This window comes from Armatimonadota bacterium, assembly GCA_039679645.1.
Lineage (GTDB): Bacteria > Armatimonadota > UBA5829 > UBA5829 > UBA5829 > UBA5829.
Map to the genome: position 1 here is coordinate 1 of JBDKUO010000059.1, position 56,661 is coordinate 56,661.

Sequence of the window (56,661 nt, forward strand, 5' to 3'; positions counted from 1 at the left end):
CAGAGGCAAAGCCTCTGGTGGGAGTCTGAGGGTGAAACCCTCAGTAAGACAGGGCTTTAGAACTATGGCAGAACGAACATTCAAACTTGAAGTGATAACACCGGACCGCAAGGTCCTTTCCGACGACAAGATCGTATCGGTGACGCTGCCGGGTATCGAAGGATATCTGGGAGTGCTGGCAAACCATGCGCCCCTGATGACTGCTCTGGGCTGCGGTGAACTCGATTTTCGCAGAGCGGACGACACTAACGATGCGATGGCAATCTGCGGCGGGTTTGTGGAAGTGCTGGACAACAAAGTCACCGTCCTATCGGACAGCGCGGAACTTGTGAGCGAGATCGACCTCGACAGGGCCAAGCAAGCCGCTCAAAGGGCTGAGCAGAGGATCGCCGCGCACGAAGCCGACATCGATATGGACCGCGCCCAGGCTGCGCTTATGAGGGCTCTCAATAGAGTCAAAATAGCGGAACGGCATGTATAGTCTTTGTGGTATGATAGTGTAAGTTTAGCTATCATATCAGGAGGCGCTATGCGACGCAGAGCCGTTGTTGTCCTTACGATTATGCTCATCACTATTGCCGCACGAGCCGGCGCATTCGATATCCCATATGAGACCTGGATGGGCTCGTATGTGGGTGATAAAAAGATCGGCTATATGTCTTACAAGATTGACGACGCCGTCTTTGAAGGGACCAAGGGCTATCGGATAGCAAGTGTCCTCAATAACCGTCTCACTATCCTCGGAGCGGACCTCACACAACTTGTAACCACCGTAGTCTACACAGACACCAAATACGCTCCGCTTCGTGAAGACTTCTCAGTGTCAAGCGGCGGCAAGACCACTACTATTCGAGCAATATACAACAAAGATTCTATCGATTGTGTGGTATCGGCAGGAAGCGGTGTATCAAATCAAAGTGTGCCGATCCCCAAGGGTATCAGCCTTGTAGGCGACGCAATGTTCGTGATGCCGGATGCCAAGCTGGAAGTGGGAAACGAATATACGCTGCATTACTTCAATCCCCTCACACTCGCGATCGAGGACCTTAATATCAAAGTCGAGCGAAGAGAAAAGATCACAGTCGGAGGCAAAGAATACGACACGGTCGTCCTGACAAATACAACGGGTATGGGCGATATGACAATCTGGCAGGACAAGGACGGCGATTGTATCCAGCTTCAGGCTGTGATGGGAATCCGGATGATAAAGCAGACCGAAGATGAGGCAACATCGGGTCTTGAATCGGCTGCATCCGAAGACTTCGCGGTCCTCACCAGTGTAAAGCCGGATAAAGAGATTGCCGACCCCCGTAATCTTAAGAATCTGGATATCGTATTTACCGGCCTGGACAAGCAGATGGCCATGAGCGACAATCGGCAGAAAGCTGCTTCAATTGACGAGGAATCAAAGAAGGTGCGAGTCTGTATTAAAGCATCGGATTTCGATTCGGGCAAGTCTATAACGCTGCCGGTTGATAACAAGGAATTTGCAGACGAGTTGGCAAGCACTGCATATCTGGATTGGGACACGTCCGCACTACGAGAGCAGGCGCACAGTATTGTCGGCACGGAGACTAACGCTTACAAGGCATGCACGAAAATCCGCGATTGGATATACGCCAATATGAGCGTGGACAAAACTATAGGGATTACGCGTTCGGCCTCCGATGTGTTAAAATCTAAGAGAGGTGTGTGCAGGGACTATGGAATTCTGTTTGCGGCTCTTGCTCGCGCGGCCGGAATTCCGTCTCGGATTGTCGCAGGGCTGCTCTACACCGATAACGCTTTCTACTATCACGTGTGGACCGAGTGTTATGTGGGCGAGTGGGTTCCATTTGACTCTACGCTGCCTACGGATTTTGTGGACGCCACACACGTCAAGCTGGCTGAAGGCGACGCGCCGACTATGTTCGGTTTGGCGAAGGTGATCGGCAGCTTGAAAGCGGAAATTAAATAGAGTCATAGAGTCTAAAAGTCGAAAAGCTCGGGAGGGGCTATTCCAACTTTTGACCTTTTGACATTATAACTTTTCAACTCGTCCGGAGGACATTTTGCTTGCTAAAGATTTTCTTGCGGTAGCAATTTTTCTAATAGTCGGTATTGCGTTTGTTGCGATCACGCTGATCGCGGCATGGTTTTTCAGGCCATACAGGCCGTCAGATGAAAAACTCAAAACCTACGAGTGCGGCGAGGAGCCGATAGGCCCCGCGTGGGTGCAGTTTCGGGTAGGGTATTACATCTATGCGCTCGTTTTCCTGATATTTGACGTGGAAGCCGTATTTCTCTTTCCGTGGGCGGCAAAAATGCTGGACTTCAGCAAAAACCATGCGCTGGCCGTCCTTGGCCTGGTAGATATGGTGATATTTGTCGCGGTGCTCGCGGTGGGCCTTATTTGGGCGTATAAGAAAGGTGTTTTGGAATGGAAGTAGACCGCCCGTTTGATTATCTAGAAAGAGTGCCCGGCGGGGCGATCATAACCACGACTGTGGATAAAGTCTTTGAGTGGGGGCGGGAGTCCTCACTGTGGTATTTTGCGTTCGGCTTGGCGTGCTGCGCTATCGAGATGCTGATGGCCGCAGGCGCGGCCAGATATGACCTCGACCGGTTCGGAATGATGTTCCGCTCGACACCGCGCCAGAGCGATCTTATGATAGTGGCGGGAACAGTCACCAAGAAGATGGCCCCACGAGTAAAAAGGCTCTACGAGCAGATGGCTGAACCGAGATACGTGATCGCCACCGGAAGCTGTGCCAATGCGGGTGGGCCGTTCGCTGACTCTTACGCGGTCGTCAAAGGTGTGGACAAGATCATCCCGGTGGACGTCTATGTTCCCGGTTGCCCGCCGAGACCTGAAGCCATTATGTATGCAGTCGCTCAGCTCAAAGAGAAGATGAGAGCTGAAGTGGGGCGGAAGTAATATATGAGTGCACGAATCTCAATTGATCATGAAAAGCTTGTCGAATTCTGCAAGCGATGGAGTATCACGGAACTGGCGCTATTTGGATCAGTTCTCAGAGATGATTTTCGTCCTGAAAGCGATGTGGACGTGCTTGTCAAATTCGCACCGGAGGCGCGTTACAACCTGTTTGATATGGTGCGCATGCAGGACGATCTGAGCACGATTCTTGGACGTGAGGTAGACCTGGTTGAGCGCGAGGATGTAGAGCGCAGCGAGAACTACATCCGCCGCAAGCATATACTTAACAATATGGAAGATGTTTATGTGGCGTGATGATGCATATCTGCTGGATATTGTTGTGGCAGCGCGCAAGATTGTCAAGTTCACTGACGGTGTGGCACGTGAGCATTTCGACGCAGATGAGGTTCTCCAGAATGCTGTAATGCGGTTGCTGGAAATCATAGGAGAGGCTGCAAGAAGCATATCGCAAAACACAAAAGATGTGCATACAGAAATACCATGGCGGGAAATTGTCGGTATGCGCAATCGGCTGATCCATCATTATTTCAGAGTAGACGTTGAAAAAGTGTGGGACACGATTACAAACGATATCCCAACTCTTATCATGCTGATAGAGCCATTGGTACCTAAAGACTAGCTCGAATTTGTTGGTAGCCCATGAGCACACAAAATCCAGTTGATCATGACAACTATTTCTTTCTGGTAGGCCGTTACCGTTCAGTGCGTATATTATTCGCCCTGATCGCTTTGGCACTCGGCATATGGATATCTGTATCTGGATATGATGACTTGGGTTCGCTGAGTATTACAGCGGGCATTGCATTTATAACGAGTGGAATATTGCTATTCACCAAGCTCTGGAAACTCGGGGTGCCTTTTTTCTGGGCTGGTGCTGGCTTTGATTGGCTTGGCAGAGGAATACATTCAGAAGAAAAGCAATTTATACCCATTATTATGGGTGGCACGCTAGTTGTATCTTGGGGCGTGCTAATTATAATTGCGTTAGTCAAAATGTGCATTACGCATCGACAGAGATCACAAACTAACTGAGAAAAATATTATGTCTGAAATTATAGAAAAAACAATAAGAGATAGCTTCCCCGATGCCGTCTTAGAGAGTAAAGACGTCTTCGGGACGCTCAATATCAAGATCAAGCCGGAGGCTCTTTTTGGGGTGTGCGAGATGCTCCATTCGCTCGACCAGACGCCGCTGGATTACCTGGCTGATATCACGGCTATCGACTGGCAGGACCGAATCGAAGTGGTCTATCAGTTGACGGCTCTGGCAAGCAACACAAAACTTGCGCTGAGGGTCGATCTGGACAGGAACGAACCGGCCGTCGGGTCCGTAACAGGCATCTGGAAGGGAGCGAACTTTCAGGAGCGCGAAGTCTACGATCTGATGGGGGTAGTATTCACATCTCACCCGGACCTTCGCCGAATTCTGCTGCCGGAAGACTGGCAGGGTTATCCATTAAGGAAAGATTATGTCATCGAGGATTAAAACCGAACTACTCGAACTAAATATGGGTCCGCAGCACCCGAGCACGCATGGAGTCCTAAGGCTGGCAACCAAGCTGGACGGCGAAGTAGTGGTGGAGTGTCACCCGGACGTAGGGTATCTGCACAGAGGAATAGAAAAACTTGCCGAGATGCGGCAGTATATACAGTTTATTCCGATCACCGACAGGCTCGATTATCTGGCATCTATGCTCGGCAATATGGCGTATGTCGGTGCGGTTGAAAGGCTCGCAGCCATCGAGGTCCCCGAGCGCGCTCAATATATCCGCGTGATCATGATGGAGCTTAACAGGATCGCAAGCCACCTGATCTTCTACGGATCGATGGGGCTTGACTTGGGAGCGACAACACCATTCATATACGGCATGCGAGAGCGTGAGGATATACTCGACCTCTTTGAAATGACATGCGGAGCAAGGCTGACATATAACTATTTCAGACCCGGCGGAGTCTCCAAAGACCTGCCGGCCGGATTTTATGAGAAGTGCAAGGCCTACGTCAAGAAGCAGCGCGAGAAGCTTGTTGAGTATGATGATCTGCTGACTAACAACCAGATCTTTAAGGCGCGCATGCATAATGTTGGAATTATCTCAGCCGAAGAAGCGATCAACTACTCCATGAGCGGCCCGAGCCTGCGGGCGTCGGGGGTAGCATACGATGTGCGAAGAGCCGATCCTTACTGTATATATGATAAACTGGACTGGCAGGTCGTCACTCGCACTGAAGGCGACAGCCTGGCGCGTTATCTGTGTCGTCTCGACGAGATCAGGCAGAGTTTGAATATTATAGAACAGGCTTTGGATATGATCCCTGAGGGCGAACTCAATTACAAAACTCCGCTCAAACAAAAAGTCCCGGCAGGAGAGGTATACTTCCACATCGAATCTGCAAGAGGAGACGTTGGGGTATATCTGGTGAGTGACGGCTCCGATAAGCCATACAGGCTCAAATGGCGCGCCCCGTCTTTTATCAACCTGGGAGCCGTAAATGAGATGGTAAAAGGCTGGAAAATAGCCGATATCGTAGCTGTCGTCGGCAGCATTGATATTGTGATGGGTGAAGTCGACAGATAAAATAATTTAGTATTTTAGATTTTGTATTTTATATTTATTTGTAGAAAGGAGGTGATATGAATGGCAATCAGCAGCAGGCGGATCAGACCATTATTCACTCTAGCATTTGTCATCATAGGTGGAGTCATAGGCCATGCTCTTGCTTATCAGACGCTTCAGAGGTTCGATGCTTATCTTAAGGGACCAAGCAGTGAAGCCCTCAAGTTCCTGGGTTTTATTCCCATAAATCCTGTAGCATTGAGCTCGGGGGAAAAATGGCGCCTGTATGGAGTATTCATTGTTGCCGGAGCGCTGCTTGGCTTCGCGCTCGAACGATTTGCATTTTTGCAGATCAAGGGCACAAAGTCCAAGTGGGATATCATGGCTCCTCAGGAAAAGATCGGGGCGGTCTCCGGTCTTGTATTAGGTCTTTTACTAACATTACTTCTGCGCAGCATTCTTCCCATACCGTCATGGGTCAACATTATAATCGCCGTCTCGTTATGTTATATGTCTATGGTGGCGCTTGTCAGCCTGATGGAACAGGTCAGGTTCTACTTTCCCGGCTCCATGCCGTCCTCCAAGGGGAGTCTGCACATAAACAGCCACCCAAAAATACTCGATACCAACGTAATAATAGATGGGCGGATCGCGGATATAGCACGTGCTGGTTTTGTAGAAGGACCGGTATATATCCCAAAATTCGTGCTTGAGGAGCTTCAACAAATAGCCGACTCAAGTGACTCGCTCAAGCGTGCAAGGGGTAGAAGAGGCCTGGATATCCTGAACCAGATGCAAAAAGAGATGGAACTGCAAATACCGGAGTTCTCATCTGTCGATCCGAATGATGAAGTGGACGCGAGGCTGGTCGTGGCGGCTCGTGAAGTGCACGGAGCAATAGTCACAAATGACTACAATCTCAATCGTGTGGCTGAGCTGCAGGGCGTGGATGTATTGAACATAAATGAACTCGCCAATGCGCTTAAACCGGTCGTGCTGCCCGGTGAAGAGATGCGCGTTACCATTATCCGCGAGGGTAAAGAGAAGGACCAGGGAATCGGGTATCTCGACGACGGCACTATGATCGTGGTCGAGGGCGGCAGAAAGCTGATCGGCGAAACCCTGGATGTGGCCGTAACGAGTGTTTTGCAGACCGTGCAGGGAAAGATGATCTTTGGAAAGAGCAAGGAAAACTCGGATCAGGAAAACGATGCGATTGATGAAGGCATGCGCTCTTATACCGGCGGCAGGACGAGGAGAAAGATTCGGTAGGGGCATAAATAAAGTGTTTGCCGAAATAGCAGGCAGACCCGTTCTCGCGCATACCCTATCGGTCTTTGATTCGTGCGAAGCCATCGGTGAAATTATAATAGTAACAGGTAAAGATGAGATCGAGGCGGTCGGCGAGTTAGTCGACCGCTTCGGTTTTAGCAAGGTCGCGCATATTGTCGCAGGTGGAAAAGAGCGGCAGGACTCTGTTTATCTGGGGCTTGAAAAGGTCGGCTCGGAGATTGTCGTCATACACGATGCAGCCAGACCTATGGTTACATGCGATATTATCGTGCGATCTATTGATGAGGCGAAAAGGTCGGGGGCATGCATTGCCGCCGTGCCTGTGATTGATACGATAAAGTCGGCAACATCTGAGCATATCGTTTCGGATACAATTGATCGCTCCAACCTCTACTCCATACAGACACCTCAGACATTCAGGACCGATCTTATTCGCAGAGCCTATGAGAAGGCGTACGCCGACGGCTTTTATGCTACGGATGACTCGACGCTGGTTGAGAGACTGGGAGAAAAAGTGACCATAGTGCAGGGATCGTATGACAACATCAAGATCACGACTCCATCCGATATAGAATTGGCGTCAATGAAACTTGGCGGAGGCGTTCACAGGACTGGGATCGGCTTTGATGTGCATGCGCTTGCCCAAGGCCGAAAGCTGATCTTGGGCGGAGTCGATATACCATACGAGAAAGGCTTGATGGGCCACTCGGATGCGGATGTGCTGGTTCACGCAATAATGGACGCTCTGCTGGGTGCGGCTGCTCTCGGCGACATCGGCAGGCACTTTCCGGACTCGGATGCGGCGTACAAAGGCATTTCCAGCATCAAACTGCTTGCGCATGTCGGCAAGCTCATTGCAAAAGATGGCTGGCATATTAGTAACATCGATGCGGTAGTCATCTGTGAACACCCAAAAATTGCTCCGTATGTAAGAGAAATGGTCGGGAACATAGCAGGCTGCCTGGAAATAAAGCCATGCTGCGTAAGCATAAAAGGCACTACAACTGAGAAACTGGGATATACCGGCAGAGGCGAAGGTATTGCCTGCCAGGCAATAGCGGCACTGCACAGACTCTGATCCAATAATAGACAAAATAATGACCGGGCTCATATCGCGAACACCCGGTCCAACTCTCACTTCAATTCAGCCTGACTCTCTACCGACTCTGGGAGGACAACACATAGTCACCAGCGCCAGTCTCGCCGATTCTCCAATAGAGACCCAAGCCAGTAAATTAACCGTATCGCTGCGATCTGCCTCATATGCACTGAGGAAATCCTCCAGCTTTTCCCATATACGTGAGAAAAAGCTGCGTATACAGAATCTGCCTCCCACGACCGGAGGCTGCTCACCTCCGTCAAAGAGGAACCTGAGGTCGCGATATAATCTGATCCGCGCTTCCTCAGGAAGGTCTTTTGCCTTCTCTACACGATGCATCCTCATGTGCTTTTCAATTATCCTGGCGGCACGATTCGCCTGAGTCTGAGGCACATCCGGCGTTTCGGGAAATAGCTTCTTCACTGATTTTACCTCAGAGCGCAGTGAGATCACTCACCATACTTACCTTCTGCTCGGGGCACAGCGTGTTGGGCCTTAGCTCCCGGCCTTGCAACTTTGATTCAAAATCGAGATGTCTATCGATCACATCCGTCATCTTGTCGGCTCTCTGGACCAGGCTCTCCCAGTCCTCAGCCACAGGCAGAGGAAACTCCTCAAACTCTTTGCTCGGAGATTCCTGCCCGGTTTTGGTCAATAACAAGCGGCTGGGTTCCCGCATTTTTATCACCTCTCTCAAGTTGAAGACGCCCAAAGAAGGGTTACCCACGCGCCAGGTAATGTAAACGAGACGACAAGAGAACTTAAAGTATAGTTTGCAACATCGAAACAAGCACATACTAAGGAATAATTCTATGGAAGAAATAATGAAACGCGGGAACATTTCGAGCGTCTATACACTCATAGAAACAGGTGCAGAAAAAAGATGGCAGGCTACCCAATGCAAATTGGGAGAGATTGTGTTGACTTTGAGAATCAAGTGTGGTATGGTTAATGACAGAAGAATAATTGGCTGAACCACTTCTACTTGATTTTCCACACGTGATATGGGTCCGCCATGGACTTGCAGCACCAAAATATCACAAAGGCGACAAAAGGATGAGCTTCTGGCAGGGCTTTCCAAATGTCTTGAGTGCGAAAGCACTCTCACAGTCGCCCAGGGTGGAAAAGGGGGAGTTCCATGAGAACTCTGCGGTTGGGCGTTGCAACATTTCTTGTACGTACACTACTACAATTGTCAGCGGCTGTATGCGTCTTGTTATTTGCGTGCGGCAGCTCGATAGGACAAAACGCCTCCGCATCCACCATTTTTTCCACAGGCAAATACTCAACAGTGCTGGCCAACATCAAAAGATTGCCTGATGGCGCATACGTTTACTTGAATCAGAAGATTGTTTCCTGCATTACGAGCGATATCTTCTACATAGAAGAACCTGACAGGTCAGCCGGCATTAAGGTAGTAATGAGTTCAGGTCATTACGTCCCGGCAACGCTCAAAAGAGGCAACCTCGTAACTTTTTCAGGTCACATGTCCACCAGAAACAACGAACGAGTCATTATAGCGGAGGGCGACCCTGAAGTCGACTACAGCTCATCTGTAATGATACACCCCATAGGTATGAATACGGCCGCCATTATGGGGTGGCCTGTGAAATACAAGGAGCCCTTCGGTCCGAGAATGACCGGCCTCGTTCCTAATGGCCTGTATATTAGACTGTGGGGAAAAACAACACAGGGAAGCACTTACGATGAAAATGCTAATGTCTTCTGTTATATTGACGACGGTTGGGGCAAGTTCGACGGCAGTGACATCAATGCCGCGGGTATAAGAATATACACGAACAATACACTGGACGTGGGACAAACAATGTGCGCTAATGGAGTTCTCAGCACTAAATTGTGCGATCCTGACTCAAATGTTACGAATGATGAGTTTTATATTCCCTGTGTGTTAACCACAGAAGATGCCGATCTGGCTCCCCCTGATTCTTCATCCACAACTCCCAGCTATGCACCGGTCACCGGACGGGTTCGACTTGTTGGAGAGCAAACCGGCAGGTCTGTCCGCGTATATTCAGAGAATAACAGCATCATCTTAAACAATGTGACTGATCAATGGACCCCGTTTACACTCAGGAATATTCCGTCGGGCGGAACAAACGTGTGTGCTGGCGCTAATGGCTATAAATCCGCAACCCGGGTAGTAAACATTGGTGATACTGGTGTAGATTTTGAATTGCAGCCGTCCGACGCTTACACCGAAATCTTGAGTGATAAGGATTCGATAGCGATTTGCAGTGAAGATACCGCCCTTGTATGCGCTTTGCGGCGCGATTGCGAAGGGAAGGGATTGGAAGGAAAGCAGGTGCGACTTACCACCACGAGGGGCATCTTTACGGAATCGAACTCAACCGAGTTTATCGGCACAACCGATTCCACAGGATGTTTTTACGCACATCTTTCGGCAGGCTCAGACGGCAGGGGCACGGCAACGCTTAGAGCGGAAACGTATCCGTCAGCAGATCAGTCGTCTGAAACAAGTATTGAACTGGTTGGGCCAATAGTCAGTGTATCGGCTTCGCCTAATGTTATCGATACCGCCGGTTCATCAACAATCACTGCACATGTAGAATTAAACGATGCGGTTTTGCCGAATGTCCCGCTTACCTTTATGACTGATAAAGGACACTTCGAGGAAAACAGCTCTCAAAGCTATACCGTGCTTGCCGACGGCAGTGGTATTGCGACTGCCAATCTGATGATTACAGAACCCGGAACCGCGAAGATATTGGTGAAATATGAAAATAATTGCTCATATACGGCTATAGACTGGTCAGTAGTTGCACTCGCGGACCAACCATGGTATGACGAGCCGATTAAGCAATCGCATCCTCTGGTGGTGGATTTGGATGGCGATGTGGATGGAAAAAAAGAAGTTGTGACGCTGACGGGCGAAGGATATCTGGCGGCGCTGAAGGCAGATGGAAACCTGATCTGGTCAAAAGGTCCGTTCCGCACAGACAGCAGCAACTATGGCAACACCAGTCCTTCATGCTCCCCGATGGACAGCGAGCGTTCAGGCAGACCGTGTATATTCCTGCCGACGGAAACCCCAAAGGCAATCTACGCATATTCATACAATGGAAATCCTATAGCCGGCTGGCCGACATACGCACGCTATTCGTTTTTCGATATGGCATGCTCAATCGGCGATATAAACCTTGATGGAAGCCCGGAATTTGTCTGCGGCGATCAGTCGTGTTATGTTTGGTCATGGAATCCAACCGGAAACTGGACGGCAACTACCGACACAGATGCGCCGTGTCTCTGGCTTAACCTGACGAGTAACGGCAACACCGTCATCCACAGCTCTACCTGTGCTTTGGGAGATATGGATAATGATGAAAAAGGCATTCTCGACGTAGTTGTAGGGACTGTAACCTCGCCGGGAAATCTATTCGGTTTTCCAGGAGATGCCTGGGGTAACTTTTCAAGCAGCGGCTATTATCTCGACAACTGGCCAAAAACCGGCGGCGGACAGATCGAGACGGCTCCGGCCATTGGGGACATAGACGGGGACGGCAAAAATGACGTGGCCTGGGGAGCCGGAGACGGCAACTTGCATATTTTGCTATCAAGCACGAACTCTCAGCTACTGATCAATATAAGTAAAGCAGCTAAATCTTCGCCGGCATTGGCCGACCTGGATGGTGACGGCAAGCTGGACGTTATAATCGGTTCGGATACCGGCAATGTATATGCATTCAATTATCTTGGACAGGCGCTTCAGGGTTGGGAAGGCGGCGTCTGTCTCGACCCGGAAGGAAATCATCCCATCAACGCACCGGTAAGCGTCGGTGATGTAACAGGAGACGGACAGCCGGATGTGGTCGCTGTCTGTGAAGATGGTTTTGCCTACGCCATCTATGCTGACGGTAGAAACCATGCAAATAACACCGGCCCCATTGCTTGGGCGGGATGCTGCATCAAGTCAAGCACTGCTTCATTGAAAGCATACAGCGCACCTGTAATTGACGATATAGATAATGATGGGCTGGTTGAAATCTTGGTGGCAGGAAGTCAGGGAATCTACCTCTTCCAAACAAATGCGTCATACTCATCAAATGCCTCGCTTTATCCATGGCCGACATTCCATCGGGACAACCGGCGGTCGGGATGTGCGACCAGTGTTCCGGCGCCGGTCAACGCTTCCATTCAGGGCATAATAAGTCACAACGGAATACCGATCCCCGAAGCGAAAATTTATATCTACAAAAACAATGGTTCATCGGTTTATGTGCCCTACTCTAGTCCTTCAGTCGCGCGCAGCTATGTTCTCTCCGTAGGCAGCACTGATACGAACGCCGTGGGTGTAGGCGCATATTGCATTAGCCAGCTCGAACCCAACCAGACATACAAAATCAAGGTCGTGACCACGAACTATGCAATTAAATGGGTCACCGATATTGCTGCAACGACTGGTTTGGTCAGGGTCGATGTTGAGCTGTAAAACCTCTAAAATACTAAAAAAAGCCTAAATTCCAAATATTTCATTCGTGTGTGCAGGTATATAGAAGGATATCTTGCGGTCATCGTTGAAAAATAGCCCAGGGGGGCAGACATAAACCCTCCGCACCAAGAGAAGGAAGGTGATTGGCAAATGGAAGCTTATTGCGTTAAGTGTAAGGCAAAGAGGGAAATGAAGGACGCGAAAGCCGTCACGATGAAGAACGGTAAACCCGCGACTCAGGGCATTTGTCCGACCTGTGGAACCAAGATGTTCAAGATCGGTAAGGCCTAATAGCTGTTTCCCATAAGTTTTTTATCCTTGGCGGGACCGAATGGGTTCCGCCTCTTTTTGCGTGTTGGGGTAAGATAAAGTGCGATGCAGCCGATAATAGTGGATGGTAACAATCCAACACTATGGGAGCTGCGGCATGATGGGAGTTCGAGAACTGAGTAAACCATATCAAAAAGGACTGGAATTTTATGACCAGGGTTTGCTGCTTGACGCAATCACGGCATTCGAGGAAGCGTTAGACGCTGCTGTCGAGGGCAGCCCGGAAGCCAAACTGGCCGCTTTCTATATTGGCCAGGCGCACGCAGCCCTCGCTGAAGATAATCTCAATCGAGGGGCGCGATCACGCGCAGAAGAGCATCTGAGAGAAGCAATTGCCCACAACCCAAAATTTCCCGATCTACATTACCAGTTGGCTGAAATAATCGCCGAATCGGGGGCAATCCATGAGGCGATGGTCGAGCTTGAGGCCGCCCTGGAACTTAACCCGAACTATGCCAAGGCTCTGCTTATGCTTGGTGTGCTCGCATATGGGATCGGTGAGTATGCTGCCGGAGCCGAGCACATAGCACATGCAGTCGAACAAGAACCTCGATATGATACACAGACATATAACGATGGTCTTGCGGCTCATAAGAAAGACGACCATCGCAGAGCGCTGGAGCTTTTCAAGGAGATGCTGGTCACTAATGTGGATGATATTTCATTCCACTTCGGTGTTGGAAAGAAGCTGTATCGCATGGGTGAATACAAAGAGGCTGCCGAAGCTTTTGAACAGGCGCTCAGTTTCGAACAAAACTACCCGGACATACGTAACTGGTATGGTCTTGCTTTGATGGCTTGCGCAGAGCCCCAGCGAGCTTTTGATCAGTTCCAAAAGGCGCTGGACACCAACCCAAACTATACGGCAGCGATCATCAACGCGGGCATCGCTTGCGAAATGATGAAAATTCCTGATGAAGCTTCTCTTTTCTATAAGAGAGTGCTGGAGATAGACCCGGATAATTTAGAGGCGCGCGAACGGCTTGACCGGCTGTAGGCCGAGCTAAAACTAATGACTGACTTAACCGACCCGTGGTATAATACCACGGGTTTTATTTTTGAGAGGTATTTCGTTTTGAGCAAACCAAGAGTGAGATTTGCGCCGAGCCCGACAGGTTCTCCGCACATCGGTAATATAAGGACCGCCGTATTCGACTATCTCTTTGCCGAGCATGCTGGTGGGACATTTATACTTCGTGTCGAAGACACGGACCGCACGCGCTACGTCGAAAACTCCCTTGAGGAGATGATGGCAGGGCTGAGGTGGCTGGGGCTGCAGTGGGACGAGGGGCCTGAGGTCGGCGGAGACTTTGGGCCGTATTTCCAGTCAGAGAGGCTTGACCTGTATCACAAATACGCTCAACAGCTTGTAGATGAAGGCAAGGCGTATTACTGCTACTGCTCGCGTGAGAGGCTCGATCAGATGCGCAAGGTCCAGGAAGCGGCCAAAAGGCCGACCGGCTATGACAGGCGGTGCCGCGATCTTACCGAGGCCGAGCGCGAGGAGTATGCAAAAGAGTGCCCCACCCCTGTCATCAGGTTCAAGATGAAGCTTGAAGGGCGCACTGAGTTTGATGACACTGTCCGCGGCAGAATCGAGTTTGATAACACCCTTCAGGACGACTTTATCATAATCAAAGCAGACGGGTTTCCGACCTATCACTTCGCCTCGGTAGTAGACGATCACCTAATGCAGATCACACACGTTATCCGGGGTGAAGAGTGGCTCTCCAGCGCACCCAAGCACGTTCAGCTATATGAAGCTCTCGGATGGGAGCAGCCGACATGGGTCCACTCAACCTCTATACTCGATACATCCGGTAAAAGGCTTGCCAAACGCAGCGGCGTCTCCACAGCATTTATTGACTACATAGAGCAGGGATATCTACCCGATGCGATGCTCAACTTCCTGGCGACTATGGGTTGGAGCGCAGGTGAAGACAAGAAGCTCTACAGCCGCAGTGAGCTGATTGAAAAATTCAGTCTGGAGGGTATTGTAAATCATCCGGCGATATTTGACCTTGCCAAGCTCAACGACCTCAACGGCGAATATATTCGAATGATGAGCATTGATGAGCTTGCGAGCATGATATTGCCCAGGCTACAGGCGGCTGGATATGTGAGCGGGCCACCTACGGAAGACGAAATGGCTTATCTAAAGAGCGTGACTGCTCTGATTCAGGACAGGCTCGTTACGCTGGCGGATGCTGTTGATATGGTCTCATTCTTCTATGTCGACGATTTCGGGTATGACGAAAAGGGCGCAAAGAAACATCTGATGAAGGAGGGCGTGCCCTCTGCATTGAAGTCGGTTAGTGAAAAGCTGGTTGGCGTTCAAACATGGGATGTTGAGTATATCGGGACAGCGATCCGCGAGGGCGGAGCAGAGCACAGCCTTGAAGGCGGGCGTATCATCCACCCTGTCCGTATGGCTGTGACTGGCCGAACATGGGGGCCGGGTCTCTTTGAGCTGATGCACGTAATAGGCAAAGATAGATGCATCGCGCGTCTGAACAGAGCGGCAAAAGAATTTGAGTCAAAAGTCTAAATTACCCGGTCCTGCTAGACTTTGCTTTTCGACTTCGTAAGAACGAATTGCAGAAGGCATACTCGTCATTTCGAGCGTCATGAGGGACTTGCTTATTCTAGCGTCATGTTCAAAGCAGATTCCTTGACTTCGCTCGGAATGACTTATCTTGAGACGTTTTTAGTCTATTGATTGGCTCCTTGCTTTCAAACTTTTTGACTTTCTAACTTTCAAACTTTTTGACTACGATAGGAGGTAGTGGATATGTCAGCAGCAGCGGCTATTACAGCCGACAAATTTGAGCAGGAAGTTCTTAAGTCCGAAATGCCCGTATTGGTGGATTTCTGGGCGGAGTGGTGCGGTCCTTGCAAGGCTCTGGGACCTACGATTGACGAGATAGCAGCGGACTATGCGGGAAAAATGAAGATATTTAAACTGGACGTGCAGACCGAAGCGGCGATCGCCAGCAAATACGGCGTGTCGAGCATACCAACGCTGCTGATTTTCAAGGGCGGTGAGATTGCCGACAGGATGGTCGGGCTGCAGCCAAAGGGCAACATTACCTCACGTCTGGATGCGCTTTTATAAATGCTCACGCGCAATATTATCCCTCCAGGTAGAATACCTGGAGGGATAATATTATGGCAATGGAGCAAAAGCAAGGCGCAAGTCGTCTAATAAGAGAAACAATGACATAATACTTGAGCTTAATTGAAAACTTGGGTATCATGGAATAGAAATGCTCCGGGCAGTCTGCTCTGCTCGGGATTTGGAAGGTATAAGTCACAATGCCGGATGATGACAGACTGGATCTGAGTGTAGACCTCGATAAAATAGGCGAAGACCTGCTTGCTGACGTCAAGAAGGCTGCCGAAGAGGTTAAAAGCAGGCGCGCTTCCGATAAAGCTAAAGAAGCCAAGTCGGTAGAAAAAGAAAAATCACGCAAAATATCCGCTGTGATGGTGGCAGTCGGAGTGGTTGTCGTGCTGGTGATTGCGTACTTTGTGGTTTTCGCCAAGCCGGAGGCGCCTGCGCCGACAACATATCAGACCAGAACACCTGCGCCGGCGATCAAGCCACCCGCAGTTACTCCACCGGTGTCAAACACTAAGCCATCGACAACAATGCCGATGCAGCAGCCGTCACGCCCAGGCTCAAATACAAATCAGCCGTCTGATGACTACGAGCAGCCAAATGGAATGTAGATTCATCTGGTAACGTCAGGCAATAAATCACCGGCTACTGCGTCGAATGCGCTCAATGGTAATATATGACTTGTCGGGGTTGTAGCTGTCGTTAAAGTGACGCCAGGTGTATTCGCGCCTGCCGGTCAGAGGCTCGCCGATCACGATGCAATTCTTGTCCTTATGAAGCAGCACTACCACATGACCCAGATTTCCCATATGCACGCCTAGAATACTGGGAACAGGAGCGGCCTTGATCGAGCGTAGCCTGTTATATGTCGATTCGTAGCCGCGCTTTCTTAGTGCTCGCATCATATACAAGTACTCAGTGCCGCTCCTGATAGTACCCGCCGCGCGCGCAAGCTCGGCCTCGGTGATCCTGCCTCCATGAAGACGCACCAGGGTTGCAGCGCATGCCGGCACGCATGTGTAGCCGCTTGTCTGCAGACAGATATCATCTTTCCACTTATCCTTTAGAGAAGAATAGTCTACAGAATCATAGAGCTGCTTCATGAATGGAGTCAATAGAAGCGTGAATGAGACCACACTCCAGATGATCAGTATACATCCATTGATCTTGTTCGGCCTCAGCTTATCGGAGGCAAACATTATACCCGAAAGCGCTCCAACTAACCCTGACGAGACTTCAGCGCCTGGAAATGCATGGAATTCGTAGAACCAGTCGGCATAGGGAATGTAGAGAAGATAGTTGCTCGCAAAAAGCACTGATGGAACCATCATTGCAAGCGAGAGCATAATCAGCACGGCTCGCGAAAATGGCGAATTGGCGCGAAAATACCACCATCTGAACAAAACAAATACGCATGCGCCCAATAGCAACGCGGGAATGAAGTTTGCTCTCATGTTATCCTATATCCTTTGTCGCCCTGGCAAGCTCAATCTTGCGGATATAACGCAGTCCGGGAATCTGGGCTAACAGGACCGTTACCAGAATTCCGAAAACGGCAATCACGTATGTCTTAGTGAAGATCACCGGTTGAAGGCTGAATGACTCGCTGTCATACATGTGCACGAAAACGCCTGCAAGCCATGTACCGAACGGCAGCCCGATAATAAGCCCGCATACAAAAGCCAGCAAGTTCTCGACGAGGATCATCACGGCTACGGACCCGACGCTTATTCCCACCGTGCGAAGAGTAGCTATCTCCCGCGTGCGCTCAATAACGTTCATCAGGGTAGAATTGAACATAATAATCCCGGCAAGTGCTATAGAAAACGAGAGCATAATGTAGAAAAACACGCGCGACGACTTCATCATCTCAGTGATCTCGTCATATATCTCCTTAGTAACTACAACGGCAGCCACATCGTGCATGTTATAGAGCTTGTGTTTAATTACGCCCATATACTTCGGGTCAGCGTCTATTGCCACTGTATTTATCGCCTTGGGAGGCAGTTCCATCGCGCCGCCGTACCATCTTCTAGTCTGATCAATTGACGCATATGCGGAGTTGCCGACAGGCTCGTAGGCAATCGATTCTATCGGGACCAGGCGGTCCATATTGACCTCCAACAGCGACCGGCTGGGCTTGAGCACGGTGTCGCTGTAAGTTTCCAGGTTAAGCCAGCTCAAAGGATAGCCCAGCATCAGCGACTGCGAAAGAGAAGTATGTTGGTCGTCGGCTAGTTCGGCAAGCTCAGGCATGGTCTTTTCAGGCAGGGTCAGATGGACTCTTCCGCCTTTCCAGAGGCCGAGCCGGTTCGCAGTCGAACTAGCGAGCATAAGTCCGGTTCGCGGGATTGGGACGGACTTCATATTCGAGTCGGTCAAAGACAGCAGTCTATCGCCGGGGCGCAGTCCGTAGATGAGGATTGTCTTTGAGATGTCCCCCTTCACCAGTTTCCCTGAAACGACCAGTGCAGGCTCTACCCGTCTTACGCCCTTCCAGGTCGCGATCCGGCTGATCTTCGACTCGCTCTGAGCGTTGAGGTAGGACGCCATTGCGCTGTAGTGCATGCTGTGTTTGAAATAGAAGTCTACTGCGGACACGCTGGAGTCGAGCATGGAGGCGGCGACCAGCACCAAAGTTAGCGCCGAGGCTACACCCGCTACAGTGGAAAACGTTCTACGCGGGTTTCTTATAAAATTGCGCATCGGCAGACGTGTCATAAGTGACAGAGATTGCAGGAACGGCAGGATATTCTCAACTATCGGCGTTCGGCCTCCTGCCGGAACCTCTATGCCTATCGCATCGGCGGGCGCGAGGTTTGCCGCATGAATCGCGGGCTGTATTCCAGCGATCAGCATGACCGCGCCGGTCATGATAAAGCCCGCTGCAACGATACTCCAACGCGGGCTGGCATCGATATATGGCACCTGAATGAAGCTGGTGTAGTATCTGGTGGTCAGTATGCCGAGATAGTGACCGGCAAGGCTGCCTATCAGACCACTGGAAATGCCTATAATCAGCGAGAACTGTGCGTAGTGGATAGCTATGGCTGCCTTTGAAAAACCGACTGCGCGCAAAAAGCCGATCTGGCCGCGCTGGGCATGTACCATTCGTCCGAGCATGTTATATATGCTGAGGCTGGATATGGTGAGAAAGAGTATAGGAAAAAAGACAGCAAGCGCCTGTGTGCTCTGCAGATCCATCCGTAGAAACTCGACACTGGGCTGCTTTTCGCGAGGGACTACTTCATCTGCGCCGTAAGGCTTCATTATGTGCTCGGCAAGGCGCATGGCAGTGCGCCGATTGCCGCCGGAAGCCATGGTAATCTGGACATCGTTGATAGAGCCGTCCGTGCCGAAAAGCTCATCGACTGTGGCTGTGCGCGCCCACATCACACCGAATGTGCGGGAATTTGAAAAAGAGTCCTCACTGCTTCGGACGACGTAAATATACTCCGGGCTCTGGACGATCCCCGTGATCTTGAAATGAATCTTCTCGTCCATCACCACAATATTGATCGTATCGCCCGGCTTGTAGTGATGATACTGCGCGAACCCCGCCTCCATGAGCACTTCGTGGGAGTTTCCGGCTCGCGGGTAAGCGCCGGAGATCAGCTTAAGCTGGTTCATTGCAGGCTTGTCATAGTCAGGCAGGCCGATTATTCGCCCGATCACCTTCTTGCTTGGCGAAAGCGGCTGGTCTATCTCGATCTCCTGGACAGTGCGGCCCTGCACATCTCGCACACCGGGAATCCGCCTGAGGGTCTTTACTATGTCATCGGGAGCGCTCTGCATTTGAATACTGAAATCGGCCAGTTTAAGCTTTTCGTAGGAAAGCTCATACGATCTGCCAAGGTTTATAGAAAGCTCATAGCCCGTTCCGAAAAGTGTGATTCCGACCGCTGCAAGCAGCACGATACCAAGAAACATCCACGGCGAGGAGCGCAAATCACGCAGGAGCTTTAGGTTGAGCTTTGAGCCTACCACTGCAGTTCACCGGGGTCCTGCGGAGTTTGATTAACTTGGACACTCGCGATCTCGCCGCTGCGCATTCGCACCACTCGGTTGGCTATAGGCGCGAGGGCGGAGTTGTGAGTGACCATAACGACAGTGATATTGCCGGATTTGGTTAGGTCGGATAAAACCTTGAGGACTTTGATGCCTGTCTCAAAATCCAAATTCCCAGTTGGCTCGTCCGCCAGCAGGATCACAGGACGCTTGACCAGCGCACGGGCTATTGCGACCCTCTGCTGTTCGCCGCCGGAGAGTTCGCTTGGAAAGTGATCGCCCCTGTCGCCCAGCCCCACCGACTCAAGGACTTCGGTCGAGCCTAGAGGATTATCAACTAACTCGGCCACCAGATCGACATTCTCGCGCGCGGTGAGGGTAGGAACCAGGTTAAAGAACTGAAACACGAACCCGACACTGTAGCGGCGATAATCGGTAAGCTCGTCGTCAGTCATCGAGGCCAAGTCCTGGCCCTCGAATATGACCCTGCCCTCGGTGGGTATGTCGATACCGCCTATGATGTTGAGCATGGTCGTCTTGCCAGACCCGCTTGGACCCAGCACTATCAAAAACTCGCCCTGCATCACAGAAAAGGTGGTCGGTTTGAGCGCGGGGACACTCACCTCGCCCATCTCGTATGTCTTGGCCGCGCAATCAAGTTGAAGTAGAGTTTCATTGATACTCACTGATTCCACCAGGTTTCTTAATCACTAAAAGACAGAATAAGGAGAAACATGGAAGTAAATTCTGGTTGCTGCCCATAAAAAGCATGTTGCTCTGTCATTCCGAGCCCCTAGTAGGGGTTGCCTACTTGTTTCGATTAGGAAAACATCTGTATGCGAACCGTTTGTTTGTCATCCGCACATAGACGTTTTCTTAGGAGGAGAACCGGCAAGGAATCTGCTTTTTACAACGTTGGGTTCAAAGCAGATTCCTCACTACGCTCGGAATGACGGTGAGCGGGCACTCTGATCTCATTTTGTTTTTACCTCAATACCATCGGAGAGTTTGTCTATATCCGTGACTGCCCGGTCGCCTTTTTTAAGTCCTGAAAGAATCTGGGTGGAATCGAAGTTGGACTGGCCGACTTTCACTTCAACGCGGTGTGCCTTTTTGCCCTTGATCACATAGGCAATGTCCTTGTCGCCGTCGTGCATTACGGCATCATTCGGGACGAGAAGCGTGCGCCCGCCAGTCGGTATGGAGCCGTTGACATCTACCTCCATACCGGGTCGAAGTGAAACGCTCTTATCCTCGATACGTATCTTTGCGCGGACTATCTTTGCACGCACTCGACCGACATCCTTCGACTCAGCAATTCGAGACACCATAATCACGCGACCGGGTATCTTTCGCCCGGGGTAGGCGTCCAGAGTGATATCGACTCTCTGGCCTAAAGCCACCGCGGCGGCGTCCTCTTCGTCGACCTCAGCCGTCACCCATATCTTATCCAGAGCAGAGACTGTGTAAATCGGGTCGAGAGGCATGGATGTCTCGCCGACCTCTTTATGCTTTCGCGCGACTATGCCTGTGACCGGGCTGGTGATGGTGGTAAATGATAGCTGAGACTGCGCATTTGCCAAAGCCGCGCGCGCCTCGGCTGCCCTGGCTCTGGCTGCCTGAACCTGGCGCTTACTTGCTGAAGCCCTATGCATTGAAGCCTGAGACTCTCGCAGAGCCGCTTCGGCTTCCCTGACCTGGGCGCGGGATGCGTCTATTGTCTCTTTTCTAGGGCCTGCTATTAGTCTATTGAGCTGCTGCTGGGCTGAATCGACTGCAGCTTGAGCGGCATCGTCACTTGCCTTGGCGCTGTCGCGCTCCTGCGCTGAGATTGCTCCGCCTTTAAGGAGTGTTTCGGCTCGCTGATATTTCTGCCTGGCGTCAGCCGCATTTGCTTTTGCTTGAGCAAGAGATGCTCGCTGTGCGGCAATATCTTCCGAACGCGAACCGGCTTCCAGATCGCGGAGGTTATGTCTGGCAGCATTAAGAGCGGCGCGGGCGCGGTCGACTGCGGCGTATAGCTGCCCTGAATCGGCCTGTGCCGAATCCACGGCTACTTCCACATCCTGACCGGCTGCGGCTGCGGCTGCCCGCGCGCTATCCACTGCCGCCAGCAGATCGCTGTCCTCAAGCTGGGCAAGAGGCTGGCCTTTGCGGACCTGATCGCCCTCCTGCACATAGAGCTTCACTATTCTCGCCGTTACCCTGGGACTGATATCTGAAAGCTCACCCTCGACTACGCCGGTGCTCGAAAGGTTTAATGTCAAGACACCTTCGGTCACAGGAACGGTTCTGACTTCCAGCGGCCTTGGTATAGCCGAATTGACGATCAGTGCCGCTACCGCGACCACGATAAGCACCCACCATGGGAATCTGCGTTTACGCCTGGATTTCAATGAAATGCGTCCCTCTCGGATTTATACTTCGTAATTAAACAAGAGGTTGCATAAGTCCTTTTTCGACATTTGTTATTCGGTTTTTAGTGGACTGTATTTTGGAGTGGTTATACTTTCAATATTAATATTCTGCTCAACAAAGCTATATACAAACTGCTTATTGACATCATTCTTTGTGCCTTTTATCGCGACGGAACTTTTTCCATCCCACCAGTTCAGATATTTTGCTGCATTTTGCTTCTGATCGCGGGGCAGGCTCGCAAGGTCAAGACCCTCTTTGGTATAGAGCGCAGCGCGTTGAGTGGAACTGACGGTCGCGTAAAAACGCAGAAACGACTTGTGCTGCTGCAACAACCACCTGAGAGTGTCCCCGCCCAGGATTTCATCTTTTGTGATATTCATCTTATACTGAGCAGACTCGCCGACAAGCACGGCCATTTCCGCCAGATCATCTATATCCAGTGTGCCGGTCGTCTTGAAATTATCGCGCCACTTCACAAGCCATGCCTCGGGGATCTCCAGTGAACGTTTGCGGAACCAGTATCTGTCGCGAAGTTCGATAGTAGAGCCGCGCTTCCACCAGTTATAGGTGTTCACAATCTCCAGTCCTTGCAGTACCGCTTTTGCCGGTTGCTTGCCTGAGGACAAATCGTTAATTTCATCAGTAAAACAATCGGATACGACATTAAGCCCGGTGGCCTCGGCAAGCTTTTCGAGTTTCTCTTCAAAAAGCAGCGGATCTGCCCGATCTTTACCATTTTGAGAGAAATCCACCTCGCCGGGTATATCCAAGTCTTTTTCATGCTCCACGACAGGTTCGCCGAAGTTGACTTTTTTCATTTCATCAGGGTCCAGTTTCAAGTTAATGGAATATCCATTCTTGATATTGGTTGAGCCGACATCCATGGCGTCGGCCATTGCTCTTCCGAACGCGCTGCCGATGCTTGTGCTCGGATCAAAGATCGGAAAACCAAACTCGCTTTCACCTAAGTCATTTCCATCAGAATCGATCCTCATATATTTAAAGTCGATCTCACCAAGCATAAACCGAGAAAGAATATTACTAGCAACATTTTCACTATCGCTGTCGTAGGCAGGCTGCACACTTATCTCCTGCAGAATATCAGGATTGGACGAAAGATTATCCTCCGATACATCCGATATGCCTGGGGTCAGTCGTACAATACCTTTGGCTACGCCGAGCATGGCGCTGCGCGTCTCATCCGATGTGGTAGCAGCGCTTATATGCGTCACACTGCCGTCTATAAATGAATCAAGCATATCAGGCATATTGCTGAATACCTCTCCCAGCGACGAAGCCATGCCCGATTTCGCCAAAGCATACATCATGGGGTCTTCTGCTTTCAGCTTTGCCATATCCGCATCCGAAAGATCGGCCACACTCTTAAGTTCATCGGCTATTGCTTCGCGCTTTTGAGACTGTTCACGACGGAAGCGCTCCTCTTCACGATATGCCTGTGCCTCAGCGTTTATCAGAGTGTTGCGGTCCATATAAAGCCGGTAGCTGTAGACGCCGCTGCTTTTTGTGCGCATCCAATCGAACTTCATTACCCGTGCGATCGACTGCATAAGGTTGGCAAGCGGCATTTCTTTAGCAAATATTATCATTTTACGGTCGCGTACTTGCCAGTCCTGCTCGCTTATGCCCGTATCGATCTTGACGCCGGTGTTTTCACTGATCTGCGAGATGATGGAACAGACAGTTTGGCGTTTTGCCTGAACACCGACTTTCTGTGCCAGGCGCTCGTCCGCCGTCCAGAATCCCTCTTTGACGGAAGCTTTCGCCAATGCTTCGGGAGTGTTGGGGTCCATTGTGATCTTACCAACAGCGTCAGCCGATGTTGCGAGCGATATCAGTAGTGAGGAGATTATAAGCAGAACAAACCCAGACCGACTCTTCATCAAAAGCCTCCTTGCCTGTTTGACTGGTATTATACAACATGTTTTCTAAAAAGTTGACGCGCCAAAGACAAGGAGAGATGACTTTGGCGCGTCAGCATCGAGGGGATCACTTGACCAAAACTACCGTATCCTTGCCCGCTTTTACGGTCAATTTGGTCTTGACCTGCCAGAGATTGGCTTTATTTTTTACACTATAGTTAAAAGTATCCCTTAAGACCGCCTCAAGCAGATACGTGCCGGGCTTTATCGGAATAGCGAGGTCATCACCTGGCTTTGGAGCAATCTTACCGCCCCACTCCGGCCCATAATGACCGGCAAGCACGCTCTTGCCTGTAGCGGCATCGCTGATCGAGTACCCTATCCAGGCTCCACTCTTCTGCTCCTCACCCGGACGACGCCAATCCCGCTGTTTTTGCGTCCAGTCAAGCTTGGCAAATTTGCTGTTCTTCGGCACCTTAAAAACGATCCGCTGCCTGGCCTTCGGCACTTTGATCTGCACCTTGGCAGTCTTACCGGGTTTGATCTCCAGATCGGAGCAGACCTGAATATGGCGGCCATCGGACGGCTCTATCCAGAGTTTGTATTTACCGGCAGGAAGTTGCGCCGGAACACCTGATTTGGCTGGATAGGCCACTGCAAAACTTTCGGATGTCATTACTGTTGAAACCCATCTGTCCAAAAACTTACCGGAAAGTTGGTCGAGAATTTTGAGGTCGATAAACCCGGGCTTGCCTACAGACAGAGCCAGGTTGTCTATACTGCCGTCTTTAGTTATCTTAAGTGGAGCGCTGACATACTCCATCGAGCCGTAAGGCCCGCCGACGGTGACAAACACCTCGCCCTCCGATATTCCATCCAATGTGAATGTACCGCCATCTCTTGTTTCACCATAGCTCTGGCAATTGACATATGTATTGGATGATGTCCAGGGATAATCATATGATTTGCCTGAAATTCGATTTGCCCAGCGCCTCGCCTGGACTTTTTTTCCTATAAGCGGCTGGCCTGTACCCGCATCTATTACACTTCCAGAAACTATCCCGCCGGGAAGCGCAATGTCAAACCTGTTCTCACCCGGCTTGAGATCAATCTTGGAATAGTCACTTCTGCTGCAACCATCAATCTGGCTTTCATACCAATTGACGGCGACAGCCCCGGTTTTTTGAAGGGCAAGATCATACTCACCCAGATCATTAGTCCCGCATGAGACTCTATCATCACCCTGGCTGGTCTCAACAGCGACGTTGGGCACCGGAATGCCGCGTCTTGTAGCTGTTCCATGCAGCTTCACCGGACGGGGTATATTATCAATATCCAAAACCATGTTCTGACCGTCCGCCAGGCTCACCGGCATGAAAGTAGAGTGTCTGCCGATCGTCACTTGCAGCCGGTATCTGACGGGCATGAGGTTTTTGTATATGGCCTTTCCATTCTCAGATTGATCCGCCGTCTGGAAAGTATCGTCCATAGCCGACAGATATATATAGTTTGACTCTCCTCCAAGGCCATCTGCTCTTACTTCCAGAGTCGCAGCCTTAGTAAGTGTGACATTGACCGGTTTTGTAACATCCACATTCTTCAACACTGATTTAGCAAAGCCGTCCTTTTCAACTATCACAACAGCCACGTGGGACAGAGCGCTGTCCATACGAAACTTCCCATCGGCGTCGGTGACAGCCGTAAGCCTGGGAGAGCCTTGGGTTATGGATGTGGAATATGTCTCAAGAGAATCGTTTTGAGCAATTGTGACATTTGCACCTGCAATGTCTTTGCCCGCTGAGTCGACAACTTTACCTATAATCGGCGATGCTTTTTGCAGCTTGAAAACGTTTGAGTAATCGACATTGGGCCACTCGGTCGTTTTTATGGTTTTCTCTTCAGCCAGGTAACCCTTTGCGGAAACAACCACATTGTAACCGGTCTCGTAGAACCTGTTTTCATCGATCTGCACTTTGAACGTGCCGTCTGGAGTATCAAAGACAGAGTTATCGAGATAGCTCGTTTCCCATTTCGCTGTGAAGCCGTGTATTGGCACTCCGGTTGCGGCATCCACAACTTTGCCAGCGATCATCGGCTTGCCGTGCATTACTATGACATTGTCATCTGAGTCGACGCAGATGGGAGTGCTATCCGGCGCAGTGTGGTTCTCTTCCCACATACCCAATACCACACCATCGGCAGGCAGGTCTTTGAGGCTGAACTCGCCATATGCATCAGTCCTGATGTTCGATTCCAGCCAACGATAAATATCCGCGCCTATTACGTGATTTGTGTCATACAACCTTCCGAGAACGGGGGTCTTTGCATTAACGCTGATGCCGACATTGGGGATCGGCTTGCCGGAAGCATCAACTATTTTGCCCTTTGCAAAGTGAGGCTTGCCCAGTACGGCGTCCAGTTTCTGATCTTTATCAGCTTCCACAGACAGGAAGGCAGGAGCATAACCCTTGCACTGCACCAGGATCATATCCGCTCTTGGGCTGGCATTATCTATTCTGTAATTGCCGTCAGCATCAGTTGCAGTTGTTTTTTTGTTGCCTGCACAGGTGCTTGTTCCAAAAGAAATGGCAGCGCCGGGTATGGGCGATCCGTTTGAATCCGTCACTCTGCCGGTGATATTCCTAAATATTGTTCGCTTGATGGAGAAATCGAGTGTTATCTCTTTGCTCCCTGTCGCAAACTGGGCTGTCTTTGGAATTGAACTGGAATAGCTGTCTGCTGAAACATACACTGTAGAATCTGCAGATGTATCCACATCGCGCAGTTCATAGAGGCCGTCGGCAGCAGTCTTGGCACATACTCCATACACCTGATCCTGCACAGCCCGAACCTCTACGCCCTGAATAGGCTCGCCTTTTTCGTCAGTCACCCTGCCGCGGATAACTCCCCCAGGCTTCAAGGCGACTCTGAAAGCCATGCTGTCTTTACCTTCGGCGCTAAAGTTGGTGCGGGTCGTCACATAGCCGCTTTTGCTCACTTCCAACTGCAGGCCCGCAACAGGCAGCACACGCAGCTTAAAGGTGCCGCTGCTTTCGGACTTGGTCTCGGCGCCGTATGCCATATAGACACCCACATGCGCGCCTTCAATAGGCTGATATGTATTTGCGTCCGTGACTTCACCTAAAATAAGGCAGGCGTATTGTAGTTTGATCTCCGGTTTGGTGATGACCTTGCCGTCGTCGGAAACGCTCGTCCGGCACGTGCCGACATAATCACCTATAGTGGCATCCAGGTAGTATGTGCCCGGCTTTGCTTGAAACGTGAAGACACCGGAATTATCTGTAGTGACATACTTATCGCTGCAAGTGTTGGACATAACATATTCCACTTTTGCGCCTGCGGCCGGCCTGCCGTCGGGATATACAACTGTACCGCTCAGCTCGACATCTGCATAAGCCCGAAGGCACATCAACAGCAATATAACAGCAAACACATTGCATAATCTGTTTGGTCTCATTGTAATGGCTCCTTATCTGCCGTATCGCCGAGGTTTTCCCGGTTTATCTCCGGCTGCAAGAGTCTGTAATATTGGCTATGAGTGTGGACGCCGTCATGAGAGATGATCTCCATCTTGGCGACAATTGTGCCCAGCATGCGATTATCCGGTATGGGAGGCAATAGACCTGCCTGGCTCGCTGTCCCATAGCTTGCGGGCGTCTGCACGGTATCGGCATCGACATACTCGACGCTGATCTGTGCGGTCTCAACAGATATGGGCGCATGTTCCGGTTTGGAAGCTGGGGTTTTCTTAGCCTGCAGCCGATTGTGCTCGGGCAGCTTCGCATAGACGGACTTGCGGACAGGTCTCAATTTTGGTTTTTGTTCAGCCAAATGGACCGGCGCAGTCTTCCGTTTTGCTTGGAGATTCGGCTGGACCGGTTGATTTATAGGTTCGGCAGACCGCTTAGGTGCAACTCTTGCAGTGACCGGCAGGGATGTATGCTCGTGCTCCTGCATTCGCATATACGCATATGATCCGAGCACAAGAACAATCAGCGCAGCAGCAACTGCCCAAACTCGGCCAAACGAAAGCCTCTGCCTGGGTCTGATAACCCGGCTGACATCGGGAAGATGGTCCGGCAGGTCGTCACAGTCCGCCAGGGCAAGTGATATGCCCTTTTGCAGTGACAGATATTCGTTATACACACCGGCACAGCTTTTGCAGGCTCTTATGTGTGCCCGGACATCTGCCGCACGGCGCTCATCAAGCTCGCCGTCGGCAAGCATAGATATCAGTATTTCATATTCGCTGCATGTCATCGGCGTCCACCTTCATTCGTGCGCGCAGCATCTCTTTTGCTCTGTGCAGGCGCACCCCAATATTCGATACACTCTCACCAAGAACCTCGGCTATCTCGGTGTAGCTCATATCCTCGAGATATTTGAGGACGATAACGTAGCGGTAGACAGAAGGCAGCTCGCGGATCAATGCTTTCAGCTCAGCGGACTCAATGGCGCTTATGACAGACTCACTGACGCTGTCTGTTTCATGGCCCGGCATCTCGTCTATTTCATCAAGAGATATAACAACCGGGCGGGTCTTTTTCAGACACACGTTTATTGTAATCCGCCTCAGCCAGCCCCAAAACCGCCCAGACTCACTATAGCCGGAGATGTTTTTAAATGCGCGAATGAAGACTTCCTGGACAGCGTCCTCGGCTTCATCCCTGCCGAGAATGCTGCACGCCAGGCGGTATACCGGCCTGCGATAGCGTGAGAGCAGCTCGTCAAAAAGCTCCACCCGCCCCTGCACGATCATATCGACTATTCGTTCATCGCTAAGCAAACATCTTCTCCGTAGGTGCCTCTCTTGCCGTTACAATAACATAAACTCCGGAAGTATGCGAGTTATTACAGAAACTGCTTAGCTGTTTCCATATTTCTGAAAATAGAGGTTGACAAACCCCTAATTAGTGATATAATACATCTGAGTGCGATGCATATATAAAGGAGGTATCATATGCCGGCTCCAACAGAATTAGTGAAGGGGAATGCGCTGGTCTTGATATTATCGTGCCTGGCGATTGAGCCTATGCATGGATATCGAATAGTGAAACAGCTTGAGCAGGCAAGCGAAGGATATTTTCAAATGCGGGAAGGAACGCTCTACCCGCATTTGCATCAGCTTGAAAAAGACGGCTTGATCGAAGGTTATTGGGAGAGTTCGTCCGGCGGACGTGAACGCAAGATGTACGCTATTACTGAACATGGGAAGAAGGAGCTTGCCCGCAAACTAAACGAGTGGAAAGAATTTCAGAATAACGTAAACCATGTGCTCGGGCTTGCGCAGGGATCATAAGGAGGAGCTGATGCATTTTCTTACGAGAGTCGAAAAGCTATTGGATATACCTCCCGTCGAAAAGAAATTTGTGATGCGGGAGCTTAAATCTCACTATTTTGATCTTCAGGATGAGCTGATTGCCTCAGGCATGAGCGCCACAGAAGCGGCGGATGAAGCAGAAAAGAGGCTGGGCTCGCCGGAGGACGTGGCGGCAAGGCTGGCTCCGGTGCACAATTCGGCAAGTTGGCGGTCGGCGCTGCTGGCAGCTGTGCCATTCCTGGCATGGGGCATGATCTCACTTATCGGCGCGCCGAGTACAGGCTATAGGCTAGCTGAAGTATTAACCTTGCTGGTCGGTACAGTGATGATTGTCGGGAGCATGAGGGAATTGCAAGCCAGCCGTCGGCCAATATGGCTGGCGACCTGGCTTGCCGGGGCTCTTATTACTGTGAGGCCGCTTTCCTCCATCTTGTTAAGAATCAGCGGTATGGATAATAATACCCTGGGGATCTTAGACTATGCGTTTCAAGAGATCCTAATTGCCATTATTATGCTTGCAGCTCTCTGGAGGACGCCAAAATGGCGAGTAGCTGGTATTGCATTGTGTGCAATCGTCGTATTTGGTGCTGCGTTTATGGTAGCGCATGCGCTAAGCGGCCGCCCGATCACATTCTATGTAATATCTACCCAGGCAATGTGGCTTGCCGGTACTGCGCTACTTGTTCTGTTCGCGATGCGAGTATTTATGCTGAATGATTACGGAAGTGCGGCGCAGGCGACACTTTTTATGCTGGCTTGGTGTACCGTTTTTCACTCTATTCCAGGGCAATTCGGCACTGCTTTGACTGTGTGCAGCACATTGATGAGTGCAGCGATAATGGTGTTTTTTGCTCGTGTGTCAAATTGGCAGCTCAAGATTATGGCAGCTTTGGCAGGTCTGACGACATACTACAGCATGGTGGCCATACATAATGTGATTGGCCTGAGGCATGGAGTAGTTATAAATGTATATGATCTAGTGACCCTGCGACCTGGCGGGCAGATTGCTTACGGGTTGATTGCCACGTTTATGATTATGAGCGTGTTCGCGGCCTTGCCCGTTTGCTTCCCAATCATTCTGGAGCGTCTGAAACGGCGCAGGGACCGTATCGAGATAGCACAGTAATGCACTCCACAATCTGAAATTGCGAATTTCTTATCGGGCTGGATCAGATATCCAGCCCGAACATAGCTATTCATAATTAACCAGACGTGCTCTGCCCGGCGTGCTCAAAGACGATCTCGCCTTTATCGTTCGCATCGACAGTGATGCGGTCGCCCTCCTTGAACTTGCCTTCCAACAGCTCCATCGCGAGCTTATCTTGAATTTCACGCTGAATTGCACGCTTGAGAGGCCGCGCGCCGTAGACCGGATCGTAGCCGTCCTTTGCAAGAGCATCCTTTGCTGTGTCAGTCAGCTCGATATCCAGGTGCCTGTCGGCCAGCCGCTTCTTAAGCAGAGCTATCTGGATATCCACTATCTTCTTGATGTGCTCCTCGCTCAGAGAGTTGAACACTATGATCTCATCTACACGGTTCAAAAACTCCGGCCTGAAGCTCGCCTTCAAGGCATCCATCACAGTCTGTTTGATCTTGTCATCAGTCGTCTTTTGATCGATCCCGCCCCTGAAACCCAGCACATTGTGCTCTCGTATAGCGTCCGAGCCTATATTGCTGGTCATGATAATCACTGTATTCTTGAAGTCCACCGTGCGGCCCTGACCATCTGTAAGACGGCCGTCTTCCAGTATCTGCAACAATATGTTGAACACATCCTGATGAGCCTTTTCGATCTCATCGAAGAGGATCACGCTGTATGGGCGACGTCTGACATGCTCGGTCAGATATCCGCCCTCTTCATAGCCGACATAGCCCGGAGGTGCCCCGATAAGACGAGCCACGGAGTGCTTCTCCATAAACTCGGACATATCTATACGGATCATGGCGCGCTCGTCATCGAACAGGAACTCGGCCAGCGCCCGTGCAAGCTCGGTCTTACCGACACCTGTCGGGCCCATGAAGATAAAGCTGCCTATAGGGCGATTCGGGTCCTGCAGACCGGCTCTCGCCCGGCGTACTGCATTCGAGATGGCGACAATAGCCATTTCCTGACCGATCACTCGTTCTCCAAGTCGCTGCTCCATATGAACGAGCTTTTCGATCTCACCCTCCATCATCCGGGTGACCGGGACACCCGTCCATTTGCTCACAACTTCGGCTACATCCTCTTCGTCGACCTCTTCCTTGAGCATCTTATGGTCTTTTTGAAGATCAGTCAATCTGGCATCAAGCTCGGAAAGCTCGTGCTCAAGACCAGGAATAGTGCCGTGGCGAAGCTCAGCCGCTTTGGCGAGGTCGCCCCCGCGCTCCGCATTCAACTCATTCTGTTTTGCCTCTTCTATCTTGGCCTTGACCTCGCGGATTTTGGTGATGGCGTCCTTTTCATTCTGCCAGTGCGCCTTCATCTCACCCGAACTCTCGCGCAGGTCGGCAAGCTCCTTTTCGAGCTTTGCAAGCTGCTTCTTTGAAGAAGCGTCCGTCTCTTTCTTGAGCGCTTCACGCTCGATCTCAAGCTGCCTGATCCGACGTTCTACTGTGTCGATCTCACTGGGCATGCTGTCGATCTCGATACGCAATCTGGAAGCGGCCTCATCGATCAGGTCTATAGCTTTATCCGGCAAAAATCGGTCGGATATGTATCGGTCAGAAAGAACGGCTGCCGCTACCAGAGCGGAGTCTTTGATCCGAACTCCATGGTGAGCCTCGTATTTTTCCTTAAGACCACGCAGGATAGCGATAGCATCTTCCACACTGGGTGGATTTACCATAACCGGCTGGAAACGGCGCTCCAGAGCAGCATCCTTCTCAATATGCTTACGATATTCGTCCAAAGTAGTCGCGCCGACGCACTTCAGCTCACCTCTGGCAAGCATCGGTTTGAGAAGATTGGCTGCATCTACCGATCCCTCAGCGGCACCAGCGCCTACTATCGTGTGAAGCTCGTCTATGAACAGGATGATCTCGCCTTCGGCTTCTTTGATCTCTTTTAGTACTGCTTTGAGCCTGTCCTCGAACTCACCCCTGTATTTTGTGCCCGCGACCAGACCGCCAAGGTCAAGAGCGACCACTTTCTTATTCTTCAGTGATTCAGGGACGTCACCGTTCACGATCCGCTGTGCAAGACCCTCGACGATAGCTGTTTTGCCTGTGCCAGGCTCGCCGATGAGGACAGGGTTATTTTTTGTCCTTCGGCTCAGGACCTGAATCACCCGGCGGATCTCCTCGTCACGGCCTATTACAGGGTCGAGCTTACCTTTATGAGCCTCTTCTGTGAGATCACGGCCATAACGCTCCAGGGCCTGGTACTTATCCTCAGGGTTCTGATCCGTGACACGCTGAGTGCCGCGGACCTCTGCCATCGCCTGGTAGATGGCGTCACGCGTTGCACCTACGGAGTTTAATATCTGCGACGCCTTGCCGGTTGTCTCAGAGGCAATACCTATGAGCAGGTGCTCCGTGCTTATATATTCGTCTTTCAGACGTTCGGCTTCTTCAAACGAAGTCTCAAGGACACGCTGCAGGCGCGGGCCTATCTGCGAACCCGCCACCGCCCCCGTGACCTTGGGCATTTTGTCTATCTCCTGCTGCACCCGTGCAGCAAGGGTCTGTGGGCCTGCGCCCAGCTTCTCCAGAATCGGGTCTACAATCCCACCCTCCTGCTGAAGCAGCGCCAGAAGCAGGTGCTCGGGTTCTATCTGCTGCTGGCCGCTTTCTGTCGCGATATGCTGCGCGTCCTGCAGCGCGTCTTGAGCTTTAATCGTAAGCTTATCCAGCCTCATGTTCGTTCTCCTTAAATAGTTGAGAGCGGAGAGTGGAGAGTGAAAAGCCCAGACACATAACCGCTCAGTCAGCTGTTTCGGGAACGGAAAAACCGCACCCGACCTTAGACTGTATACAATATACTACTTGAGTGTATTGATGTCAAGTCATATATTCCCAGTTTAAGCAGAATCTAAACAACAGTCCCAAGTATTAAAAAGCAAATCCCTCAGCTGCGCTCCTAAGAAACCTGGTGAAAGTGTTGATGACAAAACGTTGTTTCGCAACCAAACTCGGTTTCCAATTGACGCAAGTGGGCAACCCCCACTGGGGGCTCGGGATGACTTGTAGCGGCAGGCTCACCTTCTCTCGACAATTCTGATTTATCGTTCCTACTCCATTCAGTTTCAATATCACTCGGCAAAGGGTAATTTTATTGTAGAGGAAGTGATTGTCATGAAAGAAGACAGAATGCGGGATGAAACAGACAGGATACAAAATCCTGAAGATATAATCAGCAAACACGATGAGCGCAGAGCGCATTATGCGGGGGATGTAGACGCCTTTGAACCAGATGTTGAGATTGACGAAGAGCTGGATGTTGATGATGTACTCACATTTCCGCACCCAAAGCACAAAAAAACCGGCGAGATCGGTCCTGCCTATAGCAGAGAAGACACAGATGAAGACTGGGACTTGATAGATCAGGACTTCCAGCCGGAGGACTATGAGCACGGCTATGAAGACGGAAGCACGACCTTTGCCACAGACAACATGGACGAGATCGTGGAGGAAAGAGTGCATGAGATGGGGCATATGGTCTCTGAAGATGTGCCGGTTGAAGCCAGTGTGGAAGTAATGCCAAACAAATTCGAGCCGGACAAGGAAACTGAGGTATAGCTGATTAAGGTAATTTGAAGTGGGTTACCACAATCTGTGATAAATCGGTAGTGCGCAGAGATGATTACTATTCAAGGCAAGGCTCGAAAAGACGGTGTCGCTATTGCCGTGGCGGCTCTCGTCGACACCAAAAACGGCATTAACGGAGTAGCTCACAGCATTCTTGAAGAGGGACTCCATGCGCTCAAACAGGGCATATCGGCGCAGGATTATCCTGAAGCAGTTATCGTATGTGATAACCTGATAATGGGAATGTCGCTTCACATCCCAGGCATAAGCACTATTGGGATCGCAGCAGAGCAGGACTTGGACATCCCCGGCATAAACCCTGAAGTGCCGTCCGTGACCGGCGCGGAAGGCATCATGGCATCGGTCACGGCAGGAGATATTGTGATCCTCGACGGCAACAACGGTATGGTCTACATCGACCCCGATCCGCAGACGCTTATCCACTATCAAAAGATAGAAGATCAAAGGCATACAGCGCCCAAGATATTCATCGCCTCGGAGCATATACCGGCTCGCACCCAGACCGGTCACACTGTCAGCGTGTTTGCCTACATCAAGAACGAGGGCGAGATCGATCAGGCGCTGGCTGAAGGCGCGGACGGGCTTCTGCTGGATATCAGAGGCAAAAGTGAAGACGCAGACTATTACAAAGCCATCATGCGCGCCGCGCCGGGCAAGCCTCTTGTATTTGCGGCCGACTTCGGATGCGCACAGCTCCTCAAGACAGCCTCGCAGTATTCAGGCTCCGGCCAGGTAACGGTTGTATTTCCGACCGACAAGTTTGAAGTACTATTCAGCGAGATCGATCCCGTTTTGGCCGACATTGAAAATGACCCGGAAGCCGCAACAGTGGATATCGGGACTATAGCGCTTGGGACGGAAACCGACGCGCCCATAATTACCACGACTCGAAGGCTTGTGCTCGACCTCAGAAAGTCAAAAATTATCGAAGAGACCGATATAGAGGAACTGTCCGAAAAAGCTGCTGCCTGGCTGCGCGGTAGAGAACCGGAAGACGTAATTTTGCTCATAGGCAGGCGGACCAATCATCTGGAAAAGCTTGTGATTGCAGGGGCTAGAACGGTCGCTGTACTGCCGGATAAAGTGGCGGCATCCAAGTATAAGATCCGCACAATAAACGAAGAGGAAGAGTTGTGAAGTTCGTAATTTGGCGTGCGTATCACCTGGAATCGAAAGAAATCATTGACGACTATATCTCAAGAATCCAAAAATTGCTAAGCGGGCATGAACTTGCAGTCTGTGAGAATGTAGAGACAATCAAACGAGAGATTGCCGATGCGGATGTAATGATCGGCTGGAGGATTACACCCGAAGTATTTGCCGAGGCAAAAAAGCTAAAGTGGATTCAGTTCGGAAGCGCGGGCATAGACCACACTGTCTTTCCTGAACTTGTAAAGAGCGATATTGTCCTCACTACATTGAGTGGGATTCATACCACAGTCGTCGCAGAACACGTGCTTGGGATGATGCTCGCCTTGGCTCGCAGGTTCGATGTGGCAGCGCGTCTGCAGGCCGCCCATAATTATGATCGCATCGAACTGGCGGGCACAAGCACCGAACTGGCAGATAAGACGATTGGAATAATAGGTCTGGGCAAGATAGGGCTCAATATAGCCCGACTGGCGAAGGCTTTCGGGATGCATGTAGTCGGAACAAAGCGGACAGTCCGAGGCGATCTGCCGAATGTAGATGAACTCTACCCCGCCAGTAATCTCGATAAGATTCTCCCTATATCCGACTATCTGGTAATTGCTGTACCGCTAACGTCGGACACCAGCGCCCTGATCGGCCCGGATCAGATAAATAAGATGAAACAGGGAGCTTATCTGATAAATGTGGCGCGAGGGGCTATGGTCGACCATGAAGCGCTCGGTAAAGCTCTGAAAAATGGCAAACTGGGCGGAGCAGCGCTCGATGTGTTTCCTGCCGAACCGCTTCCCTCCGGCAGCCCAATCTGGGATTTGCCCAATACTATAATCACGCCGCACACAGGCGCATCCAGCGCACGCTACGGTGAGCGCGCAATAAAAATACTAAGGCACAACCTGGACGCTTTCCTGACGGGCAAGCAAATGATTAACATCTACCAGAAAGAAAGAGGATATTGATCAGAAATGACCAATCAAGAACAGCAAAAAGCAAAAACCTGGTTTGAGGAGCATTTCAAATCTACAGATTGCAGACTTCCATTTTCGTTTATTTACAACGATAATAAATCGGCATCTTTCCTGAAGAGTTGGAAGTCTGAGTGGAGCATGGGCAAGTCAGAGGCGGGTTCGTCTCAGCAGACCCTCACTCTCAGCGATCCAGAGACGAAACTCCAGTGCAGGTGCGAGGTCACCACATTCGATAAATATCCGGCGGTCGAGTGGGTCATCTACTTCAAAAACAACGGCAGCACCCCTACGCAAATTATAGAAGACATTCTGCCGCTGGATACGGACCTGGAAATTGGAAAAGAACAGCCCGCGATAGTCCACTATGCAAAGGGCAGCGACTGTAAGATTGACGATTTCGAGCCCCTCAAGAGCAAGATCGGAATAATCTACCCGCTGCATCTGGCACCGCAGTGCGGAAGATCGTCCGATGGAACGCTTCCGTTCTTTAACCTGGAGATGGGCAGCGAAGGCGTGATCGGAGCAATAGGCTGGACCGGCGCATGGAAAGCCGATATAACTCGACTCGAAGATGACACTCATCTTAATATCAGTGCCGGAATGAAGAAAACTCATCTAAGGCTGGAGCCTGGTGAGGAAATCCGCACTCCTCGTATCCTGCTGCTGTTTTGGGAAGATGACATGACGGGCGCACATAACATGCTGCGGCAGTTTATCCTGGCTCATCACAGCCCATATTATGATGGAAAAGTCCTTCAGGGGCCGATCTGCGAAGCAGCCTGGGGAGCGAATATGGACTACCGGCAAATACAAAAGGCGCGGTGGTGGAAAGATAACAATCTCCCTGTTGAATATTTCTGGATAGACGCGGGCTGGCACGGTGACGGCGATTATGACGAGAATTCAGATACATTCGGTGGTGAGTGGTGGAAGCACGTCGGCAACTGGTGGCCGAACAAGACCACTTATCCCAACGGTCTGAAGCCTGTCGGAGACACATTGAAGGAGATGGAATACAAGTTTTTGCTGTGGATGGAACCTGAGAGAGTCTTTAAGGATACTTATTTCACTCGCGAACATCCGGAATGGCTCCTGGGTCCGGATGGAGACAACTATCTCTTCAATCTGGGTCTGCCTGAAGCGCGCCGGGCATTGACGGATCTGGTATTGAATACTTTGACTGAGGGCAGTGTTACATGCTACCGGCAGGATTTCAACTTCGACCCGTCTCCATACTGGGAAAAGGCTGATGCGCCGGACAGGGTCGGAATGAGTGAAATACGTCATATAGAAGGGCTATACGCTTTCTGGGACGAGCTGAGAGCAAGAATGCCTAACCTGGTTATAGATAACTGCTCCAGCGGAGGACGCAGGATAGACCTGGAGACGATATCGCGCAGTATCCCGTTATGGCGAAGCGATTATCAGTGCGCCCTTGATTTTGACCCGATTGGAATGCAAGGTCAGACGCAGGGCCTTGCGCCTTGGATTCCATTAAGCACCGGCTGCTATAATCGCAAAGACGCTCCCGATAAATACGCATTCAGAAGCGCGCTTGGACCCGGTATTGTAATGAATTTGAATATTTACGGGCCCGAGCCATCCTGCCAAATCCCGTTCGAGTGGATAAGAGATGCTATGAACGAAGAGTTTGAGGTGCGTAAGTACTTCTATGGAGATTTCTATCCGCTGCTCTCATACAGCCTGGCTGACGACTTATGGGCAGCCTGGCAGTATGACAGGCCGGATTTGGGTGAGGGGATAGTTGTGGCTATGCGCAGACCAAAGAGCCCTTTTACCAGCATGAACACGCCATTACATGGCCTCGATGCTAGCGCTCTGTATGAAATCCGTTCTGCCGATGGAGGCGACTCGATTCGGGCTAAGGGAAGCGAGCTTGCGCAGGGCGGGCTGAAAATTGAGATCAACGACAAGCCCGGCAGCGCCCTGTATATATACAGGATTGTGAAAAGCTGCAAATAGCAAGCGTTCTAGTATGTGTCGGAAGCTAGTGAGAAATCTGCTTTTTTGAGATGTCTGGCTTAAAGCTGATTCCTCGGCTTCACTTGGAATGACTAAATCTGAAACGTTAAGTGGTATCTATATGAGCAAATCTCAACTAAAATACAGCATATATCTGCCTCAAGGTTATGATGAGGAAAAAAACAAACTCTGGCCGCTTGTGTTTTTTTTGCACGGCGCAGGCGAGAGGGGCGATGACCTTGAAAAGCCGAAAGTGCACGGTCCCCTAAAACTGGCTGCGCAGGGCAGGCAGTTTCCGTTTATAATCCTGGCTCCGCTTTGCCCTGAGGACAGTTGGTGGAATAACGAGATCGACAAAGTCATAGATTTGCTCGATGATATAGAGTCAAATTATAACGTGGATAAGAGCCGGATATATCTGACTGGAATAAGCATGGGCGGTTACGGCACATGGGGCCTTGCGGCCAGAATTCCAGAAAGGCTGGCAGCTATAGCGCCGATCTGCGGTGGAGGCAATCCGGCGAACGCGCCTCTAATTAAAGATATCCCCATGTGGGTCTTTCACGGCGACGCAGACCCGACTGTCCCGCTTGAAAAGTCTCAGGAAATGGTTGATGCGGTGCGATCAGCAGGCGGCAGCCCAAAGTTTACTATATATCCCAGTGTTGAGCACGACTGCTGGACGGCTACTTATGAGAGTGATGAGTTTTGGAAGTGGCTGCTGGGTCAGAGACGATCTTCCGGCAGGTGATAAGAAAGCACAGCCAGTTCCTGCAAGAAATCAACATTTCGCACAGTGATACCTGCGGGCAGGCGGAGCAATGTGGGGGCGAAATTGAGAATTGCTGTAACTTTTGCCTCTACCAGCTTATCCGCAACCTCCTGGGCGGCAAGCGCCGGGACAGCTATGATCCCGATCCTGGCGGAAAGTAGCTTGTTCTGCTCCACTATATCGGCGATATCCATTATTGCAAGGTCCCAAAGCTGTCTGCCGATCTTGTTGGGGTTGCTATCGAACGCCGCTACAATGTGGAAGTTTTCCGCCCTAAGAGGCTGATAACGCGCCAGAGCCGAGCCTAAATGACCCGCGCCGACCAGCACCACAGGCTGAGGCTTCTCTATCTTGAGAATATGGCTGATGCGCGAGTGCAGCTCATTGACGTTATAGCCTATCCCCGGACGGCCAAACTCACCGAAATATGATAAGTCCTTCCTGAATGCAGCCGCGCTGACACCCGTGCGCATCTCGATATCAGCAGAGGATATCGTCTCGATATTCCTGATTTTGAGATCGGTAAGAATTGTCAGGTAGGTCGCCAGCCGTTCGAGTGTCGGCATGGGGACCTTGATTCCGCTCGGCATATTGTAACCACCTTTGTGAAATATTGCGCAAACCAAGTATATCAAACGCTTGCTGCCGGGCGCAAACGAAATTGCAAACAATGTTTATTGCCTATGAATTGACAGTGGCAGGAAGTGGATTCCGGCCCATCATTATTGCTGCTATCAATTACGTGGTATATTCTTTACACCAGCCTGCTTGAGCCCTTTAATAAATGTTGGGCCAAAGCAGTCTACTCGCACTCCTTGCCCAAAGCCGAATGGACCTATTACTTTTCCATCTTTCATGATCAGAGTAATATGATAGACACGGTTCAAACGGTATTCAGGCGGACGCTTTGCTTCTTTTAAACCTCTCAGCAATAATGCGATAGCAGCCAGATTGGTTTTGTACTTGTAATGAAATCCGGGTTGCATTCCCAGAATTTTTGTATCAGGTCTTTTTCCATTGGGCGTGATAATAAGCATATCAGAAAGTACTTCCAAGCGAATAGCCGCAATTTGATCGGGAGATATACTTGCCACAGCATGTCTTATGTCTTCATCAGGTTGTAGCTGAGCATTCTTGGCCGTGTAGTTGTGATAAATAACTAGAGTGACAGCTATGGTCAGCACAAAAATGATTGTAACAGCTTTTTTCATCGTAACCCCTCCTTTTACACTATCGCTTTGTTCAACTTAGATGAATCTTTAGCGACTATGCATAGGTATACAAAATAACACTATTGGGCCGGAAGGAGATTCCGACCCATAGCCTAGTCAATCTATATGTCGATCTCACAATATGCCAGCATCCATCGCAGGATCAACGACAGTGCCCATAAAGAGGATCGTGCCGGTCATATCGTCTCTAATAGCGTAGAAGAACGGTCTGTTAGCCCGGACTTCTGGAGTTGCACACCTGGCCTTTAGAACCATAAAGGTGGCTGCGGCAGCTTCTGTGCCCTCTTCGTTGACTTCAATAAATGCCTTCTGCTTCAGCGAACTTATGTAAACGTCGTTTCGATCACTTTTGCAAATTCCACTGAAGTCACATTTTCCTGAGTCAAAGATATTCCCCATACCCAAATCCGTGCACGGGGGTATAAGATTGGTCTCGCACTCAAGCTTCCAGCGAGGCAGCGTAACTCTCACCTTCTGCTCTTGAAAACTGGGCAGCCATTTATTCCAGTTCTTTGCATTCAAGGTCTTTAGAAATTCACTAAGACTGCAGCCTTCACATGGAACAAATATATACATGCTCATTCGTTTGCTGCCATAGGGCAGTGCGGCAGCTTCAAAATTTTGGCCCATGCAATATCTAAATCTGCCCTCTTGGGACATCATAGGCACGCTCTTTATCTTGCCGTCTTCGAGCATGAACGGCTCTGCCTGCGTCTCATTCTTGTCAAAGCGAAAAGTCCATGTGCCCTTGAAATAGATCGCGTTGGCAAGGCAGAGTACGGTCAAGCCGCCGAGGTCTTCGGCAATATTGTCTATCCGGCCGTGCGTCTTTTTCCTGACCCAGCCATCTATTGCAGACTTTGCGGAACGGTGGGTGAAATCAAGGCTGGCAACTTCGGCATCATAATATTTTCTGGATATATCGATAAAGCTGGGCACAATAGGAAATACCTTGCCGGTCCACATGCCATTTGCTGCTGAAATATTTACTCCCCTGCCTGGATTGTTGAGGTTTACGAGCAGGTTCGCGTTGGAATTGTTGATCTCATGCAGGCTCATCTTATCTAGTCCTAAAACAGCGCCCATCAGCTTGCGCGTATCGCCTTTGGAGCCGTTGTAGGCCATTGCAAGAGACATTGAAACGCTGCTTGGAGATATCAGGGTATTGCGTCCCGATCGCCTGGAGGCAATATCCTTGAACAGCCGGATTGAAAAGTCAGTATTGGCGGAAATCAGTTTCTTATTTACCGGCAAAACTTTTCCCATAGCGCGTTTTGCTTGAAAATGTCGAGCGCATAAAGCAGCGGTCACCGCCAGTAATCCCGCAAAGACAAATAACCAATAGCGTTTTTTCATGAGAGCGCCTCCTGATCACAACATAAGCCCATCCGCATTGGATGAAACAATTATATTAAGAAAAAACAACTGCTATTGCCTTCATCAATTTGAATCGATGCATAGCCCCTCTATAAGCAATTTATAGCAGGCGGCTTATATGCTACTTGCCAGGACCACCACTAATATTCTTAGCGTGTTCCTTGTACGCGTTTTTCGTCAGAGATTGAAGCTCTTCATAAAGGATAGCCAGAGTTTTGGAGTTCTTGCCACTTTCTATGTCTTTGCGTGTCATAAAATCTCTTAGCAGATAGCAGTTGTCGGCTCGATCACGAAGAACAACTATCGGAGGCTTGTAGTTACCATAATCCATAACGAGAAAGCTCTCACAACCAAACTGCTTGCGGGCGAGGTTCCAACCAATTGGATCAGTATAGTAACCAGTCTGAGTGATAAAAAGCTTTGCCGAATCAATTACAGTAATATCGAGTCTAAACAACTCGCTTGATTCCAACGTAACACAGCCAAACTTGCCCTGAGCAATAGCAATATCACTCGACTTGACCTCTTCTGCCCATACGCTTCGTATGTCCAGCGAATAGAGTATTGATTGTGCCTTAGCAATCACAGCACAGCCTGCACTAGATGATTCGGGAACAATTACAGAATCCATATGCGAAAGACGCAGTGAAAGCTTTTTTACCTTGAACTGCGGAATTTGTGAATCGAGCTTTGCCGCTACAGCATCGTGTTTGAGATCATCAAGGAACTCCACCATCCCCGGCACCAAGTAACCTCCTGCCATCGTTATTATGTCATGTCTGTCGTCTACTGGTTTACGACCGAATAACATCCAAACAACCTTGCTGCTCGCTAGATTAATAGTCAAAGTGGCATATCTGCCAACAGGGCCAGCATCCGGGCGGTCTTCCCGAATACCCGAAAGAAGCGAGTAAAGACGCTTCATTGACTGCGGATTACTTTTTGGCGTCAGTTTATAAATCCCATCACAAGAAGAGATAATTACAGAATCTATACCATCAAGACTTGTAATGCCTGCTCGATTAAGAATAGCGGTGCCTATCTGTTCTTTGGCCATGACAAAGGAGCATGAGAATACAAATACAGTCAATATGATTCCGAACAATAAACGCATTATCTTCCTCCCTTAATACAAAAAACGCTACCCCAATACGCAACTTCATCATAATTTCTTCTCATAATCGAGCATGCAAGCTGTATGTTGGACTACAACGGTGAACATATTGTTTCCTTCGTTTGCTTAGTGGCTGCATAGAGATAAGAGGGTCTTACAAAGACACATCGTAAGGATGCGGTGAAGGCAAACCGTGAGGGATACAGCAGAAAGTCGCAATCACCAGAGCATTTATAACATCACCCGACCTGCTGCTGGTATCAGGCGTATATTACGATGTCAGTGTGCTGCCGATATGGGTGCAATCGGTATCCAAACTCTCCCCCCTTGGGCTGTTTGTTTTCGGAAAGGCAGAGGTATATTGCAAGAGAACGGGTAAGCTTAAAAGGAGTGGATAGTCGGCATAGGAGGGATTAATATGCATAGGCTAATAGCTCTCATTTGCGCAGTGTTTGCAATATCGGCCATCCCGGCGCAGGCTGAGGATTATCCGATCGTCATAAGCCCTAAGACTGTCGCCGAACTCACAAAAAAGCTTAGCGACAAGATCACAGCCGATTCTGCATGGTCTACGTCAAAAACTGTCGCGATCCTTGATTTTGAACTTATCCCCCAAAAAGACGGCCAGAAAATCGATAAGGCAGTTGCGCGCGATCTGAGCGAGGACCTCTCGACATCCATGAGCGAGATAAAAAACGTCAAGCTTGTCGAACGAGGCCAACTCAAAAATGCGCTGTCGAGCGCCAGGCTCGATCAGAGCGATATTATCGACCCCAAAACCGCTAAGCAGCTCGGAAAAATGCTCTCTGCCGATTGCATTCTCTGCGGCAGCATATCAGACAGGGGAACGTTTGTCGTGATAAATGCAAGGATGCTAGACGCTCAGACGGGTGAGGTCAAATTCTCGGTTTCGGTGGATTTCAATAAATAAACCAGGAAGCAATTGCTTATGATCCGGCTTGCCGTAATTGATGACCTTGATTTTCTACTAGAGCATGACCAGCATATCCAGCGCGAGCTAATGAAGTGTAAAATCCTAGACTCACAAGTCTACATCGCAACGACAGAAGCTGATGGTATCGTGGGATGGCTGCGCTACGGTCTGTTCTGGGATGAAATCCCTTTTATGAACATGCTTTACTTTCTTGAGCAGCACCGCCGCAAAGGTCTGGGACGACAAGTTGTCAAGCAATGGGAAGAAGACATGAGGCAACTGGGGTACCACATGGTGCTTACATCAACGCAATCAAACGAAGATGGCCAACACTTTTACAGACGCCTCGGCTATGTTGATTCAGGCGTACTGCTGCTACCGAATGAACCGGCGGAAATCATTCTTCAAAAGGACCTGGCATAACCGGAAAGTACCATCCGCGCGGTAAGCAGTGTCAATAACCTCCAAGTGATGCATTCGCTCTATATAATTGGACGAGGTATGTTGTGAAACATCGGCGTGGCCCTACAAGGCACCCTTTCGCTTGAAGACTACCACATTATATGTAGACTGCAGTGAGTAATCTGCAGCAGCAGCACCCCAGACATATTCGGTATGGTCCGCTGTTATGTCTGCTACCCCAACAGGAACAAAATTCCTGTTTGCATATTGACTCGCCCAGTCGAAAATCAGTGTCTTTGACGTCGGTACGGCAAGCCATGACGTGGGAACTTTAACTAATAAAAGAAATGTAGGTTTTGCCTCATCAATTTCCCTGATCATATCGCGCTGCATACTCAAGGCATACTTCTGGTTTTCCATCAAACTGTAGGTATAAATGTAGCTGGTCGCAGAATGCCTGTCTGAGTAGAAATAGATCTCAGGCTCGGAACCTATGACTGCAACAGTGTCATTTTTATTTGAGTGCTTCTTGATGTAGTCTGCAATTCTGACCGCCTCAGGAAAAGGGTTTATATTATATACAACGGCACTCACTTGATCTGGGCTCAGCATAAAAAACACTTCTTTTTGTAGGCCTACCGTGTGGACAAAAGCTGCAAAGAATATCGCTATCGGTAGAAGCAATATGATCTTAGGAACCTTTGAATTATAAAGTATTCGTCTGCAAGAGCTTACAGCGACCCCGGCAAGTATGGCTAGAGCAGGAATAAACTGAATAAAATAGTGCCTGCGGAAATAGAACGCTGGGCACACAGCCAGAAACGCGCAAATTGAAAATCCAACTACGAAGCCAGATTTCGGGCGTGCGTTTTTATCCAAAAAGAGAGCAACTACACCCAGCCCGGAAATAACCCAGAGCATATAGGCAGGACCAACCACTGAGGAAACTGCGCTCTCAAGGACGCGAAAAGCCATTGAGATGGGTATTTGCGAAGAGTATTCACGCGCGTAAGACACTGTCCAGAACCAAAACCTGTTAAAAACTCCCGCATCCCAAAGTATTAAGAATGTTAAGCCCAGAGGCAAAAATATACCGAGCAGCAATATACCGATGTTGGAAAACCGAGCGCGCGATGCCACAGCATTTGCCTTTTTCTGCACGCAAAGTAGATAAGCCACGGCAAACAACGAGAAAAACACTCCCGATTGCTTCATCAGTATCGCTGTTCCGAACAACAAGCCACTCAATAACAAGTGACTGCGTTTGCCCGAATCAATAGCCTTAAGCAGCAGTAGTGTTCCGCCGACAGCAGCCAACACCACAAAGTGAGTGGCATGCCCTGCCTGACCATAAAAAGCAGAGCTTGCAGACAAAATTCCATAAGTCGCTCCGGCAACAACCCCGGCAAGCGAATCAAAAAGACGCCTGGTCAGTAGAAACATCAGAATAATAGTAACCGCGTTGGCAAGCATCAGGCCAATATGCACACCGGATATGCTCTGACCGAACAGCGCCATTATTAAAGCGTAGGCTGCATACGTGCCCGGAAATTTCATATTGCAGGCCAGTTTATATGGAGGTATGCCCTGGAGCATAAGTTGACCCATATATGCGTATTCGCCTTCATCGCGCTCCAGCGGAGTATGCAGCAGGCGGATTCGTATTATTGCAGTGAACAAAACAACCAACGATATAGCTATCCACGCCCAATATCCGGTAAAAGGACCGGCTTTGTTTATCTTGAGTTTTCTGATACTAACCATACCTAACTTAGTTCCTCATTGAGTTTGAACTGCATAGCGTACATCTGGGAATAAACGCCGTCCTGATTAAGGAGCGATTTGTGATCGCCGACCTCTGTAACCCGGCCATGCTCAAGAGTAATTATCTGATCGGCATTCTTTACGGTCGACAGACGGTGGGCAATGACGAACGTAGTGCGCCCCTCCATCAACCGGTCCATAGCGCGGTGGATAAGGTATTCGCTTTCGGAATCAACGGAGCTGGTCGCCTCATCTAGGATCAATATTCTCGGGTCGGATAAAATCGCCCGCGCGATGGCCAGTCTCTGCTTCTGGCCGCCGGAGAGCTTGATACCCCGCTCGCCGATCTCGGTATCATATCCCTGGGGCATGGTCTCTATAAACTCGTTCGCGTTGGCTGCCTTGGCTGCGCCGGCAATCTCCTCGTCGGTCGCATCGAGTTTGCCGTAGCGGATGTTCTCGCGGACCGTGCCATTAAACAAAAAAGTATCCTGCAGCACCATTGCGACCTGACGTCTGATCGACGTCTGCCTGACGCTCTTGACATCTATGCCGTCGATCAGCACGCGTCCGGCGCTTGGATCGTAAAAACGCGGGATGAGGTTCACTATACTTGTTTTGCCCGCGCCACTTCTGCCGACCAGAGCCACAATCATCCCCGGCTCAGCCTTAATAGATATATCTCTAAGCACATATTCGCCGTCTTCATATTTGAAATCGACATGGTCGAGCTCCACCCTGCCCTCTATCCGCGGCATGTCTATAGCGTCATCGGGGTCGGCAATTGCAGGCTCCTCGTCTATCACCTCGAATATACGCTCGGCGGCTGCCAGTGACCGTTGAATGGTGTCGTTTATCCTGGCGAGGTTGCCCACAGGCTGGTAGAGCATTCCAAGGTAGAATGTGAAGATAACCATCGATCCGAGAGTCAGGCTGCCGTTCATTATCATAAGCGCGCCGACAATCCATATCCCCAGGTTACCGAATTGGATGAGCAGGTCCACGCAGGGAAAGAAACTGGTCCACATTCGCACGGCCTTGACACGCTGATCGTAATAGGAATTGACATCCGCCGTGAAGTTATCATACTCGAAATCCTCCCGGGCGAAGGCTTTGACTACGCGCACACCGCCTATCCTCTCCTGCACGTTTGCGCTTATCTCCGCCAGCCTCTCGCGCACCGCCCGGTAGATTCCCCTGATCCGACGCGCGAACCTGTATGCCAGAAAGAAAAGCACAGGCACCGGTAACAGAGCAATCAGCGCAAGCTTGCTCGACAGATAAAACATCACGGCACACATAGCCAGCAGCCGAAAAATATCCGAGACAAGAGTATCCGCGGCATGGTTTACAAACTCTTCAACCATCTGGGTGTCGTTGGTGACGCGGGACATGATCTCGCCGGTCTGCCGGGAATCGAAATATGAGACTGAAAGCTTCTGCAGCCGGGCAAAAATTTGCCTTCGCAGGTCGCGAATGATCTTCTCTCCCAAGACATGCATTATGTAGCCGCGAGTAAATGAGAGTAACGCGCTGCTGATGTAGATCGCAAGCAGAACAACAATGGAAAAAAACAGCAGACGGGCACGATGGCCGAAAGGCCGCCCGGTTGCCATGATCACCTGATCAGTGATAAGCTTTCCATAGATGAGTGGAGGCACCAGTCCTATCAGCCCGATCCCGACATTTGAAATGATGCCTATCGTAACGGGGCCCTTATACGGCTTGAGATATCCTAGAAGCCGTCCGAATGCGGCGCGTTTGTCTTTGGGTTTGTTTCGTTCGTCCATGATTTTGTATCCTATCATGCCGCAAGTCGAATGGCAAGATAATGTTGGAAACTGGCCAGGGCGAACGCATCTTAAGAAATATGTCTCCGCTTTGTTCGGGCAGATTTAAAATCTGCGCCGAAAAGGGCCAAATGGCATCTCTGATGCCACTACCTAGCACTTATATGCTGGCTTAGCGGTTAACGGAATCTCAGATCCCGAGATTGCCCCAAAGGGGCCAGATTGCAAATCTGCCCCAACAGAAATTAGATGCGTTAGCCCTGGGAAACTGGCTTGGAACTGGCTGTTATCCAGCCATCGTAGAATATTATGTAAACTCTGGAGGTTGTAATGCACCGCACCAAAGCCGTGTTACGCGGCAGACTGCTTTACGTAGTCATCCTCACACTCTTATCTCTCTCCTGCTATGCGGCTGACGCGCCTAAAAACATCGTCTTTCTTATCGGCGATGGAATGGGAATAGGCGTCATTACGGCGGCACGATGCGCCGGACCCGGTCAGAACGGTCAGCTTGCAATGGACAGCATGCCCGTTGTCGGATTGGTAAAGACTTACTCGGCAAATGCGCTGGTCACCGATTCAGCCGCTGCCGCGACAGCTTACGCCACCGGCGTCAAGACCAACAATGGCGAGCTTTCGGTCGACCCGTCCGGCAAGAAACTGCGCACAATCCTCGAAGCTGCCCATGACATGGGCAAGTCTACCGGAGTTGTAAGCACGAAGTTCATCACCGACGCCACCCCGGCAGCGTTTGTATCACATGTCACCAGCCGGGCTGATCGAACCGACATAGCCGTTCAAATGATCAGTTCGGGAGCTGATGTGATCATGGGCGGAGGACGTAAAGACTTTGCTTTGAAGACAGACACCAGTGACGGACGAACGGACGGGCGCGACGTTATGGCCGAAGCCGCGAAGATTGGGTTCACGGTTATAACCACGAGAGATGAAATGCCGGATGTTCACTCAGAAAAAGTGCTGGGGCTGTTCGTGCAGGATGTCATGACGGCTTTCTCGCCGGAACCGACTCTGCGCGAGATGACCACATGTGCAATAGACTGCCTGGACAACAACAAAAAAGGCTTCTTTTTGATGAGCGAAGGCGGCACGATCGACTCCTTTGAGCACGCAAGCAACGCCGGTGACGCGGTAAAACAGACTCTGGAGTTCGACAATACGGTGCGAATGGCGCTGGATTATGCGCGTGAGCATAAAGACACGCTGGTTGTCGTGACGGCCGACCATGATACCGGAGGCATGGCTGTACTTGACCCTGATGCCGATCATCCAAAATATATGGTCGGCTGGGCACACGGCGGGCACACAGCGAATATGGTCCCGATATTCGCCTTCGGTCCGGGATCGCAATACTTTGCCGGTGTCCATGACAACACCGAAATTCCAAAGATATTTTCTAAGCTGTGGAACTGTAAGTTGAACTAGTGGAGAGTGGAAAGTGATAAGCGGCGTATTCTCGGACTTTCCGCCTTCCACTTTCAGCTATCTGTGCTATAATTTAGAAAACATTAAATATGGGGGACACGATGCACGAAGTCGTGGGGTTTGTAAAGGATTACGACGCCTATTTTTCAATAGGTTTGGTGGCGTTTAGCCTGATACTATTTATATGTGTAATAGTCCAGTCTTCACGTTTGTCTCGACTGGCACAGCGGAAAAGCGCTAAGCTGGCTGACGCAGGCGCGGAAGAGTTGGCGGAGGCGATAACGGAACAGTCCGCAATGATCAGCGATTTGCGCAACAAGCTGGACGAAGCACGCGTCAGGCAGATGGAACTTGCCGGAGCTGTAGACAACTGTCTCCAGAAAACCAACATCATCAGGTTCAATGCTTTTGAGGACGTGGGTGGAGAACAGAGCTTCGCGCTCTCTGTGCTGGATGCAAACAACACAGGAATAATCATAAGCAGTCTGTATGGACGGCAGGACTCACGGTTGTATGTAAAGAATGTCAAAAATGGCGAAGGTGAGCGCGCTTTATCCGAGGAAGAACAACGAGCAATCGGGGCTCGTCCTAAAAAGGCGACGGTTGCTTGACGAGGTTGTGGAGTGCTCTTTAACACGTCCGGAACCAAAAAGAGTGTAAGCCGCACGGAAGAGCAGGCTCTTATCAGTCGGTGTAAGAACGGCGACATCAAGGCGTTCGATGAGCTTGTTACTCACTTCCAAAAGCGCGTCTATAATTTTGCTTACGGTATCGCCGGCAACTATGACGACGCCAACGATATCGCGCAGGAGGCCTTCGTTCGGGTTTTTAACTCGATTTCCACGTTTCGAGGCGACGCCAACTTCACCACTTGGATCTACAGAATTGTCACCAACGTCTTCCTCGACGAGCGCAAAAAAGCTAAAAACCATCGCCAGGTGTCGCTCGACGAGATAATTGACCTGGATGAAACATCCGTCTCACGGCAGATTGAGGATGAAAAACCGCTGCCGGGTGAAATCGCTGAGTCCAAAGAACGCAATAAGGCTGTACGCACCGCAATTGCATCACTGCCGGATTACCAGCGAGTCATAATGACGCTATATCACCTTCATGACCGCAGTTATGAAGAGATCGCCGATATTTTGCACCTTCCTATCGGGACAGTTAAATCCAGGCTCAATCGCGCCAGAGGCGCATTAAAAGAAATATTAGAGTCCCAATCGGAACTTTTTGGGTAGCTCTCAAGTCTAGAAATTGTAGATAATAAAGCGCGTAGGCGTGTTGTTTGATCTGGGAGTGTCATCCCGGCAGTTTTTTGGGCTCGGGAGGTTTATGTTCACAGCTCAGACGGTACGCTATTGCAGATAAGAAGCGCATGTGTATGCAAATTTGGGAAGTATTGCATAGTTGCCAGGATATATTTACTGATCGGAGCTAGCTGGTTATGAAATGCATTAAAGCCCAGGACCTGTTTTCGGCTTATATGGAAAATACTATAGACCCCCCGCTGCGGGTGGTTTTTGAACAGCATCTTGCACAGTGCCCTGAGTGCAAAACTGATTATGAGAAATTCCATGCATCTGTTATGATGTTGGAAGAGCTTCCCGAGTTGGACGTACCACAGGGCTTTCACGCGGCTGTGATGGCACGTGTAGAACATGAAAGAACGCACGTTCCATCGCCGGTGAGGTGGTGGAGACTCGATTGGCAGAAAGTGTTCACCATTCGAGTGCCTGTCCGCGCGGCAGCCATGGGCTTTGCTGCTCTGCTCTTGATGGTGATGGTCTTCAGACTTACACCCGCCACCACGGTCGTGGCCGACTGGCTGGGTGTGCCGAGAGTCGTTAATCATACTGTTGGCAGCGGAAGTGAAGGGCCAAAGGTAAGTCAAGCAAAACCAGACAATGATGTGGATCATTCAGGCATATCAATAAGTGTCGAGCCTGATAATTATGGCACATATGAACTTAGTCTTATCGCGAAGCAGAAGCGACCGGTATATTTCTGCATATATACGATGCCGGACATTGTTTCGGCTGATAGTGATGCTGTTAAGACATGGCAGACGGGATATGTCAGGCAGGACGAGAGCTCTACTACACGTATAGATGTAGATAAATCGGTAGGCACTCGGGTTTTGAAAGTGGCCTGGAGCTATAATCGCCGCGACTACAATAAATATGTGTTTTTGCCTTCACAATTTGATCCGAATGCTTCTGCAAAAAGCCTGCAGCTCTCGATTGACAAGATGAGTATTTACGACGCTTTGAAACTGATATCAAACAGTTACGGCGTGGTGATCATGGCGACGGGCGATTTGCATAAAAAGATCAGCTACGCCGGTGTAAACGCAGGAGCGCCGGAAGATGCGCTTTATAGAAGTGTTATTCAGGCTAAGATGACTTGGCAGGCGGTGGACTCTTCAATCTACATGGTAGAACCTGGAAATTGAGAAAACCGAACAATTAGTCGCAGGAAAGGCACGGACAAACGTCCGTGCCTTTTTGTTAAAATAATCAATACCAAATACTCAATACTAAATCTCTACACCAACACTTCGTCGTCAGAGGAGCGCAGGCTTATTTCACCGGCCTCATCGAGCTGGCGAGCAATGCTTGCAATTCTAAGCTGAGCTGCCTCTACATCCCGCAGCTTGATCGGCCCGCTGGCTTCCAGGTCTTCTTTCAAGGTTTCAACGGCGCGGCTCGACATATTGCGGAAAAATACTTCTCTCGCATCGTTGCCGGACCCCTTCAGTGCAAGACGGAGATCCTCTTGAGGAACGTCGCGCAAGATCACCTGAATAGAGCGATCGTCCAGGGAAAGAATATCTTCGAAGACAAACATACTTTCTTTTATCTCGTTTGCTATCTCCTCATTAACTTCAGTAAGATAGTCAAGGATCTTCTTTTCAGTGCTTCGGTCCACATTGTTAAGTATCTGGACGACCGACTTATTTCCACCGACCTCGGAAAAATTGGCGCTATCGGTCATAGCCAAGCGCTGCAACAGATTATCGGCTACATTTTTTACAGTCTCAGGATCAGTCGGCTGCATAACAGTCAATCGAAGCGCTACCTCGCCTCGAACCTCCTCCGGCAGAGCAGAAATCACCTGCGCAGCTTGTTCCGGAGGAAGGTGACCTATCACCAGCGCTGCAATCTGAGGCCGCTCATTAGTCAAACATTGAGCCAACTGCCGTGTGGGAGCAGTCCGCAGCCAGCGCAGAGCATTTCCCCCATCCGAGCCCAATTTACTGAGAACTTCCGTAGCTTTGGCTTCTCCGAGAACCTCTTCGAGCAGCTTGCGCGCATATTCAGTTCCACCGATTATGTCTGCTTTTTGCAAATCTTTGCGACACTCATCGATGATCTGCTCGCTGGTGTTTTGATCCAGACGATTGATCATAACGATCTCACTAGTGAGCCGTTCTATTTCGTCCGGGGTGAGCTGCTCCATTATCGTTGAGGACAACTCGGTGCCGAGCGCCACCATCAGTATAGACGCTTTCCTGACGCCTGAATAATTTTTGGTATGCTTTTGAGATTGTGCTTCAGCTTCCGGCATATAATTATCCTAATGTCGCATATTCCAACTACATGAATAATCGGAATACAAAGGGCGCAAGTTTAGCCCGCGCAAATACCTGATTCTAAAAAGATGCGTTTATGCCGACAGAAGGACTCGGAACACATGATGTCGAAATAGCTTATGTGTGGAATATGCGGTATGAGCCGCGAAGCAAGGAGACACTCTGTGACGGTTGCCGACAAGGCCGCTGGAATAAACAGGCCTTTTCGCAGAAACCTATTATCTGGACTATTCGGGCTTGCGGCTGCGTGCGCATTCGTTGCCATAGTGTTGAGCTGCCGGGATAGTCTTAACCCATTACTCCTGGTGCTAACTATCTATGTCTTCCCTCTTCCCGGGGCTATCGGCATAGCGACAGGCTTGGTCGCGCCTCGCAAAGCAATCGTTTGGGCCCCATTCTGGTCGTGCATCATTACGGCTCTTGCAATGGCGCTTCTCTCAGGTCAAATAAGCGACATCGGAGTCGAGCTTTCGACCTGGAAAATAGCATTTATGGCGCTTGGGATCATTTTGGCAGGACTCGGAGGACTTGTGGGAGAACAAGCCAGTAAGCGCAGGTTTGTAGTGCAAACAGCCGTTTTGATGGCGCTTATCTGCCTGGTCATGGCTCTTGGCATACGCTGGTCGTCTGCTCAGCACGAGCTTTTTTCTGAAAAAACCGGACTTCCGCAAATCGTTGCGATTCTCAATAGAGACTACATCGAAGCACCGCTCAATCTGAGCTGGACTTTCCAGCATGACATCAAAATGGACGAGTATGTCCTCAAAACGCGATTGCACGGCAAGATGCTTCGTGTAATGGCTAGCACTAAAGAAACAAAAATACTCGGGGTTGTATATGAGCTGGATGGCAGTGGGCAGAACATCAAGGACTGCGATGAAGCAAGAGCTTACCTAAAGCAGTGTGGTTTTAGAGACAAACTATTAGCCAGTCTCTCTAAACAAAATGGAGCAAGGGACCTCTGGTACGCAAGCCTTGAAAACACACGACTCACACTCTCAAACACAGGCGATGTCAAACTGGAAGCGTTCCAGGAGCCTGTAGACCGACTCCCGAAATGACATTAATCAACTTTCTTTAAGACCTCGGAGGAAATTTGTATGAATAACCGTATTCCTGTAATTATTCTCGCCGCACTTGTTTTAATGGCAATTGTATACCGCATTGTCAATCCTCCGCTGCCGCCTACTCCGGGGCCAAAAGGCAATATCCCAACCTGGGTCAGTATGAGCAAAGTGGGCGAGATGGGACCATGGCAGGTCAGCCCATCAGGAAAGATGTGGGCGGGCGCGTGGAATGAGACAGGCAAAGACGGCAAGATGCGCTCCGCAATACGAGTCATCAACTTCGAGAAACCAAGCGCAAGTGAATATAATGTTGAGGACAACGCCAGAATAGAAAGCTTGAGCTGGGGCGACAACAAAACTATATATGCCCTGGCAACAAACAGCGACAGCAAAATTATAAGCATAAAGATAAGCGGCGATACTCTCAGCGTCGGCAAATCAGTCAAAACGGACATCACTCGGGCGCCGGTATGGCCCGCCAAATCCGACATGTTTGTTGCGACCAAGAGTAATGTCGCATCAGCATGCTCGGCTGACGGAAAGACAATCGGCAAGGAAGTAACTCTGCCTGTTGACAAGGATACCGAGTATGGCACGGCAGGCGCAATCAGCGCAGGCGGCAGTCTGTTTGTGATATCGACGACAAAGGACAAGACCGGCAGCAGCCAGTCATTCTTCCTCGGCGACACAGCAGATGGGACAGCCAAGCATATATTCGACTCAAAAGAGCTGCCGGGACGAGTGGAAGGAATATGGGTCTCGCCGAAGAGTATCCTGATAATTTGCTCCGAGCGCGACAAGTTCGACAGAGTGGTGTATGACACTGCCTCCGGGAAAGTGCAAACGCTCAAGGTCGAACAGAAGCAGGATATGTCAGTCTGGCCGGAAGCGCCTAAGAAAATGATGTTCGTCTCCTATTCGGCAGGCTATGGGCTTGAACTCGCCGACGGCAGGACAAAAAAACTGTTCGGTTTCGAGAACTTGAAGAGATCGGACGAATCTTGGCGATCAGAGGTCCAGGGCGGACGGCTCTACCCACGCAAAGACGGCAGCTATACCAGTGTGTCATTCGCGGCAGGCGCTATAGATATCAGGACCATCGCAAAAGACGGTTCCAAGGGCGATAATATCCTACCTAGAATGTAATTGGCTTGATAGTTGATATGGTCGGGGGTATTCTTGCCCCCCGACCTTTTTATTACTTTATCTGGAATTATAAAAAACCAGAGGCACTAGCCCGATAGTCGGGCGGCCCGGGGCTATTATTTCAAGTATCCCACGCGTGGTCGCCTCCGTAACCGATTCGGCCGTAATCTCTACATCAATTTCCTGCTTGGGCGGCCAATGGGTAATATAGGTATGGCTCCTAAGTCCGGTGGATGCGCTCCAACCCTCCGGCAAATGCCAGACAAGCTCCATATGACGCGAATCGGGCATTTGATTTATAAGAGTCACTTTCATCGGCAACGGCACGCCTGCCCTAATCTCCGGCACTCCGAGATAGTCCACGATCACCTTTGTGTGCACGAAGTCATACTCCACCGCATACGGCGACTTTTCCCATATATCGCGGGCAACTTGACCCTCATCCAGCTTCAATTCACTGATGCACGAGGTCTCAGATTGGCCGTCAACTATCTCTACCTTTCCTTTATAGGCGTGTATCGAATGCTCGACCTCTGCCATTACCTGTTTCGTCAACTCATCGAGTGTGCCGGGAAAGACACGGTCCGCGCATGAGCCCTTGTCAATAGCTATTGTGACGATCCGGTCGCCGATCGGTTCAGACCACTCCTTTGGAATAGCATTTCTGCCCATTATGATACCCAGGGTCGCGCCCAGGGTCGCGCCGGTGCAGTCCGTATCATCACCGCAGTTGACTGCCGTGCAGATCGACTTGCCGAAGTCCCCTTCGCCATACATCCAGCCGATGATCACGAAGGCCACATTGGCCGGAGCCTGGAACCATCCGAGATCGGCGCTGTCGTCTACTACCGCTTTCCGGGCTTCTTTCCAATCCAAGCCTTTTTTATATGAGTCGAGCACGATATTTATACTCTTTGCAACCCTGCAGTCTTTAGGAATCTTGGAAAGGCCGATCTTTATGAGCTCGTCCCTGTCACCGATTACAAAAGCGGCGCTCTGCACTGCCGCTGTAAAGAGAGCCGCGTATGTGCCCTCGCCGCCGCCATGGTCCACGCATGCATCCTCATATGCATGTCTTATCGCAATATCCGGGCAGCCCGGAGCAAGGCATGCCCATATCTCCGAGCGAATCCATGCGCCGTTTGAGTTTCTCCAAAGCTCGTTGTAGCACTCACCCGAAAGCGGCGGGATCAATCCTGCGCGCATATTGGACTTGCAGATGCCGTATTCGTTCCAGTGAGGAGGAATAAAATTGAGCCAGTATTCGCCCAGGACCTTTGCGCTCACGTCAAGCGGCCTTCTGTCCTGGACGGCTCGCAGCCAGATGAGCTGGAGATCGAGATCGTCATTAGGAAGCGGCTCACCAGAAGCATTTTTATAGCCATGAACATCCTGCATATCGGTGCAGCATTCATACGGCATACCAAGCGTGCCGCCTATGCTCTTGCCGAGCCAGCAGCCATAGATCTTATCACGCAGTTCGTCACGGTTGATCTTTACTGTCGACATATATAACCTCTCATTATTGCTTTGCCAGGGCTAACGCACGAGTTACAAAAACATGAACGCCTGATAGGTGACGATCTCCGAATCGTCACCTTAATGCCGAATCGGGGTCTCCGAACCCCGTAACCTTTGCTGGAATAGCCGGATTCGGAGATCCGGCACTGGTTCTTGGGTAAGGATTCGGAGATCCTTACCCATCATACGAGTGATGTGTTTGAA

The 56,661-nt window shown here is 50.3% G+C and carries 51 protein-coding genes and 1 pseudogene; 33 read left to right on the forward strand and 19 right to left on the reverse strand.

Going from position 1 to position 56,661, the window contains the following annotated elements; translation table 11 throughout:
• The 11 genes from ABFD83_11985 to ispD all read left to right on the forward strand — a co-directional run.
• On the forward strand, positions 1-481 hold a 481-nt coding region (locus ABFD83_11985; GenBank protein MEN6357789.1), incomplete at its 5' end, for a F0F1 ATP synthase subunit epsilon.
• Between the two features lie 48 nt (positions 482-529).
• Entirely contained in the window at positions 530-1,957 is a 1,428-nt protein-coding gene (locus ABFD83_11990) for a transglutaminase domain-containing protein (GenBank protein MEN6357790.1), read from the forward strand.
• Between the two features lie 94 nt (positions 1,958-2,051).
• Positions 2,052-2,429 (forward strand): NADH-quinone oxidoreductase subunit A, encoded by a 378-nt coding sequence (locus ABFD83_11995; GenBank protein ID MEN6357791.1) that lies wholly within the window; start codon positions 2,052-2,054, stop codon positions 2,427-2,429.
• The gene (locus ABFD83_12000; protein ID MEN6357792.1) at positions 2,420-2,917 is read left to right on the forward strand and encodes an NADH-quinone oxidoreductase subunit B family protein; all 498 of its coding nucleotides are present in this window, start codon (positions 2,420-2,422) and stop codon (positions 2,915-2,917) included. The genes ABFD83_11995 and ABFD83_12000 overlap by 10 nt, the downstream gene beginning before the upstream one ends.
• A gap of 3 nt (positions 2,918-2,920) precedes the next feature.
• Positions 2,921-3,232 carry a nucleotidyltransferase domain-containing protein gene (locus tag ABFD83_12005; protein ID MEN6357793.1) on the forward strand — a complete coding sequence of 104 codons (312 nt, stop codon included), beginning with the start codon at positions 2,921-2,923 and terminating at the stop codon, positions 3,230-3,232.
• Complete coding sequence (locus ABFD83_12010; protein MEN6357794.1) at positions 3,222-3,557, forward strand: DUF86 domain-containing protein; 336 nt, start codon at positions 3,222-3,224, stop codon at positions 3,555-3,557. The genes ABFD83_12005 and ABFD83_12010 overlap by 11 nt, the downstream gene beginning before the upstream one ends.
• Positions 3,558-3,577: 20 nt before the next feature.
• Positions 3,578-3,970, forward strand: coding sequence for a hypothetical protein (locus tag ABFD83_12015; GenBank protein MEN6357795.1), 393 nt, complete (start codon positions 3,578-3,580; stop codon positions 3,968-3,970).
• 10 nt (positions 3,971-3,980) lie between these two features.
• Positions 3,981-4,424: an NADH-quinone oxidoreductase subunit C gene (locus ABFD83_12020; GenBank protein ID MEN6357796.1), complete on the forward strand. Its 444-nt coding sequence runs from the start codon at positions 3,981-3,983 to the stop codon at positions 4,422-4,424.
• Positions 4,408-5,514, forward strand: a complete 1,107-nt coding sequence (locus ABFD83_12025) for an NADH-quinone oxidoreductase subunit D (protein MEN6357797.1) — start codon at positions 4,408-4,410, stop codon at positions 5,512-5,514. The genes ABFD83_12020 and ABFD83_12025 overlap by 17 nt, the downstream gene beginning before the upstream one ends.
• Before the next feature lie 60 nt (positions 5,515-5,574).
• Positions 5,575-6,765, forward strand: a complete 1,191-nt coding sequence (locus ABFD83_12030) for a TRAM domain-containing protein (protein ID MEN6357798.1) — start codon at positions 5,575-5,577, stop codon at positions 6,763-6,765.
• On the forward strand, positions 6,713-7,864 hold the full coding sequence (gene ispD, locus ABFD83_12035) for a 2-C-methyl-D-erythritol 4-phosphate cytidylyltransferase (GenBank protein MEN6357799.1): 1,152 nt from the start codon (positions 6,713-6,715) through the stop codon (positions 7,862-7,864). The genes ABFD83_12030 and ispD overlap by 53 nt, the downstream gene beginning before the upstream one ends.
• Before the next feature lie 66 nt (positions 7,865-7,930).
• On the opposite strand, the gene ABFD83_12040 is transcribed toward ispD, so the two are convergent.
• Positions 7,931-8,308 (reverse strand): hypothetical protein, encoded by a 378-nt coding sequence (locus ABFD83_12040; GenBank protein MEN6357800.1) that lies wholly within the window; start codon positions 8,306-8,308, stop codon positions 7,931-7,933.
• Between the two features lie 10 nt (positions 8,309-8,318).
• Positions 8,319-8,564, reverse strand: a complete 246-nt coding sequence (locus ABFD83_12045; protein MEN6357801.1) for a hypothetical protein — start codon at positions 8,562-8,564, stop codon at positions 8,319-8,321.
• Positions 8,565-9,023: 459 nt separating this feature from the next.
• Here ABFD83_12045 and ABFD83_12050 point away from each other — a divergent pair, with 459 nt between their 5' ends.
• The 6 genes from ABFD83_12050 to ABFD83_12075 all read left to right on the forward strand — a co-directional run bounded on the left by ABFD83_12050 (position 9,024) and on the right by ABFD83_12075 (position 16,415).
• Positions 9,024-12,353, forward strand: a complete 3,330-nt coding sequence (locus ABFD83_12050; GenBank protein ID MEN6357802.1) for an FG-GAP-like repeat-containing protein — start codon at positions 9,024-9,026, stop codon at positions 12,351-12,353.
• Between the two features lie 150 nt (positions 12,354-12,503).
• Positions 12,504-12,644, forward strand: a complete 141-nt coding sequence (locus tag ABFD83_12055) for a DUF5679 domain-containing protein (protein MEN6357803.1) — start codon at positions 12,504-12,506, stop codon at positions 12,642-12,644.
• 136 nt (positions 12,645-12,780) lie between these two features.
• Positions 12,781-13,680 (forward strand): tetratricopeptide repeat protein, encoded by a 900-nt coding sequence (locus tag ABFD83_12060; protein ID MEN6357804.1) that lies wholly within the window; start codon positions 12,781-12,783, stop codon positions 13,678-13,680.
• A gap of 78 nt (positions 13,681-13,758) precedes the next feature.
• Positions 13,759-15,231: a glutamate--tRNA ligase gene (gene gltX / locus ABFD83_12065; GenBank protein MEN6357805.1), complete on the forward strand. Its 1,473-nt coding sequence runs from the start codon at positions 13,759-13,761 to the stop codon at positions 15,229-15,231.
• Positions 15,232-15,474: 243 nt separating this feature from the next.
• Complete coding sequence (gene trxA / locus ABFD83_12070) at positions 15,475-15,798, forward strand: thioredoxin (GenBank protein ID MEN6357806.1); 324 nt, start codon at positions 15,475-15,477, stop codon at positions 15,796-15,798.
• A gap of 200 nt (positions 15,799-15,998) precedes the next feature.
• Positions 15,999-16,415 (forward strand): hypothetical protein, encoded by a 417-nt coding sequence (locus ABFD83_12075; GenBank protein ID MEN6357807.1) that lies wholly within the window; start codon positions 15,999-16,001, stop codon positions 16,413-16,415.
• Positions 16,416-16,442: 27 nt separating this feature from the next.
• Here the strand turns inward: ABFD83_12075 and ABFD83_12080 are convergent, their stop codons facing one another.
• The 8 genes from ABFD83_12080 to ABFD83_12115 all read right to left on the reverse strand — a co-directional run bounded on the left by ABFD83_12080 (position 16,443) and on the right by ABFD83_12115 (position 28,917).
• Positions 16,443-17,258: a cysteine peptidase family C39 domain-containing protein gene (locus ABFD83_12080; protein ID MEN6357808.1), complete on the reverse strand. Its 816-nt coding sequence runs from the start codon at positions 17,256-17,258 to the stop codon at positions 16,443-16,445.
• Between the two features lies 1 nt (position 17,259).
• Positions 17,260-19,791 carry an FtsX-like permease family protein gene (locus ABFD83_12085; GenBank protein ID MEN6357809.1) on the reverse strand — a complete coding sequence of 844 codons (2,532 nt, stop codon included), beginning with the start codon at positions 19,789-19,791 and terminating at the stop codon, positions 17,260-17,262.
• Complete coding sequence (locus ABFD83_12090; GenBank protein MEN6357810.1) at positions 19,785-20,498, reverse strand: ABC transporter ATP-binding protein; 714 nt, start codon at positions 20,496-20,498, stop codon at positions 19,785-19,787. The genes ABFD83_12085 and ABFD83_12090 overlap by 7 nt, the downstream gene beginning before the upstream one ends.
• 288 nt (positions 20,499-20,786) lie before the next feature.
• The gene (locus ABFD83_12095) at positions 20,787-22,208 is read right to left on the reverse strand and encodes an efflux RND transporter periplasmic adaptor subunit (GenBank protein MEN6357811.1); all 1,422 of its coding nucleotides are present in this window, start codon (positions 22,206-22,208) and stop codon (positions 20,787-20,789) included.
• A 72-nt stretch (positions 22,209-22,280) separates the two neighbouring features.
• Positions 22,281-24,131, reverse strand: coding sequence for a hypothetical protein (locus ABFD83_12100; GenBank protein ID MEN6357812.1), 1,851 nt, complete (start codon positions 24,129-24,131; stop codon positions 22,281-22,283).
• A gap of 106 nt (positions 24,132-24,237) precedes the next feature.
• Positions 24,238-27,588, reverse strand: a complete 3,351-nt coding sequence (locus ABFD83_12105; GenBank protein ID MEN6357813.1) for a carboxypeptidase-like regulatory domain-containing protein — start codon at positions 27,586-27,588, stop codon at positions 24,238-24,240.
• A complete protein-coding gene (locus ABFD83_12110; protein MEN6357814.1) occupies positions 27,585-28,391 on the reverse strand; it encodes a zf-HC2 domain-containing protein in 807 nt (268 codons plus the stop codon). Before ABFD83_12110 ends, ABFD83_12105 begins: the two co-directional genes overlap by 4 nt.
• Positions 28,372-28,917, reverse strand: a complete 546-nt coding sequence (locus ABFD83_12115; protein ID MEN6357815.1) for a sigma-70 family RNA polymerase sigma factor — start codon at positions 28,915-28,917, stop codon at positions 28,372-28,374. Before ABFD83_12115 ends, ABFD83_12110 begins: the two co-directional genes overlap by 20 nt.
• Positions 28,918-29,091: 174 nt before the next feature.
• On the opposite strand from ABFD83_12115, the gene ABFD83_12120 reads away from it, so the two are divergent.
• Both ABFD83_12120 and ABFD83_12125 read left to right on the forward strand, forming a co-directional pair.
• Positions 29,092-29,430 carry a helix-turn-helix transcriptional regulator gene (locus tag ABFD83_12120; protein ID MEN6357816.1) on the forward strand — a complete coding sequence of 113 codons (339 nt, stop codon included), beginning with the start codon at positions 29,092-29,094 and terminating at the stop codon, positions 29,428-29,430.
• A 10-nt stretch (positions 29,431-29,440) separates the two neighbouring features.
• Positions 29,441-30,577: a permease prefix domain 1-containing protein gene (locus ABFD83_12125; GenBank protein MEN6357817.1), complete on the forward strand. Its 1,137-nt coding sequence runs from the start codon at positions 29,441-29,443 to the stop codon at positions 30,575-30,577.
• Between the two features lie 76 nt (positions 30,578-30,653).
• Here the strand turns inward: ABFD83_12125 and clpB are convergent, their stop codons facing one another.
• On the reverse strand, positions 30,654-33,290 hold the full coding sequence (gene clpB, locus ABFD83_12130; GenBank protein ID MEN6357818.1) for an ATP-dependent chaperone ClpB: 2,637 nt from the start codon (positions 33,288-33,290) through the stop codon (positions 30,654-30,656).
• 436 nt (positions 33,291-33,726) lie between these two features.
• On the opposite strand from clpB, the gene ABFD83_12135 reads away from it, so the two are divergent.
• From ABFD83_12135 to ABFD83_12155, 5 genes are all read left to right on the forward strand, one after another.
• Positions 33,727-34,170, forward strand: a complete 444-nt coding sequence (locus ABFD83_12135; GenBank protein MEN6357819.1) for a hypothetical protein — start codon at positions 33,727-33,729, stop codon at positions 34,168-34,170.
• Positions 34,171-34,230: 60 nt separating this feature from the next.
• Positions 34,231-35,337 carry a hypothetical protein gene (locus tag ABFD83_12140; GenBank protein ID MEN6357820.1) on the forward strand — a complete coding sequence of 369 codons (1,107 nt, stop codon included), beginning with the start codon at positions 34,231-34,233 and terminating at the stop codon, positions 35,335-35,337.
• Positions 35,334-36,308: a D-2-hydroxyacid dehydrogenase gene (locus ABFD83_12145; GenBank protein ID MEN6357821.1), complete on the forward strand. Its 975-nt coding sequence runs from the start codon at positions 35,334-35,336 to the stop codon at positions 36,306-36,308. The genes ABFD83_12140 and ABFD83_12145 overlap by 4 nt, the downstream gene beginning before the upstream one ends.
• Positions 36,309-36,314: 6 nt before the next feature.
• On the forward strand, positions 36,315-38,300 hold the full coding sequence (locus ABFD83_12150) for an alpha-galactosidase (protein ID MEN6357822.1): 1,986 nt from the start codon (positions 36,315-36,317) through the stop codon (positions 38,298-38,300).
• Positions 38,301-38,421: 121 nt separating this feature from the next.
• The gene (locus ABFD83_12155) at positions 38,422-39,051 is read left to right on the forward strand and encodes a dienelactone hydrolase family protein (protein ID MEN6357823.1); all 630 of its coding nucleotides are present in this window, start codon (positions 38,422-38,424) and stop codon (positions 39,049-39,051) included.
• Here the strand turns inward: ABFD83_12155 and ABFD83_12160 are convergent.
• From ABFD83_12160 to ABFD83_12175, 4 genes are all read right to left on the reverse strand, one after another.
• Positions 39,027-39,662, reverse strand: a complete 636-nt coding sequence (locus tag ABFD83_12160; protein ID MEN6357824.1) for a redox-sensing transcriptional repressor Rex — start codon at positions 39,660-39,662, stop codon at positions 39,027-39,029. The two genes, ABFD83_12155 and ABFD83_12160, sit on opposite strands and share 25 nt — an antisense overlap.
• A gap of 144 nt (positions 39,663-39,806) precedes the next feature.
• Complete coding sequence (locus ABFD83_12165) at positions 39,807-40,283, reverse strand: hypothetical protein (protein MEN6357825.1); 477 nt, start codon at positions 40,281-40,283, stop codon at positions 39,807-39,809.
• Between the two features lie 135 nt (positions 40,284-40,418).
• Entirely contained in the window at positions 40,419-41,660 is a 1,242-nt protein-coding gene (locus ABFD83_12170) for a serpin family protein (protein MEN6357826.1), read from the reverse strand.
• A gap of 142 nt (positions 41,661-41,802) precedes the next feature.
• Positions 41,803-42,795, reverse strand: coding sequence for a hypothetical protein (locus ABFD83_12175; protein MEN6357827.1), 993 nt, complete (start codon positions 42,793-42,795; stop codon positions 41,803-41,805).
• A 248-nt stretch (positions 42,796-43,043) separates the two neighbouring features.
• On the opposite strand from ABFD83_12175, the pseudogene ABFD83_12180 reads away from it, so the two are divergent.
• The 3 genes and pseudogenes from ABFD83_12180 to ABFD83_12190 all read left to right on the forward strand — a co-directional run bounded on the left by ABFD83_12180 (position 43,044) and on the right by ABFD83_12190 (position 44,152).
• Positions 43,044-43,193: pseudogene (locus ABFD83_12180) on the forward strand (ABC transporter permease).
• Positions 43,194-43,213: 20 nt separating this feature from the next.
• Complete coding sequence (locus ABFD83_12185; protein MEN6357828.1) at positions 43,214-43,726, forward strand: FlgO family outer membrane protein; 513 nt, start codon at positions 43,214-43,216, stop codon at positions 43,724-43,726.
• Between the two features lie 18 nt (positions 43,727-43,744).
• Entirely contained in the window at positions 43,745-44,152 is a 408-nt protein-coding gene (locus ABFD83_12190) for a GNAT family N-acetyltransferase (GenBank protein ID MEN6357829.1), read from the forward strand.
• Positions 44,153-44,254: 102 nt separating this feature from the next.
• Here ABFD83_12190 and ABFD83_12195 read toward each other — a convergent pair whose 3' ends face one another.
• Together ABFD83_12195 and ABFD83_12200 are read right to left on the reverse strand one after the other, a co-directional pair.
• The gene (locus tag ABFD83_12195) at positions 44,255-45,895 is read right to left on the reverse strand and encodes a glycosyltransferase family 39 protein (GenBank protein ID MEN6357830.1); all 1,641 of its coding nucleotides are present in this window, start codon (positions 45,893-45,895) and stop codon (positions 44,255-44,257) included.
• Between the two features lie 2 nt (positions 45,896-45,897).
• The gene (locus ABFD83_12200) at positions 45,898-47,685 is read right to left on the reverse strand and encodes an ABC transporter ATP-binding protein (GenBank protein ID MEN6357831.1); all 1,788 of its coding nucleotides are present in this window, start codon (positions 47,683-47,685) and stop codon (positions 45,898-45,900) included.
• Positions 47,686-48,015: 330 nt separating this feature from the next.
• Between ABFD83_12200 and ABFD83_12205 the strand changes: the two genes are divergently transcribed.
• The 4 genes from ABFD83_12205 (at position 48,016) to ABFD83_12220 (ending at position 51,583) form a co-directional block, all read left to right on the forward strand.
• Entirely contained in the window at positions 48,016-49,128 is a 1,113-nt protein-coding gene (locus ABFD83_12205) for an alkaline phosphatase (protein ID MEN6357832.1), read from the forward strand.
• A 101-nt stretch (positions 49,129-49,229) separates the two neighbouring features.
• Complete coding sequence (locus ABFD83_12210) at positions 49,230-49,739, forward strand: DUF4446 family protein (protein MEN6357833.1); 510 nt, start codon at positions 49,230-49,232, stop codon at positions 49,737-49,739.
• A 12-nt stretch (positions 49,740-49,751) separates the two neighbouring features.
• Positions 49,752-50,369 carry a sigma-70 family RNA polymerase sigma factor gene (locus ABFD83_12215; protein MEN6357834.1) on the forward strand — a complete coding sequence of 206 codons (618 nt, stop codon included), beginning with the start codon at positions 49,752-49,754 and terminating at the stop codon, positions 50,367-50,369.
• A 206-nt stretch (positions 50,370-50,575) separates the two neighbouring features.
• Complete coding sequence (locus tag ABFD83_12220) at positions 50,576-51,583, forward strand: zf-HC2 domain-containing protein (protein ID MEN6357835.1); 1,008 nt, start codon at positions 50,576-50,578, stop codon at positions 51,581-51,583.
• A 92-nt stretch (positions 51,584-51,675) separates the two neighbouring features.
• Here the strand turns inward: ABFD83_12220 and fliG are convergent, their stop codons facing one another.
• Positions 51,676-52,698 carry a flagellar motor switch protein FliG gene (fliG, locus tag ABFD83_12225; protein ID MEN6357836.1) on the reverse strand — a complete coding sequence of 341 codons (1,023 nt, stop codon included), beginning with the start codon at positions 52,696-52,698 and terminating at the stop codon, positions 51,676-51,678.
• Positions 52,699-52,860: 162 nt separating this feature from the next.
• Between fliG and ABFD83_12230 the strand changes: the two genes are divergently transcribed.
• Both ABFD83_12230 and ABFD83_12235 read left to right on the forward strand, forming a co-directional pair.
• Positions 52,861-53,784, forward strand: coding sequence for a hypothetical protein (locus ABFD83_12230; protein ID MEN6357837.1), 924 nt, complete (start codon positions 52,861-52,863; stop codon positions 53,782-53,784).
• Between the two features lie 39 nt (positions 53,785-53,823).
• Positions 53,824-54,936, forward strand: a complete 1,113-nt coding sequence (locus tag ABFD83_12235; GenBank protein ID MEN6357838.1) for a hypothetical protein — start codon at positions 53,824-53,826, stop codon at positions 54,934-54,936.
• A gap of 57 nt (positions 54,937-54,993) precedes the next feature.
• Here the strand turns inward: ABFD83_12235 and ABFD83_12240 are convergent, their stop codons facing one another.
• Positions 54,994-56,445: an ADP-ribosylglycohydrolase family protein gene (locus ABFD83_12240; protein ID MEN6357839.1), complete on the reverse strand. Its 1,452-nt coding sequence runs from the start codon at positions 56,443-56,445 to the stop codon at positions 54,994-54,996.
• Positions 56,446-56,661: the final 216 nt, after the last annotated feature.

What these genes read in the sequence shown, in the direction of transcription:
- ABFD83_11990 (MEN6357790.1), top strand. Translation starts at nt 530, where the DNA reads ATGCGACGCAGAGCCGTTGTTGTCCTTACGATTATGCTCATCACTATT.
- ABFD83_12000 (MEN6357792.1), top strand. Translation starts at nt 2,420, where the DNA reads ATGGAAGTAGACCGCCCGTTTGATTATCTAGAAAGAGTGCCCGGCGGG.
- ABFD83_12005 (MEN6357793.1), top strand. Translation starts at nt 2,921, where the DNA reads ATGAGTGCACGAATCTCAATTGATCATGAAAAGCTTGTCGAATTCTGC.
- ABFD83_12010 (MEN6357794.1), top strand. Translation starts at nt 3,222, where the DNA reads ATGTGGCGTGATGATGCATATCTGCTGGATATTGTTGTGGCAGCGCGC.
- ABFD83_12015 (MEN6357795.1), top strand. Translation starts at nt 3,578, where the DNA reads ATGAGCACACAAAATCCAGTTGATCATGACAACTATTTCTTTCTGGTA.
- ABFD83_12020 (MEN6357796.1), top strand. Translation starts at nt 3,981, where the DNA reads ATGTCTGAAATTATAGAAAAAACAATAAGAGATAGCTTCCCCGATGCC.
- ABFD83_12025 (MEN6357797.1), top strand. Translation starts at nt 4,408, where the DNA reads ATGTCATCGAGGATTAAAACCGAACTACTCGAACTAAATATGGGTCCG.
- ABFD83_12030 (MEN6357798.1), top strand. Translation starts at nt 5,575, where the DNA reads ATGGCAATCAGCAGCAGGCGGATCAGACCATTATTCACTCTAGCATTT.
- ispD (MEN6357799.1), top strand. Translation starts at nt 6,713, where the DNA reads ATGAAGGCATGCGCTCTTATACCGGCGGCAGGACGAGGAGAAAGATTC.
- ABFD83_12045 (MEN6357801.1), bottom strand. Translation starts at nt 8,564, where the DNA reads ATGCGGGAACCCAGCCGCTTGTTATTGACCAAAACCGGGCAGGAATCT.
- ABFD83_12050 (MEN6357802.1), top strand. Translation starts at nt 9,024, where the DNA reads ATGAGAACTCTGCGGTTGGGCGTTGCAACATTTCTTGTACGTACACTA.
- ABFD83_12055 (MEN6357803.1), top strand. Translation starts at nt 12,504, where the DNA reads ATGGAAGCTTATTGCGTTAAGTGTAAGGCAAAGAGGGAAATGAAGGAC.
- ABFD83_12060 (MEN6357804.1), top strand. Translation starts at nt 12,781, where the DNA reads ATGATGGGAGTTCGAGAACTGAGTAAACCATATCAAAAAGGACTGGAA.
- trxA (MEN6357806.1), top strand. Translation starts at nt 15,475, where the DNA reads ATGTCAGCAGCAGCGGCTATTACAGCCGACAAATTTGAGCAGGAAGTT.
- ABFD83_12075 (MEN6357807.1), top strand. Translation starts at nt 15,999, where the DNA reads ATGCCGGATGATGACAGACTGGATCTGAGTGTAGACCTCGATAAAATA.
- ABFD83_12080 (MEN6357808.1), bottom strand. Translation starts at nt 17,258, where the DNA reads ATGAGAGCAAACTTCATTCCCGCGTTGCTATTGGGCGCATGCGTATTT.
- ABFD83_12100 (MEN6357812.1), bottom strand. Translation starts at nt 24,131, where the DNA reads ATGAAGAGTCGGTCTGGGTTTGTTCTGCTTATAATCTCCTCACTACTG.
- ABFD83_12105 (MEN6357813.1), bottom strand. Translation starts at nt 27,588, where the DNA reads ATGAGACCAAACAGATTATGCAATGTGTTTGCTGTTATATTGCTGTTG.
- ABFD83_12110 (MEN6357814.1), bottom strand. Translation starts at nt 28,391, where the DNA reads ATGACATGCAGCGAATATGAAATACTGATATCTATGCTTGCCGACGGC.
- ABFD83_12120 (MEN6357816.1), top strand. Translation starts at nt 29,092, where the DNA reads ATGCCGGCTCCAACAGAATTAGTGAAGGGGAATGCGCTGGTCTTGATA.
- ABFD83_12125 (MEN6357817.1), top strand. Translation starts at nt 29,441, where the DNA reads ATGCATTTTCTTACGAGAGTCGAAAAGCTATTGGATATACCTCCCGTC.
- clpB (MEN6357818.1), bottom strand. Translation starts at nt 33,290, where the DNA reads ATGAGGCTGGATAAGCTTACGATTAAAGCTCAAGACGCGCTGCAGGAC.
- ABFD83_12135 (MEN6357819.1), top strand. Translation starts at nt 33,727, where the DNA reads ATGAAAGAAGACAGAATGCGGGATGAAACAGACAGGATACAAAATCCT.
- ABFD83_12140 (MEN6357820.1), top strand. Translation starts at nt 34,231, where the DNA reads ATGATTACTATTCAAGGCAAGGCTCGAAAAGACGGTGTCGCTATTGCC.
- ABFD83_12150 (MEN6357822.1), top strand. Translation starts at nt 36,315, where the DNA reads ATGACCAATCAAGAACAGCAAAAAGCAAAAACCTGGTTTGAGGAGCAT.
- ABFD83_12155 (MEN6357823.1), top strand. Translation starts at nt 38,422, where the DNA reads ATGAGCAAATCTCAACTAAAATACAGCATATATCTGCCTCAAGGTTAT.
- ABFD83_12160 (MEN6357824.1), bottom strand. Translation starts at nt 39,662, where the DNA reads ATGCCGAGCGGAATCAAGGTCCCCATGCCGACACTCGAACGGCTGGCG.
- ABFD83_12165 (MEN6357825.1), bottom strand. Translation starts at nt 40,283, where the DNA reads ATGAAAAAAGCTGTTACAATCATTTTTGTGCTGACCATAGCTGTCACT.
- ABFD83_12170 (MEN6357826.1), bottom strand. Translation starts at nt 41,660, where the DNA reads ATGAAAAAACGCTATTGGTTATTTGTCTTTGCGGGATTACTGGCGGTG.
- ABFD83_12175 (MEN6357827.1), bottom strand. Translation starts at nt 42,795, where the DNA reads ATGCGTTTATTGTTCGGAATCATATTGACTGTATTTGTATTCTCATGC.
- ABFD83_12185 (MEN6357828.1), top strand. Translation starts at nt 43,214, where the DNA reads ATGCATAGGCTAATAGCTCTCATTTGCGCAGTGTTTGCAATATCGGCC.
- ABFD83_12190 (MEN6357829.1), top strand. Translation starts at nt 43,745, where the DNA reads ATGATCCGGCTTGCCGTAATTGATGACCTTGATTTTCTACTAGAGCAT.
- ABFD83_12195 (MEN6357830.1), bottom strand. Translation starts at nt 45,895, where the DNA reads ATGGTTAGTATCAGAAAACTCAAGATAAACAAAGCCGGTCCTTTTACC.
- ABFD83_12200 (MEN6357831.1), bottom strand. Translation starts at nt 47,685, where the DNA reads ATGGACGAACGAAACAAACCCAAAGACAAACGCGCCGCATTCGGACGG.
- ABFD83_12205 (MEN6357832.1), top strand. Translation starts at nt 48,016, where the DNA reads ATGCACCGCACCAAAGCCGTGTTACGCGGCAGACTGCTTTACGTAGTC.
- ABFD83_12210 (MEN6357833.1), top strand. Translation starts at nt 49,230, where the DNA reads ATGCACGAAGTCGTGGGGTTTGTAAAGGATTACGACGCCTATTTTTCA.
- ABFD83_12220 (MEN6357835.1), top strand. Translation starts at nt 50,576, where the DNA reads ATGAAATGCATTAAAGCCCAGGACCTGTTTTCGGCTTATATGGAAAAT.
- fliG (MEN6357836.1), bottom strand. Translation starts at nt 52,698, where the DNA reads ATGCCGGAAGCTGAAGCACAATCTCAAAAGCATACCAAAAATTATTCA.
- ABFD83_12230 (MEN6357837.1), top strand. Translation starts at nt 52,861, where the DNA reads ATGAGCCGCGAAGCAAGGAGACACTCTGTGACGGTTGCCGACAAGGCC.
- ABFD83_12235 (MEN6357838.1), top strand. Translation starts at nt 53,824, where the DNA reads ATGAATAACCGTATTCCTGTAATTATTCTCGCCGCACTTGTTTTAATG.
- ABFD83_12240 (MEN6357839.1), bottom strand. Translation starts at nt 56,445, where the DNA reads ATGTCGACAGTAAAGATCAACCGTGACGAACTGCGTGATAAGATCTAT.